The organism is Pseudomonas lini (genome assembly GCF_030812475.1).
Classification (GTDB): Bacteria; Pseudomonadota; Gammaproteobacteria; order Pseudomonadales; family Pseudomonadaceae; genus Aquipseudomonas; species Aquipseudomonas lini_A.
Map to the genome: position 1 here is coordinate 1 of NZ_JAUSSR010000020.1, position 57671 is coordinate 57671.

Annotated in this window: 50 protein-coding genes (1 of these 50 running past the window's edge); 27 read left to right on the top strand and 23 right to left on the bottom strand. The window is 59.5% G+C overall.

The window, feature by feature from the left end:
- Positions 1-123 precede the first annotated feature (123 nt).
- The gene (gene tyrS, locus J2W17_RS28540; protein ID WP_307342828.1) at positions 124-1323 is read right to left on the bottom strand and encodes a tyrosine--tRNA ligase; all 1200 of its coding nucleotides are present in this window, start codon (positions 1321-1323) and stop codon (positions 124-126) included.
- Between the two features lie 214 nt (positions 1324-1537).
- Between tyrS and J2W17_RS28545 the strand changes: the two genes are divergently transcribed.
- Together J2W17_RS28545 and J2W17_RS28550 are read left to right on the top strand one after the other, a co-directional pair.
- Complete coding sequence (locus tag J2W17_RS28545; protein ID WP_307342831.1) at positions 1538-2971, top strand: peptidoglycan DD-metalloendopeptidase family protein; 1434 nt, start codon at positions 1538-1540, stop codon at positions 2969-2971.
- A gap of 3 nt (positions 2972-2974) precedes the next feature.
- Positions 2975-4066 carry an anhydro-N-acetylmuramic acid kinase gene (locus J2W17_RS28550; protein ID WP_307342834.1) on the top strand — a complete coding sequence of 364 codons (1092 nt, stop codon included), beginning with the start codon at positions 2975-2977 and terminating at the stop codon, positions 4064-4066.
- A gap of 69 nt (positions 4067-4135) precedes the next feature.
- Here J2W17_RS28550 and erpA read toward each other — a convergent pair whose 3' ends face one another.
- A complete protein-coding gene (gene erpA / locus J2W17_RS28555) occupies positions 4136-4486 on the bottom strand; it encodes an iron-sulfur cluster insertion protein ErpA (protein WP_007947969.1) in 351 nt (116 codons plus the stop codon).
- A 168-nt stretch (positions 4487-4654) separates the two neighbouring features.
- Positions 4655-5689: an N-acetyl-gamma-glutamyl-phosphate reductase gene (gene argC / locus J2W17_RS28560; RefSeq protein WP_150784927.1), complete on the bottom strand. Its 1035-nt coding sequence runs from the start codon at positions 5687-5689 to the stop codon at positions 4655-4657.
- Positions 5690-5825: 136 nt separating this feature from the next.
- Between argC and hemJ the strand changes: the two genes are divergently transcribed.
- The 6 genes from hemJ (at position 5826) to coq7 (ending at position 10439) form a co-directional block, all read left to right on the top strand.
- A complete protein-coding gene (gene hemJ / locus J2W17_RS28565; RefSeq protein ID WP_307342842.1) occupies positions 5826-6254 on the top strand; it encodes a protoporphyrinogen oxidase HemJ in 429 nt (142 codons plus the stop codon).
- A gap of 32 nt (positions 6255-6286) precedes the next feature.
- Positions 6287-7255, top strand: a complete 969-nt coding sequence (locus J2W17_RS28570; protein ID WP_307342844.1) for an NAD(P)H-dependent flavin oxidoreductase — start codon at positions 6287-6289, stop codon at positions 7253-7255.
- Positions 7256-7345: 90 nt separating this feature from the next.
- Positions 7346-8320 carry a DUF805 domain-containing protein gene (locus J2W17_RS28575; protein ID WP_307342847.1) on the top strand — a complete coding sequence of 325 codons (975 nt, stop codon included), beginning with the start codon at positions 7346-7348 and terminating at the stop codon, positions 8318-8320.
- 62 nt (positions 8321-8382) lie between these two features.
- Complete coding sequence (locus tag J2W17_RS28580) at positions 8383-9171, top strand: SDR family NAD(P)-dependent oxidoreductase (RefSeq protein WP_307342850.1); 789 nt, start codon at positions 8383-8385, stop codon at positions 9169-9171.
- A 79-nt stretch (positions 9172-9250) separates the two neighbouring features.
- Positions 9251-9589: a histidine triad nucleotide-binding protein gene (locus J2W17_RS28585; protein ID WP_008147240.1), complete on the top strand. Its 339-nt coding sequence runs from the start codon at positions 9251-9253 to the stop codon at positions 9587-9589.
- A gap of 202 nt (positions 9590-9791) precedes the next feature.
- Positions 9792-10439, top strand: a complete 648-nt coding sequence (coq7, locus tag J2W17_RS28590; RefSeq protein WP_307342853.1) for a 2-polyprenyl-3-methyl-6-methoxy-1,4-benzoquinone monooxygenase — start codon at positions 9792-9794, stop codon at positions 10437-10439.
- 155 nt (positions 10440-10594) lie between these two features.
- Here the strand turns inward: coq7 and J2W17_RS28595 are convergent, their stop codons facing one another.
- Positions 10595-11017, bottom strand: a complete 423-nt coding sequence (locus J2W17_RS28595; protein ID WP_150768031.1) for an OsmC family protein — start codon at positions 11015-11017, stop codon at positions 10595-10597.
- A 245-nt stretch (positions 11018-11262) separates the two neighbouring features.
- On the opposite strand from J2W17_RS28595, the gene crp reads away from it, so the two are divergent.
- On the top strand, positions 11263-11907 hold the full coding sequence (gene crp, locus J2W17_RS28600) for a cAMP-activated global transcriptional regulator CRP (RefSeq protein WP_307342856.1): 645 nt from the start codon (positions 11263-11265) through the stop codon (positions 11905-11907).
- 24 nt (positions 11908-11931) lie between these two features.
- On the opposite strand, the gene J2W17_RS28605 is transcribed toward crp, so the two are convergent.
- The 4 genes from J2W17_RS28605 to J2W17_RS28620 form a co-directional block, all read right to left on the bottom strand.
- Positions 11932-12633 carry a lipoate--protein ligase family protein gene (locus tag J2W17_RS28605; RefSeq protein ID WP_307342859.1) on the bottom strand — a complete coding sequence of 234 codons (702 nt, stop codon included), beginning with the start codon at positions 12631-12633 and terminating at the stop codon, positions 11932-11934.
- A gap of 99 nt (positions 12634-12732) precedes the next feature.
- On the bottom strand, positions 12733-13569 hold the full coding sequence (gene trpC, locus J2W17_RS28610; protein WP_307342862.1) for an indole-3-glycerol phosphate synthase TrpC: 837 nt from the start codon (positions 13567-13569) through the stop codon (positions 12733-12735).
- The gene (gene trpD, locus J2W17_RS28615; protein WP_307342865.1) at positions 13566-14615 is read right to left on the bottom strand and encodes an anthranilate phosphoribosyltransferase; all 1050 of its coding nucleotides are present in this window, start codon (positions 14613-14615) and stop codon (positions 13566-13568) included. The genes trpC and trpD overlap by 4 nt, the downstream gene beginning before the upstream one ends.
- A 9-nt stretch (positions 14616-14624) precedes the next feature.
- On the bottom strand, positions 14625-15218 hold the full coding sequence (locus J2W17_RS28620) for an aminodeoxychorismate/anthranilate synthase component II (RefSeq protein WP_064680081.1): 594 nt from the start codon (positions 15216-15218) through the stop codon (positions 14625-14627).
- A 407-nt stretch (positions 15219-15625) separates the two neighbouring features.
- On the opposite strand from J2W17_RS28620, the gene estP reads away from it, so the two are divergent.
- On the top strand, positions 15626-17533 hold the full coding sequence (gene estP, locus J2W17_RS28625) for an esterase EstP (RefSeq protein WP_307342869.1): 1908 nt from the start codon (positions 15626-15628) through the stop codon (positions 17531-17533).
- A 176-nt stretch (positions 17534-17709) separates the two neighbouring features.
- Here the strand turns inward: estP and trpE are convergent, their stop codons facing one another.
- The 9 genes from trpE to J2W17_RS28670 all read right to left on the bottom strand — a co-directional run bounded on the left by trpE (position 17710) and on the right by J2W17_RS28670 (position 29011).
- A complete protein-coding gene (trpE, locus tag J2W17_RS28630) occupies positions 17710-19191 on the bottom strand; it encodes an anthranilate synthase component I (RefSeq protein WP_307342872.1) in 1482 nt (493 codons plus the stop codon).
- Positions 19192-19262: 71 nt separating this feature from the next.
- Positions 19263-20081, bottom strand: coding sequence for a phosphoglycolate phosphatase (locus J2W17_RS28635; protein WP_307342875.1), 819 nt, complete (start codon positions 20079-20081; stop codon positions 19263-19265).
- Positions 20078-20752, bottom strand: coding sequence for a ribulose-phosphate 3-epimerase (gene rpe, locus J2W17_RS28640; protein ID WP_307342878.1), 675 nt, complete (start codon positions 20750-20752; stop codon positions 20078-20080). Before rpe ends, J2W17_RS28635 begins: the two co-directional genes overlap by 4 nt.
- A gap of 243 nt (positions 20753-20995) precedes the next feature.
- Positions 20996-21820, bottom strand: a complete 825-nt coding sequence (locus J2W17_RS28645) for an ABC transporter permease (RefSeq protein ID WP_307342881.1) — start codon at positions 21818-21820, stop codon at positions 20996-20998.
- Between the two features lie 11 nt (positions 21821-21831).
- Positions 21832-23079, bottom strand: a complete 1248-nt coding sequence (locus J2W17_RS28650) for an ABC transporter permease (RefSeq protein ID WP_307342884.1) — start codon at positions 23077-23079, stop codon at positions 21832-21834.
- 194 nt (positions 23080-23273) lie between these two features.
- Entirely contained in the window at positions 23274-24317 is a 1044-nt protein-coding gene (locus J2W17_RS28655) for an ABC transporter substrate-binding protein (RefSeq protein WP_307342887.1), read from the bottom strand.
- A 51-nt stretch (positions 24318-24368) separates the two neighbouring features.
- A complete protein-coding gene (locus tag J2W17_RS28660) occupies positions 24369-25493 on the bottom strand; it encodes an ABC transporter ATP-binding protein (RefSeq protein WP_307342891.1) in 1125 nt (374 codons plus the stop codon).
- 336 nt (positions 25494-25829) lie between these two features.
- Positions 25830-26459 (bottom strand): response regulator, encoded by a 630-nt coding sequence (locus tag J2W17_RS28665; protein WP_095052680.1) that lies wholly within the window; start codon positions 26457-26459, stop codon positions 25830-25832.
- A gap of 155 nt (positions 26460-26614) precedes the next feature.
- On the bottom strand, positions 26615-29011 hold the full coding sequence (locus J2W17_RS28670) for a PAS domain-containing sensor histidine kinase (RefSeq protein ID WP_307342895.1): 2397 nt from the start codon (positions 29009-29011) through the stop codon (positions 26615-26617).
- A 73-nt stretch (positions 29012-29084) separates the two neighbouring features.
- On the opposite strand from J2W17_RS28670, the gene J2W17_RS28675 reads away from it, so the two are divergent.
- Complete coding sequence (locus J2W17_RS28675; protein ID WP_307342899.1) at positions 29085-30080, top strand: alpha/beta hydrolase family protein; 996 nt, start codon at positions 29085-29087, stop codon at positions 30078-30080.
- 139 nt (positions 30081-30219) lie between these two features.
- Here J2W17_RS28675 and J2W17_RS28680 read toward each other — a convergent pair whose 3' ends face one another.
- The 3 genes from J2W17_RS28680 to J2W17_RS28690 are packed head-to-tail and all read right to left on the bottom strand — an operon-like array spanning position 30220 to position 32676.
- Positions 30220-30987: a TerB family tellurite resistance protein gene (locus J2W17_RS28680; RefSeq protein WP_307342902.1), complete on the bottom strand. Its 768-nt coding sequence runs from the start codon at positions 30985-30987 to the stop codon at positions 30220-30222.
- A 1-nt stretch (position 30988) separates the two neighbouring features.
- Positions 30989-31660, bottom strand: coding sequence for an N-acetylmuramate alpha-1-phosphate uridylyltransferase MurU (murU, locus tag J2W17_RS28685; RefSeq protein ID WP_307342905.1), 672 nt, complete (start codon positions 31658-31660; stop codon positions 30989-30991).
- The gene (locus tag J2W17_RS28690) at positions 31657-32676 is read right to left on the bottom strand and encodes an aminoglycoside phosphotransferase family protein (RefSeq protein WP_307342908.1); all 1020 of its coding nucleotides are present in this window, start codon (positions 32674-32676) and stop codon (positions 31657-31659) included. Before J2W17_RS28690 ends, murU begins: the two co-directional genes overlap by 4 nt.
- A 130-nt stretch (positions 32677-32806) precedes the next feature.
- On the opposite strand from J2W17_RS28690, the gene J2W17_RS28695 reads away from it, so the two are divergent.
- The 11 genes from J2W17_RS28695 to J2W17_RS28745 all read left to right on the top strand — a co-directional run bounded on the left by J2W17_RS28695 (position 32807) and on the right by J2W17_RS28745 (position 46999).
- Positions 32807-35605: an LPS-assembly protein LptD gene (locus J2W17_RS28695; RefSeq protein ID WP_307342912.1), complete on the top strand. Its 2799-nt coding sequence runs from the start codon at positions 32807-32809 to the stop codon at positions 35603-35605.
- A complete protein-coding gene (gene surA / locus J2W17_RS28700; protein ID WP_307342915.1) occupies positions 35586-36902 on the top strand; it encodes a peptidylprolyl isomerase SurA in 1317 nt (438 codons plus the stop codon). Before J2W17_RS28695 ends, surA begins: the two co-directional genes overlap by 20 nt.
- The gene (gene pdxA, locus J2W17_RS28705) at positions 36899-37888 is read left to right on the top strand and encodes a 4-hydroxythreonine-4-phosphate dehydrogenase PdxA (RefSeq protein ID WP_307342918.1); all 990 of its coding nucleotides are present in this window, start codon (positions 36899-36901) and stop codon (positions 37886-37888) included. The genes surA and pdxA overlap by 4 nt, the downstream gene beginning before the upstream one ends.
- Positions 37885-38703 carry a 16S rRNA (adenine(1518)-N(6)/adenine(1519)-N(6))-dimethyltransferase RsmA gene (rsmA, locus tag J2W17_RS28710; protein ID WP_307342921.1) on the top strand — a complete coding sequence of 273 codons (819 nt, stop codon included), beginning with the start codon at positions 37885-37887 and terminating at the stop codon, positions 38701-38703. Before pdxA ends, rsmA begins: the two co-directional genes overlap by 4 nt.
- A 123-nt stretch (positions 38704-38826) precedes the next feature.
- Positions 38827-39207, top strand: coding sequence for a Co2+/Mg2+ efflux protein ApaG (gene apaG, locus J2W17_RS28715; protein ID WP_307342924.1), 381 nt, complete (start codon positions 38827-38829; stop codon positions 39205-39207).
- Positions 39207-40091: a symmetrical bis(5'-nucleosyl)-tetraphosphatase gene (locus J2W17_RS28720; protein WP_307342927.1), complete on the top strand. Its 885-nt coding sequence runs from the start codon at positions 39207-39209 to the stop codon at positions 40089-40091. Before apaG ends, J2W17_RS28720 begins: the two co-directional genes overlap by 1 nt.
- Positions 40092-40124: 33 nt before the next feature.
- On the top strand, positions 40125-40454 hold the full coding sequence (gene glpE, locus J2W17_RS28725; protein ID WP_307342930.1) for a thiosulfate sulfurtransferase GlpE: 330 nt from the start codon (positions 40125-40127) through the stop codon (positions 40452-40454).
- A 297-nt stretch (positions 40455-40751) separates the two neighbouring features.
- Positions 40752-42674 carry a PrkA family serine protein kinase gene (locus tag J2W17_RS28730; RefSeq protein WP_045059965.1) on the top strand — a complete coding sequence of 641 codons (1923 nt, stop codon included), beginning with the start codon at positions 40752-40754 and terminating at the stop codon, positions 42672-42674.
- 201 nt (positions 42675-42875) lie between these two features.
- A complete protein-coding gene (locus J2W17_RS28735; RefSeq protein ID WP_010467159.1) occupies positions 42876-44147 on the top strand; it encodes a YeaH/YhbH family protein in 1272 nt (423 codons plus the stop codon).
- A complete protein-coding gene (locus J2W17_RS28740) occupies positions 44144-45706 on the top strand; it encodes a SpoVR family protein (protein WP_307342934.1) in 1563 nt (520 codons plus the stop codon). The genes J2W17_RS28735 and J2W17_RS28740 overlap by 4 nt, the downstream gene beginning before the upstream one ends.
- Before the next feature lie 63 nt (positions 45707-45769).
- A complete protein-coding gene (locus tag J2W17_RS28745) occupies positions 45770-46999 on the top strand; it encodes a multifunctional CCA addition/repair protein (RefSeq protein WP_307342937.1) in 1230 nt (409 codons plus the stop codon).
- 104 nt (positions 47000-47103) lie between these two features.
- Here J2W17_RS28745 and folK read toward each other — a convergent pair whose 3' ends face one another.
- Both folK and folB read right to left on the bottom strand, forming a co-directional pair.
- Positions 47104-47622, bottom strand: a complete 519-nt coding sequence (gene folK, locus J2W17_RS28750; RefSeq protein ID WP_307342940.1) for a 2-amino-4-hydroxy-6-hydroxymethyldihydropteridine diphosphokinase — start codon at positions 47620-47622, stop codon at positions 47104-47106.
- The gene (gene folB, locus J2W17_RS28755) at positions 47613-47969 is read right to left on the bottom strand and encodes a dihydroneopterin aldolase (RefSeq protein WP_008051601.1); all 357 of its coding nucleotides are present in this window, start codon (positions 47967-47969) and stop codon (positions 47613-47615) included. Before folB ends, folK begins: the two co-directional genes overlap by 10 nt.
- A 74-nt stretch (positions 47970-48043) precedes the next feature.
- Between folB and plsY the strand changes: the two genes are divergently transcribed.
- Positions 48044-48613, top strand: a complete 570-nt coding sequence (gene plsY / locus J2W17_RS28760) for a glycerol-3-phosphate 1-O-acyltransferase PlsY (protein WP_307342944.1) — start codon at positions 48044-48046, stop codon at positions 48611-48613.
- 21 nt (positions 48614-48634) lie between these two features.
- Here the strand turns inward: plsY and tsaD are convergent, their stop codons facing one another.
- The gene (gene tsaD / locus J2W17_RS28765) at positions 48635-49660 is read right to left on the bottom strand and encodes a tRNA (adenosine(37)-N6)-threonylcarbamoyltransferase complex transferase subunit TsaD (RefSeq protein ID WP_307342947.1); all 1026 of its coding nucleotides are present in this window, start codon (positions 49658-49660) and stop codon (positions 48635-48637) included.
- Positions 49661-49859: 199 nt separating this feature from the next.
- Between tsaD and rpsU the strand changes: the two genes are divergently transcribed.
- The 4 genes from rpsU to J2W17_RS28785 all read left to right on the top strand — a co-directional run.
- A complete protein-coding gene (gene rpsU, locus J2W17_RS28770; RefSeq protein WP_002551877.1) occupies positions 49860-50075 on the top strand; it encodes a 30S ribosomal protein S21 in 216 nt (71 codons plus the stop codon).
- Positions 50076-50556: 481 nt separating this feature from the next.
- Positions 50557-52524, top strand: coding sequence for a DNA primase (gene dnaG / locus J2W17_RS28775; RefSeq protein WP_307342951.1), 1968 nt, complete (start codon positions 50557-50559; stop codon positions 52522-52524).
- Positions 52525-52591: 67 nt separating this feature from the next.
- Complete coding sequence (gene rpoD / locus J2W17_RS28780) at positions 52592-54439, top strand: RNA polymerase sigma factor RpoD (RefSeq protein ID WP_154852355.1); 1848 nt, start codon at positions 52592-52594, stop codon at positions 54437-54439.
- A gap of 121 nt (positions 54440-54560) precedes the next feature.
- On the top strand, positions 54561-57671 hold the 5' portion of the coding sequence (locus J2W17_RS28785) for a bifunctional diguanylate cyclase/phosphodiesterase (RefSeq protein ID WP_307342957.1). The gene runs 636 nt beyond the window's last position; the window shows 3111 of its 3747 coding nt (coding positions 1-3111); the start codon lies at positions 54561-54563; its stop codon lies off the right edge, out of view.

The following is a 57671-nucleotide window of genomic DNA, read 5'->3' on the forward strand; positions in this document are numbered from 1 at the left end:
AGCGTAACCGCTGTCGAAAACTGCGTAACTCTTTGTTTACCAAGGAGTTTTCCGTTTCGACTGCGCCGGAAGTGGGGCGAATTATAGGCTTTCAGAATTTGCCGTCAAGCCTTAAATCCCGCTTTATTCGGATTTGAGCGTAATACGTGCAAATGCCTTCTTACCCGCCTGGCAAACATGGGTCGCGCCCAGTGCATATATAAAGGTGCGATCGACCACCTCGCCATCTATACGCACGCCACCCGAACCGAGCAGATCACGCGCCACGGCAGAATTCTTCACCAGGCCCGCCTTATTAAGGACGGCAGCGATCGGCATATCTTCAGTCGCAGTCAATTCGATTTCCGGCAGATCATCCGGCAGCTCGCCTTCCTTCATGCGATTGCCCGCCCCACGGTGAGCACTGGCTGCAGCCTCCTCGCCATGGAACCGCGCAACAATTTCTTCAGCCAGCTTGATCTTGATGTCTCGCGGATTGGCACCCGCCTCGACATCGGCACGGAACGCGTTGATCTCATCCATGGAGCGGAAGCTGAGCAATTCGAAGTAACGCCACATCAACACATCGGGGATGGACACCAGCTTGCTGTACATGACGCCCGGCGCTTCCTGGATACCGACGTAGTTGCCCAAGGACTTGGACATCTTCTTCACGCCATCCAGACCTTCGAGCAACGGCATGGTCAGAATGCACTGGGGCTCCTGACCATAACCACGCTGCAGCTCACGCCCCATCAGCAGGTTGAACTTCTGGTCGGTCCCGCCAAGCTCGACGTCCGCGCGCAATGCGACAGAGTCGTACCCCTGCACCAGCGGATAGAGGAACTCATGAATGGCAATCGGTTGGTTGGTCGTATAGCGCTTGTCGAAGTCGTCGCGCTCGAGCATGCGCGCAACGGTGTACTGCGAAGTCAGGCGGATGAAGTCAGCCGGCCCCATCTGATCCATCCAGGTGGAGTTGAACGCCACCTCGGTCTTGGCCGGATCAAGGATCTTGAACACCTGCGTCTTGTAGGTCTCGGCATTTTCGAGAACCTGCTCGCGAGTGAGCGGAGGACGCGTCGCGCTCTTGCCGCTTGGATCGCCGATCATCCCGGTGAAGTCACCTATAAGGAAGATCACCTGATGACCCAGGTCCTGGAACTGACGCAGCTTATTGATAAGCACAGTGTGGCCCAGATGCAAATCCGGCGCGGTCGGGTCGAAGCCCGCCTTGATACGCAGCGGCTGGCCACGCTTGAGCTTTTCGATCAGCTCGGACTCGACCAACAGTTCTTCCGCACCACGTTTGATCAGCGCTAGCTGCTCTTCAACCGACTTCATAACAAACCCGCAAGGCTCGAATTCAAAGGGGACCAACCATACAAGATCGCGCGTCAAATACAAAGTTTTGCCCGGCGCACGGACGCCAATCCACCGACAGAGCGTCCGCGGACTTGCTTCAGAGATGATTTGGTTATATTTTATACAGTTATTTCATCTTCATCATGTCATTCATCTTTTCCAATTCATCTTTTTTCAAAGTCAAACATTACCTATGACCAAAGAATCGTCTAAAGCGCCACCGCTTTACCCGAAGACCCACCTGCTCGCAGCGAGTGGCATCGCCGCGCTTTTGAGCCTGGCGCTTCTGGTATTCCCTTCCAGTGATGTTGAAGCCAAAAGAACGACCCTGAGTCTTGAACTGGAAAGCCCTGCTGAACAACTGACACAAGATCAAGACGCCGCTGAAGCCGTCCAGGCCACAAATGAGCAGCAAGCGTCGCCTTTCGCGCAGATCGAAAACACCAGCGAAGAGACTGCCGAAACCGCTCAGATCGAGCCTGCGCCTGCGTCCGCGCCTGCGCCAGTCATCGAAGAAAAGAAGGCGCCCAGCCACAGGGAAGTGATCGTCGCCAAAGGCGACACGCTCTCTACACTGTTCGAGAAAGTCGGCCTGCCCGCCACTGCAGTGCATGAAGTGCTGGCCAGTGGCAAACAAGCCAAGCTGTTCAGCCAACTCAAGCGCGGCCAGAAGCTCGAGTTCGAACTCAACCCGCAAGGCCAACTGATCAATCTGCACAGCAATGTCAGCGATCTTGAAACCATCAGCCTGACCAGGAACGACAAGGGTTATGCGTTCAACCGCATTACTGCCAAACCGACCGTGCGCTCGGCGTACGTTCACGGCGTGATCAACAGCTCGCTGTCGCAGTCGGCCGCTCGCGCCGGCTTGTCCCATAAAATGACCATGGACATGGCCAGTGTGTTTGGCTATGACGTCGACTTTGCCCAGGACATTCGCCCGGGTGACCAGTTCGACGTGATCTACGAACAGAAAGTCGTCAACGGCAAAGCCGTCGGCACCGGCCCGATCCTTTCCGCACGCTTCGTCAACCGCGGCAAGACTTACACCGCCGTGCGTTACACCAACAAACAAGGCAACACCAGCTACTACACCGCAGACGGCAACAGCATGCGCAAGGCGTTCATCCGTACGCCGGTGGACTTCGCCCGCATCAGCTCGAAATTCTCCATGGGCCGCAAGCACCCGATCCTGAACAAGATCCGCGCACATAAAGGTGTCGACTACGCGGCACCACGTGGCACCCCGATCAAGGCTGCAGGCGACGGCAAAGTATTGCTGGCCGGTCGCCGCGGGGGCTACGGCAATACCGTGATCATCCAGCACGGCAATACTTACCGCACGCTTTACGGCCACATGCAGGGTTTCGCCAAGGGCGTCAAAACCGGCGGCAGCGTCAAGCAGGGCCAGGTGATCGGTTATATCGGTACCACAGGACTCTCCACCGGCCCGCACTTGCACTATGAGTTCCAGGTCAATGGCGTGCACGTCGACCCACTGGGCCAGAAAGTGGCGATGGCCGATCCGATCTCCAAGGCCGAACGCGCTCGCTTCCTCGCGCAGAGTCAGCCATTGATGGCGCGCATGGATCAGGAGAAAGCCACCATGTTGGCTTCGAAGCGCTAAGCCATGACGCTCTATATAGGTGTGATGTCCGGGACCAGCCTTGACGGACTGGATATTGCGCTGATCGAGCAAACCCCGGCGATCAGACTGATCGCCACGCACTACATCCCGATGCCCGAGACCCTGCGCGCCGAGCTGCTTGGCTTGTGCGCCAGTGGCCCGGACGAGATCGCCCGCTCCGCCATCGCCCAGCAGAACTGGGTCAAGCTGGCCGCGCAAGGTATTCACGCCCTCCTGGATCAACAACACCTGAAACCTGCGGACATTCGCGCGATTGGCAGCCACGGCCAGACCATTCGCCATGAACCGTCGCGCGGGTTTACCGTGCAGATCGGCAACCCTGCCCTGCTGACCGAGCTGACCGGCATCACCGTTGTCAGCGACTTCCGCAGTCGCGACGTGGCGGCTGGTGGACAAGGCGCACCCTTGGTTCCGGCCTTTCACGAAGCGTTGTTCGAGGAACAGACAGGTAACCGCGCGGTGCTGAACGTCGGCGGCTTCAGCAATCTAAGCCTCATCGAACCAGGCAAACCGGTAGCCGGTTTCGACTGTGGTCCCGGCAATGTTCTGCTGGATGCCTGGATTCACCAGCAGCGCGGCGACTACTTCGATCGTGACGGTCAGTGGGCCGCCAGTGGCAAGGTCGAACCCGTCCTGCTGAAGGCATTGCTCAGCGATCCGTTTTTTGTGACCAAAGGCCCAAAAAGCACCGGTCGCGAGGTGTTCAACCTGCCATGGCTGACCCGTCACTTGTCACAGCTGCCCACTTTCGCCGCCGAAGACGTGCAGGCAACACTGCTTGAGCTGAGTGCACTGACCATCGTCGAGTCATTGCAAAGTGCTCAATCGGATACCCGGCAGTTACTGGTTTGCGGCGGTGGCGCACACAACACCACATTGATGGACCGCCTGGCCAGCCTGCTGCCCAAGGCAAACGTCAGCAGCACCGCGGCTTGCGGTGTCGACCCGGACTGGGTTGAAGCCATGGCCTTTGCCTGGCTGGCCCACTGCTGCCTGGAAGGCATTGCAGCCAATCGCCCCAGCGTCACCGGCGCCCGAGGCCTGCGCGTACTGGGCGCCATCTACCCCGCCTGATCCGAACACCGGACAGCAAAACGCCGCAGAGCCCTGAAGCCATGCGGCGCCTTGTGAAGCTCTACGCGATCAGATCGAGAACGAAGAGCCACAACCACAGGTGGTGGAGGCGTTCGGATTCTTGATGACGAAACGCGAACCTTCCAGACCTTCCTGATAATCCACCTCGGCTCCTGCCAGGTACTGGAAGCTCATCGGATCGACGACCAGACTCACACCCTCGCGCTCGACGATGGTGTCGTCATCGGCCACTTCTTCATCGAAGGTGAAGCCGTACTGAAAACCTGAACAACCGCCGCCCGTAACGAATACGCGCAGCTTCAAGCGATCATTCCCCTCTTCATCGACCAGGCTCTTCACCTTGTGCGCGGCACCGTGGGTGAATTGCAAAGCCGTGGGGGTGAAGGATTCGACGCTCATGCTGACTATCTCCCGGCGTTACGCCGCCATAATGCGTGATGACGTGCATTATCCGCTTCTCCTAGAAAATCGGTCAACTATTGTTACGGTATATCAATCAAACCCATCGCCCGTCCGGAATGCAAAAAGGCCCGTCAGACGGGCCTTTTTGTCGAGCACACTACAGACTTACGGCAGCATGCCGGCGTGGGACAGGCCCAGGCGCTCATCCAGTCCGAACAGAATGTTCAGGTTCTGTACCGCCTGACCCGACGCGCCTTTGACCAGATTATCGATCACCGACAACACCACCACCAGATCACCGTCCTGCGGCCGATGCACGGCAATCCGGCAAACGTTGGCACCGCGTACGCTGCGGGTTTCAGGATGACTGCCAGCAGGCATGACGTCGACGAACGGTTCATTGGCATAACGCTTTTCAAACAGCGCCTGCAAATCCACCGAGCGATCCACGACGGTGGCGTAGAGCGTCGAGTGAATGCCACGAATCATTGGCGTCAGGTGCGGGACGAAGGTCAGGCCGACGTCCTTGCCCGCTGCACGCCGCAGACCTTGGCGGATTTCCGGTAAGTGACGATGTCCTTTGACCGCGTAGGCCTTCATGCTCTCCGAGGTTTCGGAATACAGCGAACCGACAGAGGCGCCACGGCCGGCACCGCTGACACCGGATTTACAGTCTGCGATCAAGCGAGTGGTATCGGCCAGACCGGCTTCGAGCAACGGCAGGAAACCCAATTGCGTGGCCGTCGGGTAGCAACCCGGTACAGCGATCAGGCGAGCCTGCTTGATCTGTTCGCGATTGACTTCCGGCAAGCCGTAGACAGCCTCTTCCAGCAGCTGCGGCGCGCCGTGCGGCTGACCGTACCACTTGGCCCATTCATCGGCGTCTTGCAGACGAAAGTCGGCCGACAGGTCGATGACCTTGGTCCCGGCCGCGAGCAAGTCACCGGCCAAGGCATGGGCGACACCGTGAGGCGTTGCGAAGAACACCACGTCGCAGGCACCCAGGGTCTTGATGTCCGGAACGCTGAACGCCAGGCCATCGTAATGACCGCGCAGGTTCGGGTACATATCAGCCACGGCCAGACCGGCCTCGGATCGGGAAGTGATCACTGCCACTTCAGCTTGCGGATGCTGTGCCAACAAACGCAGCAATTCGACACCGGTGTAACCCGTGCCGCCGACGATACCGACCTTGACCATAAACCTGCCCTCAACGAACCCACTGGAAAGCCGTCGATAATAGGGCCCGTATCGTCCTGCGACAACCGCCAAGGTGACGTGCGGAGCCTCAAGGCTCTACTATCGCGCCTACCGTGAACCTGGGATTAACTAAAAAATGCTCTATCTATGGCTCAAAGCATTGCACATCGTCAGCATGGTCTGCTGGTTTGCCGGCTTGTTCTACCTGCCACGCCTGTTCGTCTACCACGCGCAAAGCGAGGACAACATCAGCAAGGAGCGCTTCAGCATCATGGAACGCAAGCTGTACCGTGGCATCATGGGGCCAGCGATGATCGCCACCCTGATTTTCGGCATCGCGCTGATCGCCTTGAACCCCGGCATATTCAGCCAGGGCGCCTGGATTCACGCGAAGTTGACGCTGGTGGTGATCCTGATCGGCTACCACCACATGTGCGGGGCCCAGGTAAAACGCTTTGCCCGTGGCGAAAACACCCGCAGCCATGTCTTTTATCGCTGGTTCAATGAAGTGCCGGTTCTGATATTGCTGGCTATCGTCATTCTGGTCGTCGTTCGGCCGTTCTGATCTCAAGCACAACTCTCCCCGGGGGACTTCCAATGTCGCTGCCCGCTTTGCTCGAACAACGTTTGCGCCTGCCCGTGGTGGCAGCGCCAATGTTCCTGATTTCCAACCCGCAATTGGTGCTCGCTTGCTGCCGCAATGGTGTGGTGGGCAGCTTTCCCGCGCTGAATCAGCGCGAAAGCAGTGGCTTCAAGGCCTGGCTGGAAGAAATCGAAGCAGGGTTGGCGACACTGGACAATCCTGCGCCTTACGCGGTGAACCTGATCGTCCACAACAGCAACCCGCGGCTGCAAGCGGACCTGGAGATCTGCATCGAGCACAAAGTGCCGATCGTGATTACCAGTCTTGGTGCCGTGAAGGAATTGGTCGATGCCGTCCACGGTTATGGCGGCCTGGTGTTCCACGACGTGACGACCCGCCGCCATGCCGAGAAAGCGGCCGAGGCCGGAGTCGACGGCTTGATCGCCGTGGCCGCGGGCGCCGGTGGACACGCAGGCACCTGGAGCCCGTTTTCGCTGATTGCCGAGATCCGCCAGTTCTTCGACAAGACCCTGCTGTTGGCCGGTTGCCTGAACCACGGTCACGAGATTCTTGCCGCGCAACTGCTCGGCGCGGACCTGGCCTACTTCGGTACACGATTCATCGGCACTACCGAAAGTCATGCCCCTGATGCCTACAAGCAGATGTTGCTGACCTCCAGAGCCGCGGACATCGTCCATACTCCAGCAGTGTCGGGCGTACCGGCGAGCTTCATGCGTCAAAGCCTGGAGGCTGCCGGTTTCGACATGGCGGCATTGCAAGGCAAGGGCGAGGTCAACTTCGGCTCCAAGCTCAAGCCGTTGAGCGATGAAGCCAAAGCCTGGAAAACCGTATGGTCCGCGGGGCAGGGCGTCGGCGACATCGATGACCTGCCGAGCGTTGATCAATTGGTTGCCCGTCTGGACGATGAATACCGCGAGGCCCTGGAACGCGCGACGCAACTGCGTGAGCACTGGCCGCGCTGACAGGACAACCCGGCCAGTCGCTTTCGGCTGGCCTTCCACTGCGGCCGCGCCACACTCCATTCAAATTTTTCGCGACAAGGATGCCTCGCAATGAGCGAACACCGTTACAAGATCGTATTTGACGGCGCTCTGCTGCCCGGTGTCGAAATCACCACTGCCAAACTCAAGCTTGCCGAACTGTTCAAAACCGATGTCGTTGCCATCGAGCGGCTGTTCAGTGGTCGACCGGTTGCACTCAAGCGCGACCTGTCACAGTCAGATGCCCAGACTTATCTGCAGGCACTGACGAAAACCGGCATCGCCGCCCGGATCGAAAGTGAAACCCAGGTCGAGCTGAACCTGTCAGACGTGCACCAATACACGCCTGCCCACCCTCCTCTATCGACAGATCCGGATTCACCCTACGCACCGCCACGAGCGGCCGTCGGCGAGGCGCTACCGGAATTCGCAACGCTCAAGGCGTTCAGTTTCGAAGGCCGTATCGGCCGCTTGCGCTATCTGGCCTGGACAATGGTCCTGATGCTGGTGACGCTTGGCATCGGCGCCGTACTCGGGGTTTTCGGCCTCGCCCTTATCAGTACGGACTCCAGCGCCGGCCTGATTCTCGGGGGTCTGCTGGCTTTTATTCTCATCGTCGTACTCGGTTTCGTCAGCATCCAGTTCAGCGTTCAGCGTCTGCATGATATCGGCTGGTCCGGCTGGCTCTGGCTGCTGACGCTCGTGCCGTTCGTGGGCAGCTTCTTTCCGTTCGTGATGATGATCATGCCGGGCAACAACACCGCCAATCGGTACGGTGCGCCACCACCGCCCAACAGCACAGCGGTCAAGGTCCTGTCTGCGTTATGGCTGGTGGTTGTCGCGATCCTGTTCATCGGCGGACTGACCGGTGGGCTCACTGCGATCCAGAGCGAATACGAAAGTGCCGCCGAGAGCCGCTACGAAAGTGACTCGGCCACCCTTGAAGAGATCGAAGATCAAACCGCCGTGGAAGCAGAGCCTGCGCCAAATTCAGCTGACGATGCAGCCGAAGAAGCCCGGCCCCCTGTAGACTCTGCGAAAGAATGAACAGCGCTTCCCGCCCGTGACACCTGCGTCGCCGGCGCGTAGCTGTTGCGATGGAGAACTGCATGACCCGTTACGCTCTGATCACTGGCGCTTCCAGCGGCATCGGCCTGGCGATGGCCGAAGCGCTGGCCCGGCGCGGCCGCAGCCTGATTCTGGTGGCTCGACAGCGTGATCAGCTGGAAAGCATTGCGATCGAACTGACTCAGCGTTTTGGCGTGGAAGTGTTATTCCGGGCCTGTGACCTGGGTGAACCGTTGCGCCTGTCCGGGTTTCTGCTGGAACTGGAGGAAGGTGACCGCCAGATCGATCTGCTGGTCAACTGCGCCGGCATGGGTACCTGTGGCCCATTCCTGGCCCAGGACTGGATGACCGAGCAGGATCTGATCGAAGTGAATATTCTCGCCCTCACCCGCCTGTGTCATGCGGTCGGCAACAGCATGGCCTTGCAGGGAGGCGGGCAGATTCTGAACGTCGCCTCGATCGCCGCATTCCATCCGGGCCCGTGGATGAGCACTTATTACGCCAGCAAAGCCTATGTATTGCACTTTTCCGAAGGGTTGCGCGTCGAGCTGAAGAAATGTGCGGTGAGGGTGTCGGTGCTCTGCCCTGGCCCGACTCGCACCGCATTCTTCCGTACCGCGCAACTGGACACAGAGAAACTGGTCGACAGCAAACTGCTGATGAGCCCCGAAGAAGTCGCGCTTTATACCGTGCGTGCACTGGAGAAAAATCGTGCCATCATCATTCCGGGCCGGCGCAACCGCTGGCGCGCCTTTCTGCCGCGGCTCGGCTCACGTTGGCTGACCCGGACAATCGCCGGCATCGTCAACAAGGCCTACTGCCCGCGCTGAATGGACCTTTGGTAAAACACTGGGCTGGCGCATCTCCCATGAGTACACTCAGGCCAGCCCAAACAACGGAGAAACTGCTGTGGATACTCTGTTCACCAAGATCATCAACCGGGAAATCCCGGCGAAGATCATCTACGAGGACGACCAGGTACTGGCCTTCCATGATATCGCCCCACAGGCACCGGTACATTTCCTGGTGATCCCGAAAAAAGCGGTGCGCACCCTGAACGACCTCACCGAGGACGACAAGGCGTTGGCCGGGCATATTCTGTTCACTGCCCAGCGCCTGGCGCTGGAACTGGGCTGCGAAGAAGGCTTCCGTGTGGTCATGAACTGCAATCCGCTGGGCGGGCAGACGGTCTATCACATTCATATGCATGTACTCGGGCAGCGCCAGATGCATTGGCCACCGGGCTGATTTACCACCGTCCTCTGTAGGTGCTGCGGTGCGGCGGTCCGACTTGCCAGCGATGGCGTGCGATAGATCACCTCAATATCGGAGGCTGCCATCGCCAGCAAGCCGGCTCCTACAGAACACGCCTGCGACGCAATGACCCAGCACAAACCTTCCCCTGCCGATTGGGTTAAACTGGCCGCCGAGATTCTTCCCGGAGGTCAGCATGACTACCCAGCGTCACTACTCGCCGATTGACCGTCTTCTTCTGCAAGCCGATGCCGCGATGCGTACCCTGCTGCCCTCCAGCAGCCAGCCATACCGTCCGTCGCCCGCCATCGTGCAGCCGGATGCAAAAATGAGCGACGTAGACACCCGGCACGTCGCCGGCCTGATGCGCATCAACCATACCGGCGAAGTCTGTGCCCAGGCGCTGTATCAAGGTCAAGCCCTGACCGCCAAACTGCCACAAGTGCGGGCCGCCATGGAACACGCCGCCGAAGAAGAAATCGATCACCTGGTCTGGTGCGAGCAACGCATCCACCAGTTGGGTAGTCACACCAGCATCCTCAATCCACTGTTCTATGGCATGTCGTTCGGGATCGGCGCGGTGGCCGGGTTGATCAGCGATAAAGTCAGCCTGGGGTTCGTGGCGGCTACCGAGCATCAAGTCTGCAAGCATTTGAACGAACACCTAGAGCAACTGCCCGCGGAGGATGAAAAGTCCCGGGCGATCCTCGAGCAGATGCGCATCGATGAAGAGCAGCATGCTGAAAGCGCGCTGGATGCCGGCGGCTTCCGCTTTCCGGCGCCAGTGAAATTCGGTATGAGTCTGTTGGCCAAGGTGATGACCAAGAGTACTTATCGGATCTGATGGTTGCGAGGCTTGCCAGGGCTCTTCGCGGACAAGTCGGATCGCAGCATCGCCGCTCCCGCAAGGGTGGAATTTCAAGAATAAAAAGGCGACTGCCGTGAGGGAGCCGCCTTTTTTATTAACTTAAGTTTCAGGCTGCCATGTTGCCCGGCCATTCAACCGAGCTCTACGATCTCGTATTCGTGGGTGATTTCGACTCCGGCGGCGCCGAGCATGATCGATGCCGAACAATATTTCTCTGCAGACAGTTCGACAGCTCGTTTGACCTGGGCTTCTTTCAACCCACGGCCTTTGACCACAAAGCGCATGTGGATTTTGGTAAACACTTTCGGATCCTCGGTCGCGCGTTCGGCGTCCAGGAAAGCTTCGCAGCTTTCAACAGCCTGGCGGGACTTCTTGAGAATGCTGACCACGTCGAAATTACTGCAACCGCCCACACCCAGGAGGAGCATTTCCATTGGCCGGACACCCAGGTTGCGTCCGCCGGCTTCGGGCGGACCGTCCATGACCACGACATGACCGCTGCCGGATTCGCCGAGGAACATGGCTTCGCCAGCCCATTGGATGCGTGCCTTCATCGCCAAGACTCCACTGTATAAAAAAGGGTCGCCAGCTTAGCACAGGGCCCATGATTGACAGCGCTCGCCTTCCTGGGACATAACCATACGCGCCGTTGGTCAATGCTCGAATATTGCAGGAAGTGTCTGTTAAGCTGGCGCCAATGAGCTGGCGCATAGCCAGCCTCGTTACTGACAGCAAAGATTGCAGGCTTCGCCAGCGCCAAAAAAACAAACACGCCCTGCGGTCTTCTCGGAAATACGCCATGGTTGCTATTGCGCCCACGCCCAAAATCAAAAACCTCGACAAACTGTTGATGCATTGCCAGCGCCGTCGCTATCAGGCCAAGACCAATATCATTTGCGCAGGGGATCGCTCGGACACTCTGTTTTTTATCATCAAAGGCTCTGTCACTATACTGATCGAGGACGACGATGGTCGCGAAATGATCATTGCCTATCTGAACGTCGGGGACTTTTTCGGTGAACTGGGTCTATTCGAACAGGCTGGCCTGGAACAGGAACGCAGTGCCTGGGTGCGCGCCAAGATAGAATGTGAAGTTGCGGAAATCAGCTATGCAAAATTCCGCGAACTGTCCCGGCAAGATCCGGACATTCTTTACGTACTCAGCGGCCAAATCGCACAACGTCTGCGCAACACCACCCGCAAGGTGGGAGACCTGGCGTTTTTTGACGTGACCGGACGTGTTGCTCGCTGCCTGCTGGAACTGTGCAAACAGCCAGACGCCATGACCCACCCCGACGGCATGCAGATCAAGGTGACCCGTCAGGAAATCGGGAGGATTGTAGGCTGCTCCCGTGAGATGGTCGGTCGCGTGCTCAAGGATCTGGAGGAGCGCAACCTGGTCGATGTCAAAGGCAAGACCATGGTGGTCTTCGGTACGCGCTAGGCTCAAAGACTCAAGCGTTGGAACTCAAGTCCCGAGCATCTCGGCCAGCAATTGACGGTACAGCCCGTCGAGCCGTTCCAGCGCATCCGGGACGGCGAATTTCTCATGCAGGGCGATGTGGCTCTCGGCGCGAACCCGCTGGTCCAGACCGCACGCTTCATTGAAGCGATTGACCGCCGCGACCATCGACTCGCGTTCGTCATCGAGCAACAAAGCCCCGTGCACCAACCCCACCGGACGCGAACCACCCTTGCTCTGGCGCCAGCGCTGAGCGGTGCCGACCATCTTGCGACCATCGAGGTTGACGTTGAAACGGCCATCGCAGAATGCGCCTTCGACTTCACCCAGGGATGAAACACCGCCCAGCTCATCCAGCAGCTGACAGATCGGATCGCAGAGTCGTCGGTAGGCGGTTTCGATCCGATTCTGATCGCCCTCGCTACGCGGTGGTGCATAGACCAGCGCGATGTTGATGGTTGATGGCGATTGCGGTACGGGCTCGCCGCCGGTTTCGCGCAACAACACAGGCCAACCCGCCGCCGCCGACACCTTGCACGCGGCGTCGAAACCGGGCAGACGATTCAACCGGCGCGGCATGACCAATGCCCGGTCGTTGGGTTGCCAGTACAGCAGGCCAAATTCCGAGTCACCAGTGCAGACATGGGCCAACAGGTCCTGTTCGGCAAGCAGGCCGGTTTCGACAGTCAGAGAGGTTGGATGGAACATGTATGACTCCGTAAGATATGAAGTCTTTGGGGGGCTCGATGGACTCTTCGCGGGCAAGCCCGCTCCTGCAGGGGATCGGGTTGCCAGCGAAAATGTAAGTCAGTCGAGCGTCGAGCCGCTGACAGGGACACCGCGCTCAGGGAAAAACAGACGCTGCAACTCGGTGCCCGGGTTTTCGGCGCGCATGAACGCCTCGCCGACCAGGAACGCATACACGTCGCTGATTTCCATCAGTTCGACATCGGCTCGATTGAGAATGCCGCTTTCGGTAATCACCAATCGATCACGCGGGATACGCGGCAACAGATCAAGCGTGGTTTCCAGATTGACGTCGAAGGTGTGCAGGTTACGGTTGTTGACGCCGACCAGCGGGGTATCGAGTGTCTTCAACGCCCGCTCCAGCTCATCGCCGTCATGGACTTCCACCAGCACATCGAGGCCGACACTTTTGGCCACGGCCGCCAGCTCGGCCATTTTCACGTCATCCAATGCGGAAACGATCAACAGCACGCAGTCAGCGCCCAAGGCACGGGCTTCGACGATCTGATAGGGATCGATCATGAAATCCTTGCGGATCACCGGCAGTTTGCACGCCGCACGCGCCTGCTGCAGATATGCATCGGCGCCTTGGAAGTAATCGATATCGGTGAGCACCGACAGGCAGGTCGCCCCGCCCCGCTCATAGCTGATGGCAATGTCGGCAGGAACGAAGTTCTCGCGGATCACGCCTTTGCTTGGCGAGGCTTTCTTGATTTCAGCAATGACTGCAGGCTGCTTTAGCTTGGCCTGATCGATCAATGCCTTGGCAAACCCACGGGGTGCATCGGCCATCTTGGCCAGATTTTCCAGTTCGGCAAGGCTCACCCGAGCACTGCGCTCGGCGACTTCTTCGACCTTGCGGGCCAGAATGTTTTCCAGAACCGTCGGCACACTCATCCCTCGTTCTCCACCTTGAATACTGCGGTAAATGCACCCAACTCCTCGAGTTTTTCCCGAGCGAGGCCGGTGTGCAGCGCATCGTGCGCCAGGGCAACGCCCTCTTTTAAAGTGCTGGCCAGGTCGGCGGCATACAGCGCGGCACCGGCATTGAGCACGATCATCTCGGCGGCTTTCTGACCGTTTTCGGTCTTGCGCTTGCCCAGGGCATCGCGAATCAGTTCAAGTGACTGGGCCGGACTTTCAACCACCAGGCCATACAAGCTCTGGCTCTTTATACCGAGGTCCTCCGGCTGGACCCAGTATTCTGTTATTTCGTCGTTTTTCAGATCAGCCACGTAGGTGGGGGCCGCCAGGCTGAACTCGTCCAGACCGTCCTGGGAATGCACCACCAGCACATGTTTGCTGCCCAGACGCTGCAACACCTCGGCCAATGGCCGGCACAACGCCTGATTGAACACACCCACTACCTGATGTTTCACCCCGGCCGGATTCGTAAGCGGGCCGAGCATGTTGAACAACGTACGCAAGCCCAACTCCCGGCGAGGGCCGGCAGCGTACTTCATGGCACTGTGGTGGGTCTGGGCAAACATGAATCCGATGCCGACGTTATCGATGCAGCGTGCCACTTGAACCGGCGTCAGGTTCAGGTAGATGCCCGCCGCCTCCAACAGGTCGGCACTGCCGCTTTTACCCGAGACCGCACGGTTACCGTGCTTCGCCACGGTGCAACCGGCCGCTGCGACGACAAACGAAGACGCGGTGGATACGTTGAAGATGTTTGCGCCGTCACCGCCGGTGCCGACGACATCGACGACGCCGTCCAGGGTCTTGAGTTCGACTTTGTCTGCCAGCTCGCGCATGACCGACACCGCCCCGACGATCTCATCGATGCTCTCGCTCTTCATGCGCATGGCCATCATGAACGCGCCAATCTGCGCATCGGTACACTGCCCGGTCATGATTTCACGCATCACATCGCGCATTTCGTCGGTGCTGAGGTCGAGCTGCTCGACGATACGGCTCAGGGCTGTCTTGATATTCATTTAACGTCCTTAGCGCGTGCCGCCGGTTTGTTTGAGGAAGTTGGCGAGCAGCTCGTGACCCTGTTCGGTCAGGATCGACTCAGGGTGGAACTGCACGCCTTCAATGTTCAATGTCTTATGGCGCAGGCCCATGATCTCATCCACCGAGCCGTCTTCCAGCTGGGTCCAGGCAGTCAGCTCGAGGCAGTCCGGCAGGGTTTCGCGCTTGACGATCAGCGAGTGATAGCGGGTGACCGTCAGCGGATGATTCAAACCTTCGAAAACGCCCTTGTCCTCGTGAAACACCGGACTTGTCTTGCCGTGCATGACGTGACGGGCACGGACCACATCCCCGCCAAACGCCTGACCGATGGATTGATGGCCCAGGCATACCCCCAGGATCGGCAGTTTGCCGGCGAAATGCTTGATCGCTTCGATCGAGATACCTGCCTCGGTCGGGGTGCAGGGACCGGGTGAGACGACGATCCGCTCCGGATTGAGGGCTTCGATCTGGGCAATGGTGAGCTCATCGTTGCGCACCACTTTGACCTGGGAGCCGAGCTCGCCCAGGTACTGCACAACGTTGTAGGTAAAAGAGTCGTAGTTATCGATCATCAGCAACATGGCGTTAAGAACCTCTTGAATTCACTGACTTTAATACGGCCTTCAAAGGATTTGCCCGCAGCGTCCTGCACTTTGTCAGTCGCTGGAATCGCGCAGCAAAGCGGTTTGTCTTGCGGGTAAAGAAGGCAAAGCGGTAAAGATCCGGCCGGGCCGGCAGAAGGATTCAGGCGCGCCAACGCCAACGGGCGTGTGCCTTGATGACTTGATCCAGGAGTTTGCTGACGATCAACACGGGGATGGTCTCATTTATACGTATTGGCACAGTAACTTAGCTGGGCAGAGCGTGCAATATGGGCGATCGAAGCGCGGTGAAACAATCGAGGGTTCGCGCCGGATGGCAACAGACTCTATAGTTTTTGGCACTGACGTTTCACTCACTAAAACAATAAACAAAAACGGATTTGTCCATGATCAAGCCCTCGTTGGCGATACCCCTTGCAGCCTGCTTGCTCGCCATGGCCTGTACCCAGGCGATCGCGGCTCCCAACCCTTACTCGAACTTCATCGTCTTCGGCGACAGTCTCAGTGATGCCGGGCAGTTTACCGATGCCGGCGGCCCGCCCGGCGCGACCCAGCGCTTTACCAATCGCGTCGGCCCGGTCTACTTCGATGGCAGCGGTGAAGTCTATTCCGCCAACTCGACGCAACTTTTGGGAGGAAAACTCGGTTTCTCCCCTGATCAAACGGCTGCTTCGACCTCGGCTGCGCGCGCCAGCGAGGGCCTGCCTGATGGCAACAACTGGGCCGTGGGCGGCTATCGGACCGACCAGATCCTCGATTCGATTACCAATGTATCCGCCACCGGCGAACGCACTCGTCCGGGCTACCTGGCCGCCAACAACCTGCGTGCCGACCCGAATGCGCTGTATTTCCTTTCCGGCGGCGGTAACGATTTCCTCCAGGGCCGGGTGCTCACCCCGGCTCAGGCCGGCGCGGCGGCAGATCGACTGGCAGACAGCGCCCAGGTTTTGCAGACCGCCGGCGCCCGGTACATCATGGTCTGGCTGCTGCCTGACCTGGGGTTGACGCCCGCCCTCAACGGCAGTCCCGCACAGCCGGGTATCTCGTTACTGAGCAACCTCTTCAATCAGCGCCTGGTGACGCGACTCGGGGGCATCGACGCCGAGGTCATCCCGCTGAACGTTCCACTGCTGTTGCAGGAAGCGGTCGCCGATCCGGCACCATTCGGACTGGCCATCGACCAGAACCTGGTTGCCACCTGTTTCAGCGGCAATGGCTGCGTTGAAAACACCGCCTATGGCATCAACAGTGCCACGCCGGACCCGAGCAAGCTGATCTACAACGATGGCGTGCACCCGACCGAAACCGGGCAGAAGCTGATTTCCGATTACGCCTATTCCCTGCTGGCAGCGCCGTGGGAACTGACGCTGTTGCCGGAAATGGCCCACGCCACGCTACGTGCGCACCAGGATGAACTGCGCAGCCAATGGCAATCGGACTGGGAAAACTGGCAGGCCGTCGGCCAATGGCGCGCGATCGTCGCAGGCGGCGGCCAGCGTCTGGATATCGATGGTCAAAGCAGCGGTGCCAGCGCCGATGGCAGCGGAAACAATTTGAATATCGGCGGCAGCTATCGCCTCAATGAAGCCTGGCGAATCGGTGTCGCGGCGGGCTTTTATCGGCAGAACCTTGAAGCGGGCAGCAATGATTCGGACTACAAACTCAACAGCTACCTGGCCACCGCTTTCGCCCAGTTCCAGCAGAATCGCTGGTGGGCCGATGCCGCGTTGACCGGCGGCAAGCTGGATTACGACAACCTCAAACGCAAATTCGACCTAGGTGCCAGCGAAAGAGCGGAAAAAGGTGATGCCGACGGGCATCTTTGGGCCTTCAGCACTCGCCTCGGCTACGATATTGCGCAGCCGGGCAGCGAATGGCACTTGTCGCCATTCATCAGCGCCGATTATGCGAAAGTGGAAGTCGACGGTTATTCGGAAAACGGCAATCGGTCCACGGCGCTGACCCTTGATGACCAGAAACGCGACTCGAAACGGCTGGGCGCCGGCCTTCAGGGCAACTACCAGATCACCCCGCAAACCCAAGTGTTCGGCGAATACGCCTTCGAGCGTGAATACGAGGATGACACTCAGAAAGTGAACATCGCCCTCAATAGCCTGCCGTCGCTGGACTTCGAGCTCGACGGTTACACACCGCAAAGTCATTTGAATCGAGTGAGCCTTGGGGTCAGCCACAAGTTGACGGCCGATCTGGCGTTGCGTGGCGGTTATACCTTCCGCAAGTCAGACGACTTTACCCAGCAAGGGCTCAACGTTGGGGTCTCGCTGGATTTCTGATCCATTAAACAGCAAGCATAAAAAAACGCGGGCCCTCACAGGCAACGCGTTTTTTAATGGTGTTGAGGTCCTTGTGGGAGCGGGCTTGCTCGCGAAGACGGCAGCCCAGTCAATACTGATATCGCCTGACACACCGCTTTCGCGAGCAAGCCCGCTCCCACAGGTTTCTCGTGAACTCAGTTGTCCGGGGTTTGCTCGGCCAGGGCCACCGCACGGAACATCGCGCGGCGTTTGTTCAGGGTTTCTTCCCATTCCAGCGCCGGCACCGAGTCAGCGACAATGCCGCCACCGGCCTGCACGTGCAGCTCGCCGTTCTTGATCACCGCGGTGCGGATCGCGATGGCGGTGTCCATGTTGCCGTTCCAGGCGTAGTAACCGACGGCTCCGCCATACACGCCACGCTTGACCGGCTCCAGCTCGTCAATGATTTCCATCGCTCGAATCTTCGGTGCCCCGGACAAGGTGCCGGCCGGCAGAATCGCCCGCAGTGCATCCATTGCCGTCAACCCGGCTGTCAGCTGCCCGGTAACGTTGGACACGATGTGCATGACGTTGGAGTAACGCTCGATCACCATCTTTTCGGTGAGTTTCACCGAGCCGATTTCCGAAACGCGACCGGTATCGTTACGGCCCAGGTCGATCAGCATCAGGTGCTCGGCGATTTCCTTATCGTCGGACAACAAGTCTTTTTCCAACGCAACATCGGCCTCTTCGTTGGCGCCCCGCGGACGGGTGCCGGCGATCGGGCGTACGGTGATCAGGTTGTCTTCGACCCGCACCAGCACTTCCGGCGAACTGCCGACAACGTGGAAGTCGCCGAAGTTGAAGAAGTACATGTAGGGCGTCGGGTTGAAGCAGCGCAGCGCCCGGTACAGATCGATCGGCGCAGCCTTGAAGTCGATCGACATGCGCTGGGACGGCACGACCTGCATGCAGTCACCGGCCAGGATGTATTCCTTGATGGTGTCGACGGCTTTTTCGTAGTCGTCCTGAGTGAAGCTGGAACGGAATACCGGGTCGGCGGACTGCTGCTTGCTGAAATCCAGGCCACGGCGCGGTGCGATCGGCTGCCGGAGTTTTTCCAGCAGCGCTTCAAGACGTGCCTGTCCGTGTTCGAAAGCATCGTCCTGCGACGGGTCGGCCAGGACAATCGCGTGCATCTTGCCGGCGAGGTTGTCGAACACCACCACCGCGTCGGAGACCATCAGCAGAATGTCCGGCACGCCCAGCGGATCAGGGTTCGGACACTTGCCCAGACGCTTTTCCACATAACGTACGCAGTCGTACCCGAAGTAACCCACCAGGCCGCCATTGAAACGCGGCAGCCCAGGGATGATCGGCACGTTGTAGCGAGCCTTGAATTCTTCGACGAAAGCCAGTGGGTCTTCAGCCTCATGACTTTCGATCTCGACGCCGTCGTGGGTCACGCGGACGTGATGATCGTGAACCCGCAGCACGGTGCGGCATGGCAAACCAATGATCGAATAACGGCCCCACTTTTCCCCGCCCTGCACCGATTCGAGCAAGTAGGAGTTCGGCTCATCGGCCAGTTTCAGGTAGATCGACAACGGGGTGTCGAAGTCGGCCAGGGTTTCGCAGGCAAGCGGGATGCGGTTGTAGCCGGCAGCGGCCAAACGCAGGAATTCTTCGCGGATCATGGGGTAGCCTCGTGGCTTGAGGGTCTAACGGTCAGGTATGCAAACGCGCCGGGATGCCGGCCAGGAACAAGTCAGGCGCGCCAACGCCAGCGGGCCAGGGCCTTGATGACTTTCATCCAGAGTTTGCGAGTGACCACCACGATGGCGTTTCCAGAAGGGGGTTGAACAGCGTCGGCCAACGTTATATCAGCGGCCGGATCCAGGCAACCGCGAATTAGCTTGCGCAGATCGTCGATCACCAGCGCCGGCGACTCTTCGGCAATCGGCCGGCCATGGTTATAGCCATAACTGAGCGCCACGCATTTGACCCCCGCCGCTTTCGCCGCCTGTACATCGCTGCGCGAGTCGCCGACGAACAACGACTGGGATGCCGGAATGTTGGCCATTTTCATGACGAAAAACAGTGCAGCCGGGTCCGGTTTCTTCTGTGGCAAGGTGTCGCCACCGATGATCCACTTGAAGTAACGACCGATTTTCATCTGATCCAGCAGCGGTGCGACGAAGCGCTCCGGCTTGTTGGTGATCAGGGCCATTTCCACGCCTTGCTTGTTCAGCCATTTGAGGGTGTCACGCACGCCAGGGTAAACCACCGTCAGCGCGTGACCGTCCTCATAAAACCCGTTGAACAACTCCAAGGCATGCTCGGCCTCGACCTCATCGACGTTTTCACCATCGATATGGTTGGCCAGGGCACGGCGCACCAGCATGTGCACGCCATTGCCGACCCAGTCGCGCACCGACTCGATCCCGACAGGTGCGCGGCCGAGCTTGAGCAGCATGTTATCCACAGCCGCCGCGAGGTCGGGGACCGAATCGACCAGCGTGCCATCCAGATCGAACATCACCAGCCGCGGCAAAGCGCCCGGGAATAGCTGCTCAAAGCCACTCATGGGCGGGTCAGCGCCAGTTCGGAACGCATCTTTTCAATCACCTCTTGGTAGTTCGGTGCATTGAAGATCGCCGAGCCGGCAACGAAGGTATCGGCGCCAGCGGCGGCAATTTCGCGAATGTTGTTCACGTTCACGCCGCCGTCGATTTCCAGGCGGATGTCACGACCGGAGGCATCGATCAGTGCCCGCGCTTCACGCAGCTTGTCGAGGGTGCCGGGAATGAACTTCTGTCCGCCGAAGCCCGGGTTGACGCTCATCAGCAAGATCATGTCGACCTTGTCCATCACGTACCTGAGCACGTCCAGCGGCGTCGCCGGATTGAACACCAGGCCCGATTTGCAGCCGCCTTCGCGGATCAATTGCAGGGAGCGGTCGACGTGCTGGGTGGCTTCCGGGTGGAACGTGATGTAAGTCGCGCCGGCCTCGATGAAGTCACCGACAATGCGATCCACCGGGCTGACCATCAGGTGCGCGTCGATCGGCGCAGTCACGCCGTATTTACGCAGTGCGGCACAAACCATCGGGCCGATGGTCAGGTTCGGCACGTAATGGTTGTCCATGACATCGAAGTGTACGAAGTCGGCGCCGGCGGCCAGGACGTTGTCCACTTCCTCACCCAGGCGGGCGAAATCGGCGGAGAGAATCGACGGAGCAATGACGAAGGGCTGCATTACGCACCTTTACTGAGCAGAATCACGATGGCGCGCATTGTATACCTCATGCTCTGAAGCGCGCACCGTGACGCGATAATCAGTAGGCCGTCCGGTAGATCTTCTCGATATCGATGGCGTCAGGTTTGCGCACTTTCCCCGTAGGAGCCGGCTTGCCGGCGAATGGCATAACGCGGTGTGTCAGGCGAACTACGTTGTGCCATTCGCCGGCAAGCCGGCTCCTACAGGGATGTACGACCTGTGTCAGACCTGGGCGGTGCGCAGTTTCTCGCTGCGACCCCGCAGCCATTCCAGGGTCAGCAACAGGATCACCGAGAAGGCGATCAACAGCGTTGCCGCGGCGGCAATGGTCGGGCTGAGGTTTTCGCGGATACCGCTGAACATTTGCCGTGGCAGGGTTGCCTGCTCGGGGCCGGCGAGGAACAGTGTCACCACCACTTCATCAAACGAGGTGGCGAAGGCAAACAACGCACCCGAGATCACGCCCGGCGCGATCAACGGCAAGGTCACCCGCCGAAATGCCGTCAGCGGCGACGCCCCCAGGCTTGCGGCCGCCCTCACCAGATTGTGGTTGAACCCCTGCAAGGTCGCCGACACCGTGATGATCACAAACGGCACGCCCAACACCGCATGCACCACGATCAATGAGAAGAAGCTGTTGCCCAGACCCAGCGGCGCAAAGAACAGATAGCTGGCGACACCGATGATCACCACCGGCACCACCATCGGCGAAATCACCAGGGCCATCACCAACGGCTTGCCGGGAAAATCGCCCCGAGTCAGGCCAATCGCTGCCAGCGTACCGAAGATCATCGCCAGCACCGTGGCCGCCGGGGCGACGATGATGCTGTTCTTCAGTGCCCGCATCCATTCCGCCGACGCGAAGAAGTCGTGATACCACTGCAGCGAAAAGCCTTGCAGCGGATACACCAGGAAACTCCCCGAGTTGAACGACAGCGGAATGATCACCAGCACCGGCAGGATCAGGAACAACAGGATCAAGCCGCAGAGAATCCGCAAGCTGTAGAACCACACCCGCTCGATGGGCGACATATAAGGACTCAGCATTTCGTTCTCCCTTAGCTCAGGCGCAGGCGACTGGCGCCTACCAGCCAGTTGTAAATCAGATACAGCACCACGGTCGCCAACAGCAGCAGCCCACCGAGCGCGGTCGCCATGCCCCAGTTGATGCTGGTGTTGGTGTAGAAGGCGACGAAGTAACTGACCATCTGATCGTTCGGGCTGCCCAGCAAGGCCGGGGTGATGTAGTAGCCGATGGCAAGGATGAACACCAACAGGCAACCGGCGCCGACACCGGCATAAGTCTGTGGGAAGTACACCCGCCAGAAGCTGGCGAACGGGTGGCAGCCGAGGGAAATCGCCGCACGCATGTAAGTCGGCGAGATGCCTTTCATTACGCTGTAGATCGGCAGGATCATGAACGGCAGCAGGATGTGCACCATCGAGATGTAAACCCCGGTACGGTTGAACACCAGCTCCAGCGGCTTATCGATGATGCCCATGGCCATCAGGCCGCTGTTGATCAGGCCGCCCGATTGCAGCAGCACGATCCACGCGGCGACCCGCACCAGAATCGAGGTCCAGAACGGCAGCAACACCAGAATCATCAACAGGTTGCTTTGCCGCGATGGCAGGTTCGCCAGCAGATAGGCCAATGGATAAGCCAGCACCAGGCAGATCACGGTGATGATCAGGCCCATCCAGAAGGTTCGGGCAAAAATGTCGAGGTAGATGGCCTGATCGGGTGTGGCCGGGGCGATTTCGCCGAGGTCGTCGATCCGATGGTCCACCGCCGCCAGCAGGTAGTACGGCGTAATGCTGCTGGTGTTGCGGCGTACGGCTTGCCAGTAGGCCGGGTCGCCCCAGCGCTCGTCGAGACTTTCCAGTGCTTCTTTATAAGAGGCCGGTTCGCTGGCGAACGGCAAGGCGCGTGCGGTTTTGGTCAGCAGGCTGCGGTAGCCGGCCAACTCCATGTTCAAGCGCTTGGACAGGTCGCCCAAGGTCTGGTTCTTGCGGGCTTCTGCCAGGTCTTCGCTGGCCGCCTTGTACACCGGTTCAGCGGGCAGGCCGCGGCCGTCCCAACTGGCGATGGCCGCCACGGTGCGTGGCATGCCGCCGACCACTTCGGGGTTACCGACGCTTTTGTAGAGCAGCGCCACGATCGGCACCAGGAACACCAGCAGCAGAAACAGCACCAGCGGCGCGATCAAGGCCTGGGCCTTCCAGCGGTTGATCCGCTCGGCATGCTTGAGCCGCTGCTTCAAGGTGGGGTCTGTGCCCGCGTTCAGGGGAATGGCGGTGGCCATGGCGTACTCCGGAAATCTTTGATCGTTACAGAGGCGGAACATCACCTCGATCGTTAAATTCACACAACTCTAAAGTGGGAGCGGGCTTGCTCGCGAAAGCGGTGTGTCAGTCAACATCAATGCTGGATGTGAAGACGCCTTCGCGAGCAAGCCCGCTCCCACAGGTGGGCGAGCCCACCATCACAGGTTCGTGCTTATTTGGCAGCCCAGGAATTGAAACGCTGCTCCAGTTGCTCGCCGTTGTCAGCCCAGAAGCTGACGTCGATCTGCACCTGGTTGGCAATGTTTTCCGGGGTGGTCGGCATGTCCTTCAGGACATCCTTGGCCAACAGCGGTACGGCTTGAGTGTTGGCCGGGCCGTAGGCGATGTTTTCCGAATAGGTCTTCTGCTGTTGCGGCTGCACCGAGAATGCGATGAATTTCTTCGCCGCTTCAGCACGTGCCTTGTCCAGACCTTTTGGAATAGCCCAAGCGTCGAAGTCGTAGATACCGCCGTTCCAGACGACTTTGAGGTTGCTTTCTTTCTGCACGGCAGCGATCCGGCCGTTGTAGGCCGAGCTCATGACCACGTCACCGGACGCCAGGTATTGCGGCGGTTGTGCGCCGGCTTCCCACCACTGAATGCTTGGCTTGAGCTCATCGAGCTTCTTGAACGCGCGATCCTGGCCATCCTTGCCGGCCAGCACCTTGTAGACGTCTTTCGGCGCAACGCCGTCGGCCATCAGTGCGAATTCCAGGGTGTACTTGGCACCTTTGCGCAGGCCACGTTTACCCGGAAATTTCTTGGTGTCCCAGAAATCCACCCAGCTGGTCGGCGCGGTTTTCAGCTTGTCGGCGTTGTAGGCCAATACGGTCGACCACACGAAGAAGCCAACGCCGCACGGCTGGATAGCGCCTTTGACGTAGTCTTCGTTCTTGCCGAACAGCGCGGGATCGAGTTGCTCGAACATGTCTTCGTCGCAACCACGGGACAGTTCCGGCGATTCAACTTCCACCAGGTCCCAGGACACGCTCTTGGTGTCGACCATGGCCTTGACCTTGGCCATCTCGCCGTTGTATTCGCCCGCCACGATCTTGCCGTTGCCTGCCGCTTCCCACGGTGCGTAGAAGGCTTTGACCTGCGCTGCCTTGTTCGCCCCGCCAAAGGACACCACGGTCAGGTCCGGACCCGCCGCCATCGCGTGTGTCGCGCCGATCATGCCCATGACCAAAGCGGTGAATTTCAGGGATCTCAACATTTATTGTTCTCTCCACGTGCAGGGTTGGTGTTGTTGAAGCAGGGGGGGCGATCAATGCGCCTCTAGAAGCGGGTCGAGCGCGCGAACGTGTTCGACCTGCCAGCCAAGCGGTACCACGTCGCCAACTGCCAGCTCGGGATCGAGCTCGGCGATCGGTTGCTTCACGAAGAAATCGGTCTTTCCGCAGACTTCAAGGCGCACTCGGACGTGGTCGCCCAGATAGATGAATTCCGCGACCCGCCCGGAGAAACGGTTGACGCAGGATTCGCTCGAACCATTGAGGCTCACGCGTTCCGGGCGAATCGACAGCGTGACGGGTTCGCCGGTCTTGCCGACATTGACCGCCAGGGCTTCAACCTTTTCACCGCGACCGAGCTCGACGACGCAGCGGTCGCCGGTGTGGCTGTGCAAGCGGCCATTAAGACGGTTGTTCTCGCCGATGAAGTTGGCGACGAAGGTGTTTTTCGGTTCTTCGTAAAGGGAGCGCGGCGGCGCGATCTGCTGGATTTCGCCTTGGTGGAACACCGCCACACGGTCGGACATGGTCAGGGCTTCACCCTGGTCGTGAGTCACGTAGACCACCGTCACGCCGAGGCGCTGGTGCAGGTGCTTGATCTCCATCTGCATGTGTTCGCGCAGTTGCTTGTCCAGCGCGCCGAGGGGTTCGTCCATCAGTACCAGTTGCGGTTCGAACACCAACGCCCGGGCCAGGGCCACACGCTGTTGCTGACCACCGGACAACTGCGCCGGATAACGCTGGGCGAACATGTCGAGCTGAACCATGCTCAAGACCCGTTTGACCCGATCGCTGACGTCATTCTTGTTCAAGCCGCGCACGGTCAGCGGGAACGCCAGGTTCTCGGCCACCGTCATGTGCGGGAACAATGCATAGTTCTGGAACACCATGCCGATGTCGCGCTTGTGCGGCGGCACGTTGTTGATGGAACGCCCGGCCAGGAGGATTTCACCTGCGGTGGGGGTTTCAAAACCGGCGAGCATCATCAGGCTGGTGGTCTTGCCGGAACCGGACGGCCCGAGCAAGGTGAGGAATTCGCCTTTGCGAATGTCCAGGTTGAGGTCTTTGACGATCAGGTTCTCGCCGTCGTAGCTCTTTTGCACTCCACGAAAGCTGACCAGAATGTCGCTGGCCCCTGCGCTTGAATCGACCTGGCTCATACCCACACCTTTGTTGTTGATGACTGCTGTGGACTAAGCCTAGTGGACGCTGGTGACCACGCAAATCGGGGCGCAGGAGAGAATGGCCTCAGCGGGATGGAAGGTTGGGGGTAGGGATTGCCCTACAAGGATGGCGGGGATGGATAGGGGCAGTGGCGAATTTCAAGCTGCAAGCCACAAGAACGGGCAAAAGCGGGTTCGCTGAGTGTCGCAAATGGATATGCCACGCAGCCCACTGTAGGAGCTGGCTTGCCAGCGAAGGCGTCCTTGAGATTGGCGCAAGGTTCGAAGACGCCTTCGCCGGCAAGCCGGCTCCTACAGGGGACCGCGCACAAATCAGAGGAGCTTGTGCTCCATGGCGTACTTCACCAGTTCCGCCAGGGAGGTGATGTTGAGTTTCTGCATCAGCCGCGCCTTGTGAGTGCTGATGGTCTTGCTGCTCAAGGCCAGTTGCTGGGCGATGTCGTTGACGTTGGCGCCTTGTGCCAGGCGTTCGAACACCGAAAACTCTCGCTCGGACAGCAACGAATGCAGCGGCCGCGAATCGGTGAGCCCGACTTCGAAGACCATGCGATCGGCCAGGTCCGGATCAATATAACGCCCGCCAGCCGCGACTTTGCGGATGGCGGTCAGGAGCAGGGCCGGATCGCTGTCCTTGGTGGCGTACCCCGCGGCACCGACTTTCAACGCACGAGCGGCCATTTGTGCTTCGTCGTGCATCGACAACACCAGAATTGCCGGTGGATTGTTCAACGCGCGAATTCGCGGAATGGCTTCCAGGCCATTGACCCCAGGCATGGAGATATCCAGCAACACCACTTCGCAGGGAACATGACGCAAGGTGTCGAGCAACTGCTCGCCGTTGCTCGCCTCCCCTACCACCAGAAGGTCCTTGGCCAGCCCGATCAACTGCTTGATGCCTTCGCGGACGATGGTGTGGTCTTCGGCTACCAGTACACGGATCACGTTCTTCTCCAGATTCAAGATCTATCGCGGGCAAGCCCGCTCCCACAGGGGACGTCGGTGTTCCATAGATTTGTGCACTTACCCAAATCACTGTGGGAGCGACGGTGCGACGATTCGACTTGCTCGCGAAGACGTCACCACAAGCGCCACTATCTTCAGGCCTCACCCACCGGCACTCGCACACTCAAGGTCGTGCCTTCCCCCGGCTCACTTTCAAGCGACAACTGACCACCCATGATCAACACCCGCTCCCGCACGCCGACCACACCAAAGGAGGTCGACCTGCCGGTGGAGGGGACAAATCCTACGCCATCGTCACTGACCGTCAGGCACAACTCGTCGCCTTCCAGCGCCAATGTCAGTTCAACAGTATGCGCCTGCGCATGGCGCATGACATTGGTCAGTGCCTCCTGAAGGATCCGGAACAAGCCAATCGCCTTGGCATCACTGAGCACTGGCAGATTGTCCGGCACCTGCACCAGACACGGAATCTGTGTACGTGCCTCGAAACGGCGGGCCTGCCATTCGATGGCCGAAGCAATCCCGGCATCGAGAATCGGTGGGCGCAGCGCCGTCGCCACATCGCGCACCAGTTGAAACAACTGAGCGATCAAGCGCTTCATGCTGTTCAAGCGTTCGTTCAGACCGGGATCGAGCTGGGCGTAGGCCAGTTCGCACATGGACGTTTCCAGCTTCAACACGGTCAACATCTGACCCAGTTCGTCATGAACTTCCCGGGCGATGTGGGCCTTTTCCTCCTCCCGTACACTCTCAAGGTGAGCGGACAACTCACGCAATTGCCCCCGGGAGCTGGCCAGTTCCAGCTCGATGCGCTTGCTTTCGCTGATATCCCAGACAATGCCGTCCCAGACGTAGGCACCGTCTTCGAGCCGGCGGGTAATGGCCTTGATCTCCGCCCAGCGCTGCTCGCCTGCACGGGTGAGAATCCGCCCCTGCCACGACCAGTCGCTGTCGGTGTCCAGCGCATGGTCCTGAGTCTGGTGATAGCTGGCCTTGTCGTCCGGATGCACCAGACTGCGCAGGCCTTTGTCGCGATGAGCCAGGGTCGCCGGCGAATATCCCACCAGGGTCTCGCTGCCTTCACTGATATAGGCAAAGTCGATCTGCCCGGTCACCGGCGCACGCTCCAGCCGGAAGACCAGTCCCGGCACATTGGCGGCGATCCCTTGCAGTCGCGCTTCGCTTTCCTGCAGTGCAGCCAGGGCACGGCGGCGTTCGGTGACATCGTTGAGGTAAACCACCAGGTATTCGCCGCCGCGGAAACGCAGGAAGCTCAATGAAACATCCGCAGGCAGAATGCTCCCGTCGGCGCGCACACAGCTGGTCTCAAAACTTTGCGGGCCGTCTTCGCTGGCCCGGGCGCGCTTCCACAGGTTCAACCAGCGGTCCATGTGCAGACCCGGCTCGAAGTCGATCAACGGCCTGTCGATGATCCCACCCGCCGGATAGCCCAACATGGTCTCGGCCGCGCGGTTGGCGTAGCGCACATGGCTGTCCCAGTTGACCCAGAGAATGCCGACGGTGCTCTGGTCGATGGAAAACTGCGTGAGGCGCAAGGCCTCTTCGCTGGCCGCACGCAGGGCAATGTCTTCCCGCGCCGCCAATAACCGTTGCTCCAGGCTGTGCTGCTGCCGACGCTGCCAGAACACGATGGCCATGCTGCTCAGCATCAACACGGTCAACAGCAGCGAAAGGTTTTGCCAGAAACCCGGTGATTCGGTCAGCCGCGGGTACTTGGGTTGCAGCCATTGACTGTGCAACTGCTCCAGGTCCTTGGCCGGAATCGCCCGCAATGCGCTTTCGACGATACTGGCAAGCTCCGGCCAGTCCCGGCGCGTGGCCACCCGCAGCAGTTGCGGCAGGCCAATGTCACCGACCACGACCAGCGCGGCGAACTCCGGCTCGACGGACAGGCGTCCCAGCTGGGCTTCATCGACCACGGCGTAACTGGCCTGCTGACTCGTCAACAGTTGCAGAGCCTGGCGCTCGAGCGGTACGCCCTGGAGGTTCAGATGCGGGTAATTGCCGCGCAGGTAATCGGCCGTGGCGCTGGGCATGCGCACGGCGACGCGGGTCTGGCTGTCGAGTTTTTCCAGCTCCACTGTGCCGGTGCTTTTCTGGTCACTGACCACCAGTTGCGGTACCCGCATGTACGGATCGGAAAACTGCCACAGACGCAGACCTGCGGGAGTCTGGCTCAGCCCGGGAGCGATATCGATGACACCATCACGTGCAGCGGCTTCCAGCTGCGCAAGATCGGGAAAGTGACGCCAGCTCAGCTCGACCTTGAGGGACTTGGCCAGCCGTTGCATCAGCTCGACGTTAACACCCGACAATCGCTGCAGACGGCGATCGTATTGGGCATAGGGCACCTGCAGCACCAGTCCCACCCGCAACTCGCGATGCTGGGCCAACCATTGCTGCTGATCCGCGGACAATGGCGCGACATGCGCTGGCGGTGCGGACGCGGCCCAGCTCATCGAGGGGAACCACAAACAGCCGATAACCCAAAGGCAACGAAAACGCATCATTGAAGTCTCACACACTGACAAATACTGACCCACCCATTAGGCTGCCGGAATCACTTCTGGCCTGGACTATCCGATGCTTCCTGTCTACCGCCTGGCGCTGCCAGTATTGTGCCTGTCGCTGTTCCTGCCTTGCGCCTTTTCCGTCGAGGCCGCCGACCCGATTCCCAGTGCCGCGGCGAACACCGCGCAAGAACAACCGCTTGAGCGCCCGCCGTTGCCTGAGCGAAGTCAGGAAGACGCGGCCGCCCTTGAGCGACAGTTGCCGGTCCAGGAACAGCAACTACTGCAAGCCGGCGCCGATACCTTTCTGGCCCTGTGGAAACCGGCCAATACCGCCAGTCCCAAAGGTGCGGTGATTATCGTCCCGGGCGCTGGCGAAACCGTTGACTGGCCGCAAGCAATCGCTCCATTGCGGCGCACATTGCCGGATGCCGAGTGGAGCAGCCTGAGTATCACCTTGCCGGACCCGCAAAGCGATGCCATTGCGCCACGCACTGCTGAAATGCCGCCAACGCTCAAAGCGCCCGAGACCGGCAGCAAGGATGCCACCACCTCCGCGCCCATCGAGCAGGCGGTCAGCGGTGAAGCGGAGGTCGCGGACAAGGCGGTCGTCGAGACCCGCGAGGAACAGGTCGGGGCCGACGCCGAACGAATTTTCGCCCGCATCGACGCGGCCATTGCCTACGCCGAACAGCAAAGCGCCCGCATCATCGTCGTATTGGGTCATGGCACCGGGGCTTACTGGGCCGCGCGCTACCTGAGTGAAAGACAGCCGCCGCAGGTTGAAAAACTGGTGATGGTCGCCGCGCAGATGCCGGTTAGCGCGAAACCCGCCCTGGCTGAACTTGCACCCACACTGAAGCTGCCTGTTGCCGACATTTTCTACAGGGATAAGCCGGCGGATCGCAACGCGGCGCTGGAGCGTTTACAGGCGAGCAAACGCTTGAAGGCTTCGGGTTTCAGCCAGGTGTCGCTCAAGGCCTTGCCGGGTAACAGCAAGGCTGAGCAGGAGCAGCTGGTTCGTCGGGTTCGGGGGTGGTTGAGTCCTCAGCCTGAGGAAAAACGGTAGACCGAGTCGCCCCCTTCGCGAGCAAGCCCGCTCCCACATTTGATCTCGGTCGTACTCAGATTCTGTGTCCCCTGAAGATTTAATGTGGGAGCGGGCTTGCTCGCGAAGGCGGCATTACAGACAACAAAACCCTTTCCTTCTAGCGAAAATCCCGCCGCTCACGAATCAACGTGTAGGCAGTATGCAGTTCACGGGTTTTGTCGGTCGCCTCACGCACTTGCAACGCCGTCGCCCCACTACCGGCGATCTTGTCCGGGTGATGGCGGCTGAGCAGGCGTCGATAAGCGCGCTTGATCTGCGCCGGCTCGCTGGTGGCGGACACACCCAATAGTCGCAAAGCCTCTTGGTAAGTGACGGCGCTGCTGACCAACGGCCGTTTCTGCGGCTCATAGTCGGTCGCCAGCGCCTGGACCTGTTGTTGCGTCCAGCCCAGCCATTTACCCCACTGGGCGATCAGTTCAAGTTCGCCGACACCGGCGCGGCCATCGGCCCAGATCATCCGCCAACAGGCGCGCAGGACACCTTCGGCGGCATGGGGCTGTGCACTCAAGCGACGCATATAACCGCGCAAAGAATCATGCCCCGACTTGCCGCGATTGAACGCCGCTATCGCACGGCGCTGGGCCGATTCGGTCAAGGCCAGGGAGCGCATCTCCTGACGCGCCTGCTGGATGTGACCATTCACCACCCTTCCATCGCACTTGGCCAGTCGTCCCAGTAACACGAACAACAGTTCATCGTTGCGTAGCGCTGGACGACCACCGAGTTTTTCTCGCACATCTGCCCAGCTTTGCAGTTGCAGGCGCCGATCCAGCGCCTGCCCCAACAAGGCGCCGAGCATGGCCCCCGGAATACTGGCAATGGCATAGCCCACCCCGGCTCCAATCAGAGTCCCTGGCCACAGCATGTCAGCGTCTCGCTTCTATCAGAGCGTCCACTTCGGCCAGACGCTCGTGGGTACCGACATCCACCCAGACCCCGTTCAGGTGCTCGCCAGTCACTTGCCCGTCCGCCATGGCGGTGCGCAGCAGCGGCGCCAGCTTGAAGGCCCCTGCGCAACAGCCCTCGAACAACTGAGGGTGCAGCACCGCGATGCCGCTGTAGGTCAGGGTGGCGATGTCCGGTCGCCCATCATGGACTTGCCCGTCGACCAGACTGAAGTCGCCGTCCTGGTGATGGGCCGGATTGTCAGCCAGCACCAGATGCGCCAGCCCGACAATGGGCTGATGCAATACGCTGAAGTCGTAATCGGTCCAGATGTCACCGTTGACCACCAGAAAGGCTTCGTCCCCCAGCAACGGCAACGCGCGGAAGATTCCGCCGCCGGTTTCGAGCGGCTCACCTTCCGGCGAATACTGAATACTCACGCCATACTGCGAGCCGTCGCCCAGGTATTCCTCAATCTGCTGGCCAAGCCAGGCGTGATTGATCACGATCTCGGTAAAACCGGCGGCGGCCAGCGCGCGCAGGTGATACTCGATCAGCGGCACCCCTCCGGCCCGGACCAGCGGTTTTGGCGTGGTCAGGGTCAACGGGCGCAAGCGCTCGCCTTTGCCTGCCGCCAGGATCATCGCCTTCATGCATTCACTCCAGCGCGCAGGCTGGCCAGCAAAACATCCAGCTCAGCCAGTTCGGGACGGCGCGCGACCACGGCCTCTATATAAGCAAAGAAGCGCGGCACATCCGCCAGGTAACGCGGCTTGCCGTCGCGGTGGCAGATCCGGGCGAAGATGCCGATCACTTTCAAATGGCGCTGCACGCCCATCAGATCGCTGGCGCGCAGGAAATCCTCGAAGTCGGGCTGAACCGGGATTCCCAGCTCGCCCGCCTGGCGCCAGTAGTCTTCCAGCCAGCCACGTACCCGCTCCTCGGGCCAGCTGAGGAATGCATCCTTGAACAGACAGGTCACATCGTAAGTCACCGGACCATAAACCGCGTCCTGGAAATCCAGCACGCCCGGATTCGGCTCACTGAGCATGAGGTTGCGCGGCATGTAATCGCGATGTACCAGGACCTTGGGTTGCGCCAGGGCGCTTTCGATCAGCAACTCGCTGACCTGCTGCCAGAGCAGCTGCTGAGCCGGGTCGAACTCGATGCCCAGTTCGCACTTCACGTACCATTGCGGGAACAATTCCAACTCGCGGCGCAACAACGCCACGTCATAACTCGGCAGCGGTGCGACCATCGGCAATTGCTGAAAAGCCAGCAGCGCTTGCACGGCATCCTGGAACAAGTCATCGGCATTTTCGCTGTCGATCACGTCCAGATAAGTGTTGTTGCCCAAGTCATTGAGCAACAGAAATCCATGTTCGAGGTCTTCGGCATGGATTTTTGGCACATTTATTCCGGATTTCGCCAGCAGGAAAGCAATATCCACGAAGGGTTTGCAGTTTTCCCTGGGCGGTGGAGCGTCCATCACGATAAAGCTTCTGCCCTCGCCTTCCCAGCGAAAGTAGCGCCGAAAACTCGCGTCGCTACTGGCTGCGGTCAACGTGGCCGGGGGTACGGTTCCCCAGCCTTGTTCTGCAAAGAGGATCGGCAGCTGCTCATCGAGCCAAACTTTCAGGTGTTGCAAACGTACATCTTGGTCAGGCATTGCAAGGGTCTCCGACGGCGCTAGCCGTCAAGCGGGTCATGCTTTATTATCCAGCATCTTTTTCAGACCATCGAGAGGCGTGCGGCCCACACCGCGGGCAGATGGCACGCAGGAAGCCCGGACTAATAAGATGGCATTGAAATCCCCCGCGTTTCGTAAAAAATTTCCGTTGTTGGTAACCGGCAGTCTGCTGGCCCTGCAACCATTCGCCACTTCGTTCGTGGTCGCTGCGGAACAGTATGACTGCTCAGTCTCTGCTTCGGGTGCCTGGAACTGTGCGCCAAAATCTCAAGCAGCTGCCTTGCCACCGCGCCCTGTCCATGAGGGCAGCTCTGTCAGCGCGGGCGATGAGACGCCGGCCGATGGCAGCGTCAGCCAGGACACCGGTCCCAAGCCGGTACTTGTGACCGAAGCCAAGGGCCGTGGCCTGAAGTCCCGTAGCGAAGACTACAGTCACCTCGACTGGGTTCCGCGAGAGAAACTCACGGCGGCACAATTGGCTGAAACCGGCCCTTACTGCGCCGGCGCCTATGTCGAACCGGTTCGTCCCGGCATGACTGACAAGACTCAAAAAAGTGACGCGCCAACCTTTCTCGGCGCCAAGGCCTCTCGCTATAAGCAGGAGGAGCAGGTCGCTACCCTCGCCGGCGACGTGGTCATGCGTCAAGGCAGCATGCAGGTCGAAGCCGACGAAGCGAATCTCTACCAGGCCGAGAGCCGTGGTGAGCTGAGCGGTAACGTGCGCGTTCGCGACAACGGCGCACTGATCGTAGGCGACCACGCCGACGTACAACTCGATACCGGCGAAGCCAAGGTCGACAACGCCGAATACGTGATGCACAAATCCCGCATTCGCGGCAGCGCGCTGTACGCCAGGCGCGCCGAGAACGCGATCATCCGCCTCAAGGATGGTACGTACACTACCTGTGAACCGGACAGCAACGCCTGGCAACTCAAGGGCAACAACATCACCCTGAACCCGGCCACCGGCTTCGGCACCGCGACCAACGTGACACTGCGGGTCAAGGACATTCCGGTCCTTTACACGCCATACATCTATTTCCCGATCGATGACCGTCGCCAGTCCGGCTTCCTGCCGCCGACCATCGGCACCGGCACCGATACCGGCTTCCTGCTGGTCACTCCGTATTACTTCAACCTGGCACCGAACTACGATGCCACGTTGTACCCGCGCTACATGAGCAAGCGCGGCCTGTTGATGGAAGGCGAGTTCCGCTACCTGACCAAGTCCAGCGAAGGTCAGTTCGGCGCCGCGTACCTCAACGATGACAATACAGATCGCAGTCAGCAGACCGACTACGAAAAAACCCGCTACATGTACAACTGGCAACACAAGGGTGGCCTCGACTCGCGCGTCTTCACGCAGGTCGACTACACCAAAATCAGCGATCCGTATTACTTCCAGGATCTGCAGACTGACCAGATCGGCGTGAAAAGCTCTGACTATGTGAACCAGCAGGGTTCCGTCAGCTACCGCGGCGACAGCTACACCGCTCGCGTCAACGCCCAGGCTTATCAGCTGGCGACCGTATCGAACATCACGCCCTATGATCGTTTGCCGCAGATCACCTTCGATGGTGCCCTGCCCTACCACCCGGGCGGCCTGGATTTCTCTTATAACACCGAGCTTGTCAGGTTTGACCGGGATCTGAAAAACGGCAACTTCTCGGATGAAAACGGCATTGTCTCTCCGCGCCTGGACACCAATGTCCAGGGCCTGGCTCGCGCCACCGGCGACCGCCTCAACCTGGCCCCAGCCGTGAGCCTGCCGCTGGAATGGACGTATGGTTTCGTGAAACCAACGCTCAAGTATCAGTACACGCAATACCAGCTGGACCTGGACGGCACAGGCAAATCCGACATTGCTGGGCAGAACGCAGAACAGAACCGACTCAACGGTACTTTCGACAGCAACCAGAACCGTGGCGTGCCAATTGCCAGCATCGACAGCGGCCTGTACTTCGACCGCAACACCCAATGGTTCGGCAAAAACTACCGCCAGACCCTTGAGCCGCGCCTGTTTTACCTCTACGTGCCGGAAACGGACCAGGAAGACATTCCAGTCTTCGACACCAGCGAATACACCTTCAATTACGCGTCGCTGTTCCGCGACAACCGTTTCTCCGGCTCCGACCGAGTCGGCGACGAGAACAAACTGTCGCTGGGCATCACCAACCGCTGGATCGAAGAAAACGGCTTCGAGCGTCAACGCATCAGCGTCGGCCAGGCCGTCTACTTCAAGGATCGCCAGGTTCAGTTGCCAGGCATCGATGCCAGGACCCGCAAGGATTCACAGGCGGACGTTTCGCCTTATGCGCTGGAATACGAATACCGCTGGAACCGCGATTGGCGCACCACCGCCGATTACAACTGGGACCCGGACAGCCGCAGCCCTCGCTCGGGCAGCGCGATGTTCCACTACCAGCCTGAGGACAACCCGAACAAGATCATCAACGCCGGCTATCGTTATCGCAACGACCAGGTCCGCTACGACCAGAACACCGGTCAATGGTCGGTGGGCGGCGGTGACTACGGCACTCCGGGTCAACCTGGCTACGTGAAGGACTACTACAAGATCCAGCAGCACGACTTCTCGGTCATGTGGCCGATCGTGCCGCAATGGAACCTGATCAGCCGCTGGCAGTATGACTACAACCAAAACCGTACCCTGGAAGCCTTCGGTGGCTTCGAGTATGACAACTGCTGCTGGAAACTGCGCCTGATCAACCGTTACTGGGTCGACTATGACGAGACCAGTCAAGACGCGCCGGAAAACGAAAAAGGCGACCATGGCATCTTCCTCCAAATCGTTCTGAAAGGTCTCGGCGGCCTCACCGGCTCCAAAGTAGAGAGCTTCCTCGACAAAGGCATCCAAGGTTATCGTGAACGTGAAGACCAAGCTTTCTGATTGTCTGCGCCCGCTAATGCTGGGCGCGTTGTTCCTGGGTACCGCGGCTAACGCCTCGGTACAGTCCATAGATAAAGTGGTGGCCATCGTCGACAACGACGTGGTCATGCAGAGCCAGCTGGACCAACGAGTCCATGAAGTTCAGCAAACCATTGCCAAGCGCGGTGCCGCGGTACCGCCGGCCAACGTGCTGGATCAGCAGGTGCTCGAGCGCCTGATCGTCGAGAACCTGCAGCTGCAGATCGGTGAACGCTCCGGTATCCGCATTACCGATGAAGAACTGAACCAGGCCGTGGGCACCATTGCCCAACGCAATAACATGTCCGTGGACCAATTCCGCGCGGCCCTGACCCGCGACGGCCTGTCCTACGACGAAGCCCGTGACCAGATCCGTCGCGAAATGATCATCAGCCGTGTGCGCCAGCGTCGTGTGGCGGAGCGCATCCAGGTGTCCGAGCAGGAAGTGAAAAACTTCCTCGCTTCCGATCTCGGCAAGATGCAATTGTCCGAAGAGTTCCGCTTGGCCAACATCCTGATTCCTACGCCGGAAAGCGCCAACTCCGACTCGATTCAGAATGCAGCCAAACAGGCCGACGCGGTCTACCAGCAGCTCAAGCAAGGCGCCGACTTCGGTCAACTGGCAATCGCCAAATCCGCCAGCGAAACCGCACTCGAAGGTGGAGACATGGGCTGGCGCAAAGCCGCTCAACTGCCACCTCCGTTCGATCGCCTGCTCGGCACCATGGCGGTCGGGGACATTACTCAACCGATGCGTACGCCTGGCGGCTTCATCATCCTGAAGATCCTCGACAAGCGTGGCGGCGAGACCCAGGTGCGTGACGAAGTGCATGTGCGTCATATCCTGGTCAAGCCTAGCCCGATCCGCGACGAAGAAAAAACCAAGGCCCTGGCTCAGTCGCTCTACACCCGGATCGAAGCGGGCGAGGACTTCGGCGAACTGGCGAAAAACTTCTCGGAAGACCCGGGTTCCGCCCTCAACGGCGGCGACCTGAACTGGATCGACCCGAATGCACTGGTTCCCGAGTTCCGCGAAGTGATGGCCAGGACCCCGCAAGGTCAGCTGTCCAAGCCGTTCCAGACCCAGTATGGCTGGCACGTCCTGGAAGTCCTGGGCCGCCGCGCCACCGATAGCACCAATCAGGCTCGTGAACAGCAAGCGATGAGCGTATTGCGTAACCGCAAATATGACGAAGAGCTGCAAACCTGGCTGCGTCAGATCCGTGACGAAGCGTATGTAGAGATCAAACTCCCTGGTGCAGACCAGGCAACGCAGTGAAACCCAAACGTTTCGCGCTGACCCCCGGCGAACCGGCCGGCATAGGCCCTGACCTGTGCCTGCTGCTCGCGTCGCAAGCCCAGCCTCATCCCCTGATTGCCATTACCAGCCGCGACCTGCTCCTTGAGCGGGCCGCGCAGCTGGGCGTGGTGGTCGACCTGCTGCCGGTTGCACCGGACAGTTGGCCGGATGTACCTGCGCCGGCCAATAGCCTGTACGTCTGGGATACCCCGCTCAACGCCAGGGTCACTGCCGGGCAACTGGACAAGGCCAATGCGGCGTTCGTCCTGGAAACCCTCACCCGCGCTGGCCAGGGCTGCCTGGACGGGCATTTTGCCGGCATGATCACCGCCCCGGTGCACAAGGGCGTGATCAACGAATCCGGCATCGCTTTTTCCGGGCACACGGAGTTTCTCGCTGACCTGACCCACACCGCGCAAGTGGTGATGATGCTCGCCACGCGCGGATTGCGCGTGGCACTGGTCACCACTCACCTGCCGCTTCGCGAGATTGCCGACGCAATCACACCGGAACGCCTGGAACGGGTCACGCGAATCCTGCATGCCGATCTGCAAGAAAAATTCGGCATCGCCCGGCCACGCATCCTGGTTTGCGGGCTCAACCCCCATGCCGGTGAAGGCGGACACCTGGGCCATGAAGAAATCGACATCATCGAACCCACCCTGGAGCGCTTGCGCGGCGAGGGCATGGACCTTCGCGGCCCCCTGCCCGCCGACACTCTGTTTACCCCCAAATATCTGGAGCACTGCGATGCGGTGCTGGCGATGTACCACGACCAGGGCCTGCCCGTGCTGAAATACAAAGGTTTCGGCGCGGCAGTCAACGTGACCCTCGGCTTGCCGATCATCCGCACTTCGGTCGACCACGGCACAGCCCTGGATCTGGCCGGCAGCGGCAAGATCGACACCGGCAGCCTGCAAGTCGCCCTGGAAACCGCCTACCAGATGGCCGAGACCCGTTTATGACCGAGCATTACCAACACCGGGCGCGCAAGCGTTTCGGCCAGAACTTCCTGCACGACGCCGGCGTTATCGACCGCATCCTGCGCTCCATCCACGCCAAACCCGAAGACCGCCTGCTGGAAATCGGTCCGGGCCAGGGTGCGCTGACTCAAGGCCTGCTCGGTAGCGGTGCCCAGCTCGATGTGGTGGAACTGGACAAGGATCTGATCCCGATCCTCAACCAGCAATTTGCCGGCAAGAGCAACTTCAATCTGCACCAGGGCGACGCGCTGAAGTTCGACTTCAACAGCCTGGGGGCTGCACCGAACAGCCTGCGGGTCGTCGGCAACTTGCCGTACAACATCTCTACGCCACTGATTTTTCACCTGCTGCACAACGCCAGCCTGATCCGCGACATGCACTTCATGCTGCAAAAGGAAGTGGTCGAGCGCATGGCCGCAGGTCCAGGTGGCGGTGATTGGGGCCGACTGTCGATCATGGTTCAGTACCACTGCCGGGTCGAGCATCTGTTCAACGTCGGACCGGGGGCGTTCAATCCGCCACCGAAAGTCGACTCGGCCATCGTGCGCCTGGTCCCTCACTCGGTGCTGCCGCACCCGGCCAAGGATCACAAGCTGCTGGAGCGCGTCGTGCGTGAAGCCTTCAACCAGCGGCGCAAGACCCTGCGCAATACGCTCAAGCTGCTGCTGAGCAATGCCGAGATCGAGGCCGCCGGTGTCGATGGCAGCCTGCGCCCCGAGCAGCTCGACCTGGCCGCCTTCGTGCGTCTGGCCGACAAGCTGAGCGAACAGGCCCCGCCAACCCCAGGCGCCGACTGACAAGCGATAAGCGTGATCGGGTAGGACACCAGCCTTCATGTCTGGTTTACTACCCGATACTTGGCCTAGACTGAGATCCATCAGCTACGCCCCGCGTCCCGCTTCGTTTTTAAGGCCTCTTGCATGTCCGATCCTCGTTATCAGGTCGACGTCAGCGTCGTCACCCGCTATCTGGCAGAACAATCGCAACCCGAGCAATCCCGCTTTGCCTTTGCCTACACCATTACTGTGCACAATAACGGCGAGTTACCGGCCAAGCTGCTGTCGCGGCACTGGGTGATCACCGATGGCGACGGGCATGTCGAAGAAGTGCGCGGAGCCGGCGTGGTTGGCCAGCAGCCGTTGATCGAAGCGGGAGAAAGCCATACCTACACTAGCGGCACCGTCATGACCTCCAAGGTCGGTACGATGCAAGGCTCTTATGAGATGGTCGCCGCCGACGGCAAACACTTCGACGCCATCATCGCTCCATTCCGCCTGGCGGTGCCCGGAGCACTGCACTGATGGCGACCTACGCCGTCGGCGATCTGCAAGGCTGCCTTGAAGCGCTGCAATGTCTGCTCAAGCAAGTTGCCTTCGATCCAGCGAAGGATCGCCTGTGGCTGGTGGGCGATCTGGTCAACCGCGGCCCGCAATCCCTGGATACTCTGCGCTTCCTCTATAGCATCCGTGAGTCGCTGGTGTGCGTACTCGGCAACCACGACCTGCACTTGCTGGCAGCCGGTCAGAACATCGAGCGCCTGAAGAAAGCCGACACCCTGCGCGAAATCATCGAAGCACCTGATTGCGCCGAACTGCTGGACTGGCTGCGCCAGCAAAAGCTCATGCACTACGACGAACAGCGAAATGTTGCGCTGGTGCATGCCGGCGTGCCGCCGCAGTGGTCGCTGCGCAAAGCCCTGAAGTGCGCTGCCGAGGTGGAAACCGCCCTGCGTGACGACAATCTGTTTCCGGCCTACCTCGATGGCATGTACGGCAACGATCCGGCGAAATGGGACAACGACCTCAAGGGCATAGCGCGCCTGCGAGTGATCACCAACTATTTCACCCGGATGCGCTTCTGCACCGCCGAGGGCAAACTTGACCTCAAGAGCAAGGAAGGTCTCGATACCGCGCCGGCAGGGTACAGACCCTGGTTCCAGCACAAGGAACGCAAGACCAAGGGCCTGAAGATCATTTTCGGCCATTGGGCGGCACTCGAAGGCAAATGCAACGAGCCGGGGATCTCGGCCCTCGACACCGGCTGTGTCTGGGGCGGTGCCTTGACGCTCATGAATGTCGACAGCGGCGAACGCCTGTCTTGTAAATGCGACGCGCACGGCCATGCCGCCGTGCCGCCAGTCGCCCCACGAATGACCGAACCATCGCCAGCCAGCGCCCCGCGCTAGACTGCGCTTTCAGCCGAGCCACAGGAGCCCGCCATGAGCGAATTCAAACGTATCCCCCCGCAACAGGCCCAGGCCCTGCGCGAACAAGGCGCAGTCGTGGTCGACGTTCGCGACCCTGCGACCTTTGCCGCCTTGCACATCAGCGGCTCGAAGCATCTGGACAACCATTCGCTGCATGCCTTCATTCAGGGTGCCGATCTGGATGCACCGACCGTCGTCGTCTGCTATCACGGTAATTCCAGCCAGGGTGCCGCCGCCTACCTCGTCAGCCAGGGGTTTTCCGACGTCTACAGCATGGATGGCGGATTCGAACTGTGGCGTGCGACTTATCCTTCGGAAACAGCGCAAGGCACTTGCGAATAATTTTTTTGTAATGCGCAAGCCCCCGGCCCCCGCGGGTTAGCGAGGTGGCAGACGAACGGTCTGCCACAACTAATTACGTATCTCGCCTTTACCTCCCAAATAAGCAACTATCCTTAAGCGCAGGCCATCCAAAACAGGGGAGAGCCGGTACACCGGCGCGCGGATCATCGGGAGTAGCTTTCGGGGCGCCAAGCCTTGAAAGGGTTCTGGGGGGTAAACAGCAACTGCATATCCGGTTGCTGCCAGCATCGACTGAGTGATCCGGCGTCGGCTCCACGTATCGAGCGAGGTGACGTCATGAGTATCTTTAGCCACTTCCAACAACGCTTCGAGTCCACACGCCAGGAAGAACTCTCGCTGCAAGAGTATCTTGAACTGTGCAAACAGGACCGCAGCGCCTACGTTTCCGCAGCCGAGCGTCTGTTGCTGGCGATCGGTGAACCGGAGCTGCTCGACACCTCGACCAACTCGAGACTGTCGCGAATCTTTTCCAACAAGGTGATCCGCCGCTATCCGGCCTTTGAAGACTTCCACGGGATGGAAGAATGCATCGACCAGATCGTGTCGTATTTCCGCCATGCCGCTCAGGGCCTGGAGGAAAAGAAACAGATCCTCTACCTGCTCGGCCCCGTCGGCGGTGGTAAATCGTCCCTGGCCGAGAAGCTCAAACAGCTGATCGAGAAAGTGCCCTTCTACGCGATCAAGGGCTCACCGGTATTCGAATCGCCCCTGGGTCTGTTCAACGCCACTGAAGATGGCGCGATCCTCGAGGAAGACTTCGGCATTCCGCGGCGCTACCTCAACACCATCATGTCGCCATGGGCCACCAAGCGCCTGGCCGAGTTCGGTGGCGACATCAGCCAGTTCCGCGTGGTGAAACTGTATCCGTCGATCCTTAACCAGATCGCCGTGGCCAAAACCGAGCCGGGAGATGAAAACAACCAGGACATCTCGGCACTGGTGGGCAAGGTCGATATCCGCAAACTGGAAGAATTCCCGCAAAACGACGCCGACGCCTACAGCTACTCGGGCGCACTGTGCCGGGCCAACCAGGGCCTGATGGAATTCGTCGAAATGTTCAAGGCGCCGATCAAGGTGCTGCACCCGTTGCTGACCGCCACTCAGGAAGGTAACTACAACAGTACCGAGGGCCTGGGGGCGATTCCGTTCACCGGGATCCTGCTGGCCCACTCCAACGAATCGGAATGGCATACATTCCGTAACAACAAGAACAACGAAGCCTTCATCGACCGGATCTACATCGTCAAAGTGCCGTACTGCCTGCGGGTCAGCGACGAAGTGAAGATCTACGACAAGCTCCTGTTCAACAGTTCGCTGGCCAAGGCTCACTGCGCGCCTGACACCCTGAAGATGCTGGCCCAGTTCACCGTGCTCTCGCGCCTCAAGGAGCCGGAAAACTCCAACATCTACTCCAAGATGCGGGTGTATGACGGCGAGAACCTCAAGGACACCGATCCGAAGGCCAAGTCGATCCAGGAATACCGCGACAATGCCGGCGTCGATGAAGGCATGAACGGTCTGTCGACCCGCTTCGCCTTCAAGATCCTGTCGAAAGTGTTCAACTTCGATCCGCACGAAATTGCCGCCAACCCGGTTCATCTGCTCTACGTATTGGAACAACAGATCGAACAGGAACAGTTCCAGGCGGAAACCCGTGAGCGCTACCTGCGCTTCCTGAAGGAGTACCTGGCACCGCGCTATATCGAATTCATCGGCAAGGAAATCCAGACCGCCTATCTCGAGTCCTACAGCGAGTACGGCCAGAACATCTTCGATCGTTATGTGCTGTACGCCGACTTCTGGATCCAGGACCAGGAATATCGCGACCCGGAAACCGGCGAAATCCTCAACCGCGTCGCGTTGAACGAAGAACTGGAGAAAATCGAAAAACCGGCCGGCATCAGCAATCCGAAGGATTTCCGCAACGAAATCGTCAACTTCGTATTGCGCGCCCGGGCCAACAACAATGGCAAGAATCCGACCTGGCTCAGCTACGAAAAACTGCGGGTGGTCATCGAGAAGAAAATGTTCTCCAATACCGAGGACCTCCTGCCAGTCATCAGCTTCAATGCCAAGGCCAGCAAAGAGGATCAACAGAAGCACAACGACTTCGTCACACGGATGGTCGAGCGGGGCTACACCGACAAACAGGTACGACTGCTGTCCGAGTGGTACCTGCGGGTCAGAAAATCACAATAACCCGCTGCCGGTCAGACCGGTTGTCGTCAGCCAGAGGCCTGTGTACACGTTTTCTGTTACACAGGCTTCTGGAAGGTGTTCGAAAGACGGTCGCGAGGTTCAGGCAGTATCAAAAGCGCTTGGGGGAGCGTGAACATCCCTTGGCACGGTCGATGCTGCACAACCGCTCGCCCCTTTCAGGACAGCTTCTAAGGAGCAGTCATGAGCTATGTGATCGACCGACGTCTCAATGGCAAGAACAAGAGCACGGTGAACCGTCAGCGGTTTCTGCGGCGTTACCGTGATCACATTAAAAAGGCTGTCGAAGAGGCGGTCAGCCGGCGCTCCATTACCGATATGGAACACGGCGAACAAATCAGCATCCCCGGCCGCGATATCGACGAGCCGGTGCTTCATCATGGACGCGGCGGAAAGCAGACCGTCGTGCACCCGGGAAACAAGGAATTCACCAGCGGCGAGCATATTGCCCGCCCACCGGGAGGTGGTGGCGGCAGAGGCCCCGGCAAGGCCGGCAACTCGGGCGAAGGGATGGACGAGTTCGTCTTCCAGATCACCCAGGAGGAATTCCTCGAATTCATGTTCGAGGACCTTGAGCTACCGAACCTGGTCAAACGCAACCTGACCGGCACCGATACCTTCAAGACGGTTCGTGCCGGTATCAGTAACGAAGGCAATCCGTCGCGGATCAACATCATCCGCACATTGCGCTCGGCCCATGCCCGCAGAATCGCCCTGTCCGGCAGCAGCCGGGCGAAATTGCGCGAAGCCAAGGAAGAACTTCTACGCCTCAAACGGGATGAACCGGACAATTTCGGCGATATTCAGGAAATCGAAGCAGAAATCGAAAAACTCAGCGCACGCATACATCGTGTTCCGTTTCTCGACACCTTCGACCTCAAATACAACCTGCTCATCAAACAACCCAACCCGAGTTCCAAGGCGGTCATGTTCTGCCTGATGGACGTATCCGGTTCCATGACCCAGGCCACCAAGGATATCGCCAAGCGATTCTTTATCCTGTTGTACCTGTTTCTCAAGCGCAACTACGACAAGATCGACGTCGTGTTCATCCGCCACCACACCAGCGCCAGGGAAGTGGACGAGGAGGAGTTTTTCTACTCCCGCGAAACCGGGGGCACCATCGTTTCCAGCGCCTTGAAACTGATGCAGGAAATCATGGCCGAACGCTATCCGAGCAACGAATGGAACATTTATGCCGCCCAGGCTTCCGATGGCGATAACTGGAACGACGACTCACCGATCTGCCGCGACATTCTGATCAATCAGATCATGCCGTTTGTGCAGTACTACACTTACGTTGAGATCACCCCACGGGAACACCAGGCCCTGTGGTTCGAATACGAACGCATCGCCGAAGCCTTTTCTGACACTTTTGCCCAGCAACAACTGGTCTCGGCCGGGGATATCTATCCGGTCTTCCGTGAACTCTTCCAGCGCAGGTTAGTGACATGACCGCCAAAGAGCAGAAGCGCCAACCCATTTCCACCGGATCCGAATGGACGTTCGAGCTGATCCAGGCCTACGACAAGGAAATCAGTCGTCTGGCGGCTCGGTATGCCCTGGACACCTATCCCAATCAGATCGAAGTGATCACCGCCGAGCAGATGATGGATGCCTACGCCTCCGTCGGCATGCCGCTGGGTTATCACCATTGGTCCTACGGCAAACACTTCCTCAGCACGGAGAAATCCTACAGTCGCGGCCAGATGGGGCTCGCCTACGAGATCGTGATCAACTCGGACCCGTGCATCGCCTATCTGATGGAAGAAAACACCATCTGCATGCAGGCACTGGTTGTCGCTCATGCCTGCTATGGGCATAACAGCTTCTTCAAGGGCAATTACCTGTTTCGAACCTGGACCGATGCCAGCTCGATCATCGATTACCTGGTGTTCGCCAAGCAGTACATCATGCGGTGCGAAGAGCGTCACGGCATCGACGCGGTAGAGGACTTACTCGATTCCTGCCATGCACTGATGAACTATGGCGTTGACCGCTACAAACGCCCCTACCCGATTTCGGCCGAGGAAGAACGTCGCCGGCAAAAGGATCGGGAAGAACATCTGCAGAAACAGATCAATGACCTGTGGCGCACCATTCCTAAAGGCGCGGACAAGTATAGCGACAAGGACGATGCGCGCTTCCCCGCCGAACCTCAGGAAAATATCCTCTACTTCATCGAAAAGCATGCGCCACTGCTGGAGCCCTGGCAGCGGGAAATCGTACGGATCGTGCGCAAGATCGCGCAGTATTTCTACCCACAACGCCAGACCCAGGTGATGAACGAGGGGTGGGCCACCTTCTGGCATTACACCCTGATGAACGACCTGTACGACGAAGGCCTGGTGACCGACGGCTTCATGATGGAATTCCTGACGTCCCATACGAGCGTGGTCTATCAGCCCGGTTTCGATAGCCCCTACTACAACGGCATTAACCCCTACACCCTGGGCTTCGCCATGTACCGGGACATCCGGCGCATGTGCGAAAACCCGACCGAAGAGGACTATCGCTGGTTCCCTGAAATTGCCGGCACTGACTGGCTGTCGAGTATCAAGTTCGCCATGAGCAGCTTCAAGGATGAGAGCTTTATCCTGCAGTACCTGTCACCCAAGGTGATCCGCGACCTGAAGCTGTTCAGCATTCTCGATGACGACCAGAAAGAAGACCTGCTGGTCCCGGCAATTCATGACGAAGGAGGTTACCGCATCATTCGGGAAACCCTGGCGGCGCAGTACAACCTGGGCAATCGCGAACCCAATGTGCAGATCTACAGCATCGACCGGCGAGGCGACCGCTCCCTGACCTTGCGTCACCAGCAACACGACCGAAAACCGTTGGGCGAGTCCACGGAGGAAGTACTCAAGCACCTGCACCGTCTCTGGGGCTTCGACATTCACCTGGAAACCCTGCAAGGGGACCAAGTGATGAAAACCCATCATGTTCCACCCAGAGGCGAGCACGGCGAGGGCGATTACGGCCGACTGGATCTGGCCGTCATCCATCTTTGAATCTGTTTCTGCCTCCGGAAGTTCGACGCAAAGGTTATCCTGTCGAGCTAACGGAGGTTTTTTATGCAGATTTATAAAGTCGGCGGCGCCGTTCGCGATCGCCTGCTGGGCATACCTGTCACCGATATCGATTGGGTCGTGGTCGGCGCCACCGCCGAAGAAATGCTCGCCAAGGGCTTTCGCCCGGTGGGCGCGGACTTCCCGGTGTTTCTTCACCCCAAAAGCGGTGAGGAATACGCCCTTGCCCGGACTGAACGCAAAAGCGGACGCGGGTACGGCGGCTTCACCTTTCACGCAAGCCCGGATGTCACGCTCGAAGAAGACTTGATCCGTCGCGATCTGACCATCAATGCCATGGCAGAAGACGATCAACAAAATTTGACCGATCCCTACCGGGGTCAACATGATCTTGAAGCGCGCCTATTGCGCCATGTTTCTCCCGCTTTCGCCGAAGATCCCCTCCGAGTGCTGCGTGTTGCCCGCTTTGCGGCGCGCTACGCAGAATTGGGATTCACCGTAGCGGCAGAAACCATGGAGCTGATGCGCCAACTCAGCGGTTCAGGCGAACTACAAGCCCTGACAGCGGAACGCAGCTGGAAAGAAATTTCCCGCGCCCTGATGGAAAATCAGCCACAGGTATTCATCGAGGTCCTGCGCGAATGTGGCGCGCTCAAGGTATTGATGCCGGAAATCGACGCGCTGTTCGGCGTACCACAACCCGAAGCCCATCATCCTGAAATCGACACTGGCGTGCATACCTTGAGCGTGCTGGAACAAGCAGCGCTGCACCAACAATCGCTGGCTGTGCGCTGGGCCTGTCTACTGCATGATCTGGGCAAGGGTCTGACGCCAGAAGAAGATTGGCCCCGTCATATTGCCCACGAGCACAAAGGCCTGAAACTGATCAAGGCGGTCAACGAACGCTTCAAGGCACCGAGGGAATGTCAGGAACTGGCGCTGCTGGTGGGTCAGTATCATACCCACGGGCACCGCGCGCTGGAGCTGAAACCGTCGACCTTGCTGGAGTTGCTGCAGAGTTTCGACGTGTACCGTCGGCCGCAACGTTTTGAAGAGTTCATTGCGGCTTGCGAAATGGACGCGCGCGGCCGAAAAGGGCTGGAGCAACGAAGTTATCCACAGGCGGATTATTTACGTGGCGCGGCCAAGGCAGCACGCAGCGTCGCTGTGCAGCCGCTGCTGGAGAAGGGATTCAAGGGACCGGAGCTGGGTGAGGCGATCAAGCGCGAACGCCTCAAGGCGCTGAAGGCTTACAAAGAGGCGGAGTCAGTTTGAAAGCTATCGCGGGCAAGCCCGCCCCCACCGGTGCGAGTCGTTTGTTGATTACGTAACGACGCTAACGTGTGGGAGCGGGCTTGCCCGCGATGGCGTCATCCACCTCACAACAAATTCGAAGGCGTCAGCTGCTGACCACGCCACTCAAACGCCACCGGCGCCAACACCTGATCAATCCGCGCCTCACTCCACAATGTCGCAAAGCTTTTGCCGACGCCCGGGTGCACGCGATCCGGCGCAATCAGCGACAGCGGCCACAACACAAAGGCATTTTTCAGAATTTCCGCCCGCGGCAGAATCAAACCATCGAAGTTGCCCGCCAGATCGCCAAACAGCAGCACGTCGATATCCAGCGGCAGCCCCTTGCGATCCGGCGCGTAACGACCATTGTCCGCCTCGATGAACTTCAACCGACGGTCCAGCTCGATCAGCGGCAGATCGGTGTAGGCCGAGACAACGAAATTGAAAAACGGCCCGCTTTTAATCCCCACTGGCTGGCTTTCGAATACCGCCGAGCAGCGAATATCCACGAGGAAACCTGCCAAAGCTTCCAGGCCAGCCTGCAAATGGGATTCGCGCTCGATATTGCTGCCGAGCCCGAGAAACACCTGAGTCAGCGACATCCGCGCTCGATCTCCACACCTACACCACCCGTGGCAGCCGGGACTGCACCTGGCTTGGTCAACTTCAGGCGCATCCAGGTGATCTTGAATTCGCTCATCAGCACTTCAACCAGTCGCTCGGCAAACGTCTCCACCAGCTGGAACTGCGCCTGCTCGGCAAACGCCTGGATGCGCGAGGAAACGCTCGCGTAATCGAGCGCCAGGGTCAGGTCGTCACCGGCAGCGGCCGGGCGATTATCCCAGGCGAAGCTCAGGTCAAGACGCAAGCACTGCCGGATGCCTCGTTCCCAGTCGTAGGCACCAATCACGGTGTCGACTTCCAGGCCCTCGATAAACACTCTGTCCAAGCACTCTTCTCCGCTGCACGACAAGGGCGCAATGCGCCGTTAGAATCAGGGCGTCCTCGCCCGGAATAGTTAGCATGTTTTGGTTACTGGCGACCCTCGCCTACCTGCTCGGCTCTCTGTCCTTTGCCATTTTGCTCAGCCGCCTGACCGGTAACCCCGATCCGCGAATGAGTGGCTCGGGCAATGCCGGTGCCACCAACATGCTGCGCCTGGCCGGCAAAAAGCTCGCCACCCTGACCTTGCTCGGCGATCTTTGCAAGGGCCTGCTGCCCGTGCTGATCGCAAGCGCTGCGGGTCTTTCGCTGCAGGAACAGGCCTGGATCGGCATCTGCGCCGTCATCGGCCACCTGTTCCCGCTGTACTTCCGCTTTCGCGGTGGCAAGGGTGTCGCCACCGCTGCCGGAATGTTATTGGGCCTCTATCCGCCTGCAGCACTGCTGGCGGCCTGCGCCTGGCTGCTGACGTTCTACCTGACCCGCACCAGCTCGCTCGCCGCATTGATCGCCACGCCGTTGATCCTGCCATTGCTGGCCTGGCAAGAGCCGGCGGCACTGCTACCCATGAGCGCGCTCACAGGGCTGATCGTCTGGCGTCATCGCAGCAATTTACGCGACCTGTTTGCCGGGCGCGAACGGCATTTTTAATACCGCACCGAACACCGCTCATCACAGCGCCGACAATTGCTCCATTGGCCAGCGCGCCTGAACGCTGATCGCCAGGCTTTCGTGCTGACCGGCTTGCAATCGCTGGCAACCGGCGAACGCAATCATCGCACCATTATCCGTGCAGAACTCCGGCCGGGCGTAGAACACATCGCCGCGCATGTCCCCGAGCATTTTTTCCAGTGAAGAACGCAGTGCCTTGTTGGCACTGACGCCCCCAGCGATCACCAGACGCTTCATGCCCGCCTGCTTCAGGGCGCGTTTGCATTTGATGGTCAAAGTCTCCACCACGGCCTGCTGGAACGCCAGCGAGATGTCGCAACGGGCTTGATCGCTGTCGTCCCCGGCGCTGACGCATTGCTGCCAGGTGTTCAGGGCGAAGGTTTTCAAGCCGCTGAAGCTGAACGCCAGGCCGGGACGGTCGCACATCGGACGCGGAAAAGTGAATCGTCCCGCCACTCCTTGCTCCGCCAGACGCGCGATTTCCGGTCCGCCCGGATAATTGAGACCCATCATCTTCGCAGTCTTGTCGAATGCCTCACCGGCCGCGTCGTCGAGGGTTTCGCCCAAGAGCGTGTATTGACCGATACCGTCGACCTGAACGAGCTGCGTATGACCACCCGATACCAACAAAGCGACGAACGGAAATTGCGGCGGTTGCGACTCCAGCATGGGCGCCAGCAAATGGCCTTCCATGTGGTGCACGCCAAGCGCTGGAATGCCCCAGGCAAAGGCCAGCGCCTGGGCGCAGGAAGCGCCCACCAAAAGGGCACCGACCAGCCCCGGACCCGCGGTATACGCGATCGCATCGATCTCGGTCGGCACGCAGTCGGCTTCAGCCAACACCTGACGAATCAAGGGCAGCATGCGTTTGACGTGGTCACGCGAGGCCAGCTCCGGCACCACCCCGCCATAGGCACGGTGCAGGTCGATCTGACTGAACAGCGCGTCAGCCAGCAGGCCGCGCTCACTGTCGTAAAGTGCGACACCGGTTTCGTCGCAGGAGGTTTCTAATCCCAGTACTAGCATGGGTTTGCGCCTTGTTTAGGCTGAATTCGAAGGCGCGCATAATAGTCCCCACGCTATGCGCCGACCAGCGGTTTTCGATCAGAGGCTTTGCATTCCGAGCGATGAGGGGTTAACATCCGCAACCCTTAAAAACCGACGTCTTCAAGTGCTCTTTTGCCACGAGGATGTTGACCCCGGTAATGAATGAAGGTAGCTCTGGATGCCAGCCGTCAAAGTAAAAGAGAACGAACCCTTCGACGTAGCTCTGCGTCGTTTCAAGCGCTCCTGCGAAAAAGCCGGTGTACTGGCTGAAGTTCGTAGCCGCGAATTCTACGAGAAGCCTACTTCTGAGCGTAAGCGTAAAGCAGCAGCCGCTGTTAAGCGTCACGCCAAGAAAGTTCAGCGCGAACAGCGCCGCGCCGTTCGTCTGTACTAATACACAGACGTCCGTAGCAAGCTTCTGCCAAGCCCGGCCCTCAGCCGGGCTAATGGCATTTGCGGAACACGCTTGATGCTTCACCGTCAAAGCCGCAGACGCGACCGAGACAACCCTGCTTCACAGCGTCAGACCTGGCTCTTTTGCCAGCAGTGCACGTCTTTTCTGACGAGCCTTCCAAGGCTACTGACGAGCACACCCACTGATTCCTCTCACGACGATCAGCCCAAGGCACCTTCTTGCGTGCCCGCTTATGAGCGATCCGGGGCCATCGACTGGCCGCAGCGGATTTCAGCGCAATATTTTCAAATAGTCGAATACTGATTGGCACTAACGTCAGTGGATTTTCGGCGGATACACTTCCCGACAGCGATTACGCAGACGACACTGGTCGAGCCGTATATTTTGTGCGCCTCAAACAACGACCCGCATTCGGCTGCCTTTTGTTTCGGTTCATTTCAGCGCAGATGACGAGAACGCCATGGCCGGGCTAATTCCCCAGAGCTTCATTGACGACCTTCTGAACCGCACCGACATCGTCGACGTGGTCAGCTCGCGCCTGCAAATGAAAAAGGCTGGCAAGAATTACACCGCCTGCTGCCCTTTTCACAAAGAAAAAACCCCGTCCTTCAGCGTCAGCCCCGACAAACAGTTCTATTACTGCTTCGGCTGCGGCGCTGGCGGCAATGCCCTCGGCTTCATGATGGACCACGACAACCTGGATTTCGTCCAGGCTGTCGAAGAACTGGCCAAAGCCGCCGGCATGGAAATCCCCCGCGAAGAAAGCGGCCGCCCGCACAAACCGCGGCAGCCGACCGATTCGCCGCTGTACCCGCTGCTCACCGCAGCCGCCGACTTTTACCGTCAGGCCTTGAAAAGTCATCCATCGCGCAAAGCCGCCGTGGATTATCTGAAGGGTCGTGGGCTGACGGGCGAAATCGCCCGGGATTTCGGCCTCGGCTTCGCGCCACCTGGCTGGGACAACCTGTTCAAGCACTTGAGCAGCGATACCCTGCAACAAAAAGCCATGGTCGATGCCGGCCTGCTGATCGAGAACGCCGAAACCGGCAAACGCTATGACCGCTTCCGCGATCGGGTGATGTTTCCGATCCGCGACAGCCGTGGGCGCATCATTGCTTTCGGTGGCCGGGTATTGGGTGACGACAAGCCCAAATACCTGAACTCACCGGAAACGCCGGTATTCCATAAAGGCCAGGAACTCTACGGCCTTTACGAAGCCCGCAAGAACAATCGCAACCTTGACGAAATCATCGTCGTCGAAGGCTACATGGATGTTATCGCGCTCGCCCAGCAAGGCTTGCGCAATGCGGTAGCGACCTTGGGCACCGCCACCAGCGAAGAGCACTTGAAACGACTGTTTCGCGTCGTGCCCAACGTGCTGTTCTGCTTCGACGGCGACCAGGCCGGCCGTAATGCCGCGTGGCGAGCGCTGGAAGCCACCCTGCCCTGCCTGCAAGACGGGCGTCGGGCGCGCTTCCTGTTCCTGCCGGAGGGCGAAGACCCGGATACCCTGGTCCGCTCCGAAGGCACCGACGCTTTCCGCGCGCGCATCAACCAGCATGCCCAGCCACTGGCGGACTATTTTTTCCAGCAGCTGATTGAAGAATCGGACCCGCGCTCGCTCGAAGGCAAGGCCCACATGGCCACCCTCGCCGCGCCGCTGATCGACAAAGTCCCGGGCGCCAACCTGCGCATCCTGATGCGTCAACGGCTGAGCGAGATCACCGGCCTTAGCGGTGAAGCGGTGAGCCAGCTGGTGCAAAGCGCCCCCCAGCAAGCGCCACCGGCGTATGACCCGGGTATCGATTACGACGCCATGCCGGACTACAGCGACTACCATCAGCCGCAAGCACAAGAGATGTACGTGCCGCAGCAGGAATGGACGCCGAAGAAGCCCGGCGCCGGCGGTAAAAAATGGGACAAGAAACCCTGGGACAAGAACGGCAAGCGCGGCGGTGATCGCGATCAACCCCGCGCACCACGGGTGCCGGCTGCCGTCGAACCGCCCACCCTGGCCGCGCTGCGAACGCTGTTGCATCACCCGCAACTGGCCGAAAAAGTCGAGGATGCCGGGCACTTTGCTGCCGAGGACCACACTAATACGCAATTGCTGGTGGCACTGCTCGAAGCCGTGCAGAAGAATCCCAAGCTAAACTCATTTCAGTTGATCGCGCGCTGGCACGGCACCGAGCAAGGACGTTTGCTCAAGGCGCTGGCGGAAAAGGAATGGCTGATTGACGGAGATAACCTTGAACAACAGTTTTTCGACACCATTAATAGCTTGTCAGCCCGCCAACGCGAGCGAAACCTGGAACAACTGCTCAGGAAAGCACGTCAAAGTGAACTGACCAGCGATGAGAAAAATCAACTGCGCGACCTTTTAAGTCGCAATGTTTCCGCATCAAGCCCGACCTCAACTGGCGCGTGAGGTCATAGCTCAGGTATAATCCTCGGCTTGTTTTTTGCCCGCCAAGACCTTCAGTGGATAGGGTGTTATGTCCGGAAAAGCGCAACAGCAGTCTCGTATCAAAGAGTTGATCACACTTGGTCGTGAGCAGGGCTACCTGACTTACGCGGAGGTCAACGACCACCTGCCGGAGGATATTTCAGATCCGGAACAGGTGGAAGACATCATCCGCATGATCAATGACATGGGGATCAACGTATTCGAGGTTGCGCCAGATAAGGATTCCCTTATGCTGGCCGACGCCGATACCGACGAAGCCGCGGCCGAAGAGGCAGCTGCAGCGTTGGCAGCGGTCGAGACCGACATTGGTCGCACCACCGACCCGGTGCGCATGTACATGCGCGAAATGGGTACGGTAGAGCTCCTCACACGTGAAGGCGAAATTGAAATCGCCAAGCGTATTGAAGAGGGCATCCGCGAAGTGATGGGCGCAATCGCGCACTTCCCTGGCACGGTTGACCATATTCTCTCCGAATACACTCGCGTCACCACCGAAGGTGGCCGCCTGTCCGACGTCCTGAGCGGTTATATCGACCCGGACGACGGCATTGCGCCGCCTGCTGCCGAAGTGCCACCGCCTGTCGATCCGAAAGCCGTGAAAGCGGACGACGACACCGATGACGATGACGCCGACGCCACCGATGACGAAGAAGAAGCCGAAAGCGGTCCGGATCCGGTCATCGCAGCACAGCGTTTTGGCGCTGTCTCCGATCAGATGGAAATCACCCGCAAGGCGCTGAAGAAGCACGGGCGTGGTAACAAGCTGGCAATCGCCGAGCTGGTTGCCCTGGCTGAGCTGTTCATGCCGATCAAACTGGTTCCGAAGCAATTCGAAGGCCTGGTCGAGCGTGTTCGCAGTGCCCTGGATCGTCTGCGTCAGCAAGAGCGCGCGATCATGCAGCTTTGCGTGCGTGATGCCCGCATGCCGCGTGCCGACTTCCTGCGCCAGTTCCCGGGCAATGAAGTCGACGAAAGCTGGACCGATGCACTGGCCAAAGGCAAAAGCAAATACGCTGAAGCCATTGGTCGCCTGCAGCCGGACATCATTCGTTGCCAGCAGAAGCTGACCGCGCTGCAAACCGAAACCGGTTTGACGATTGCCGAGATCAAGGACATCAACCGTCGCATGTCGATCGGTGAGGCCAAGGCCCGCCGCGCGAAGAAAGAGATGGTCGAAGCCAACTTGCGTCTGGTGATCTCCATCGCCAAGAAGTACACCAACCGTGGCCTGCAATTCCTCGATCTGATCCAGGAAGGCAACATTGGCTTGATGAAAGCGGTAGACAAGTTCGAATACCGCCGCGGCTACAAATTCTCGACTTATGCCACCTGGTGGATCCGTCAGGCGATCACTCGCTCGATCGCCGACCAGGCCCGCACCATCCGTATTCCGGTGCACATGATCGAGACGATCAACAAGCTCAACCGTATTTCCCGGCAAATGTTGCAGGAAATGGGTCGCGAACCGACCCCGGAAGAGCTGGGCGAACGCATGGAAATGCCTGAGGACAAGATCCGCAAGGTATTGAAGATCGCTAAAGAGCCGATCTCCATGGAAACCCCGATCGGTGATGACGAAGACTCCCATCTGGGTGACTTCATCGAAGACTCGACCATGCAGTCGCCAATCGATGTCGCTACCGTTGAGAGCCTTAAAGAAGCGACGCGCGAAGTCTTGTCCGGCCTCACTGCCCGTGAAGCCAAAGTGCTGCGCATGCGCTTCGGTATCGACATGAATACCGACCACACCCTCGAGGAGGTTGGTAAGCAGTTCGACGTTACCCGTGAGCGGATTCGTCAGATCGAAGCCAAGGCGCTGCGCAAGCTGCGCCACCCGACGAGAAGCGAGCATCTACGCTCCTTCCTCGACGAGTGATCACAGAACCCCCGGCCCAGGCCGGGGGTTTTGCTTTTTACAGATAAAATTCCCCACGCTTCACTCCCGCCTGATTGCCCGTCTACACTCGAAACATTCCCCGTGCCGCAACGAGATTGTTATGCCCAGACTGCCGACCGTGCTTTTTTTGCTGTCGCTGATTACCTGGACCGCAACGGCTGGCGCGCTGACTCTGACCGACGAAGAACGTAGCTGGCTGGCGGCTCACCCGGACTTGCGCCTGGGCGTGGATGCATCCTGGCCGCCCTTCGAGTTTCGCGACGATCAGGGCCGCTACCAGGGGCTTGCTGCGGACTACATCAGCATGATTCAGCAACGCCTGGCCATCAAGCTCACGCCCATCGAGCCGGTCAGCTGGACGGTTGTCCTCGAACAGGCCAAACAAGCGAAGCTGGACCTGTTGCCGGGCATCATGTCCACCCCGGAGCGCCAGAATTACCTGTCGTTCACCCGTCCTTACCTGGACTTTCCGATTGTCATTCTTGCCCATGTCGGAGGTCCCCAGCCGCGCAAACTGGAAGACCTGTATGGGCTGAAAATCGCCGTGGTGGAAAATTACGCTCCCCATGAGCTGCTGCGCACGCACCATCCTGACCTTAACCTGGTGGCATTGCCCAACGTCAGCTCAGCCTTGCAGGCGCTAGCCACCGATGAGGTGGACGCCGTGGTCGGCGATCTCGCCTCCAGCATCTGGAGCCTGCGCCAGCTCAAGCTCGACGGACTGTATGTCAGCGGTGAGACGCCCTATCGCTATCAACTGGCCATGGGCGTGCCCAAGGACAACAAGATACTGGTGGGCATCCTGGACAAGGTCCTGGCCAATATGACCCCGGAAGAAATCAGTGCCATTCAAGAGCACTGGGTCGGCAACGTCATCGATCATCGAAGGTTCTGGTCCGATTTGCTGGTTTATGGCCTGCCCGGACTACTGCTGCTGATCGGCGGGTTGGCGATGGTGATCCGGGTCAACCGCCGCCTGAGTTCGGAAATCGCCCGCCGGGTCGATCTGGAACAGGAACTGCGCACTAGCGAATACCACTACCGCGGACTGGTAGAAAGTCTTTCGGCCATCGCCTGGGAAGCCAGGATCACTGACTTCACCTACAGCTACGTATCGCCCCATGCCGAGGATCTGCTCGGTTACCCCCTGTCTCACTGGCTGATTCCGGGCTTCTGGCGCAACATCATCCACCCCGCCGACCTGACCCGCGCCCAGACCTTCTGCGATCAGGAAGTCCTGGCCGGGCGCGATCACAGCCTCGATTACCGGGTCATCACCGCCGACGGTCGCTGCCTGTGGGTGCGTGACATCGTCAGCCTGATCGAGCACGGCCATGAACCGGTGATGCGCGGCCTGATGATCGACATCAGCGATGCCAAGCGCACCGAAGAAGCGTTGCGCCTGTCGGAACAGAAGTTCGCCTCGGTATTCCAGCAATGCCCGGACATTCTTGTTATTGCGCGGCTCTCTGACGGTTGTTTACTGGAGGTCAACGAAGCGTTCGAAGAACAAATCGGTCTCAGGGCCGAAGATGTCGTCGGCCAGACCGCCCCCGACCTGAACATCTGGGGCATCCCCGGCGTCGGGCCGGGCTTGTTGCAGCGATTGCAGGCCGGCAGCATCCGCAACCTGGAGATGCCCTTTCGTCGCAATAATGGCCAGGTGTTTACCGGCCTGATTTCCGCCGAACCCTTCGACCTCGACACCACCCTTGCGGTAGTGGTCGTCGTACGCGATATCAGTCAGCTCAAGGAAACCCAACAACAGCTGCAAACCTCCGAAGAGAAATTCGCCAAGGCCTTCCATGCGTCTCCGGACGGCTTGCTGCTGTCCCGGCAAAGCGACGGCTTGCTGCTGGAGGTCAACGAAGGGTTTAGCCGCATCACCGGCTTCAACAGCGCAATGTCGGTGGATCGTTCGGCTCTGGAGTTGGGGATCTGGGTCAATCTCAACGAACGCAAACAAATGCTCGACCTGCTGCACCGTGACGGTTTCGTGCGCGACTTCAGCTGCCACATCCGCCGCAGCGACGGTCAGATCCGCCTCTGCGAAGTGTCCAGCCGCCCGCTGCCGATCGGCGACGAAGATTGCATGCTGACCATCGCCCGAGACATCACCGAGCGGCACTTGATGCAGGAGAAACTGCAACAGGCCGCCACCGTGTTCGAAAGCACCGCCGAAGGGGTGTTGATCACCGACACGCAACAACACATCAGTGCGGTCAACCGCGCGTTTACCGAAATCACCGGCTACAGCGAGAGCGAAGCCTTGGGCCACACCCCGCGCCTGCTCGCCTCGGGCCTGCACGACAGCGCGTTCTATGCGGCGATGTGGCATCAACTGACCGCCGAAGGGCATTGGCAGGGCGAGATTTCCAATCGCCGCAAGAACGGTGAGCTCTACCCGAGCTGGCTGACCATCAGCGCGGTGCGCAACCGGGACAAATTCATCACCCACTTCGTGGCCGTGTTCGCGGACATTTCCAGCCTCAAACACGCCCAGGCCAAACTCGACTACCAGGCTCACCACGACCCGCTGACCGGCCTGCCGAACCGCACCCTGTTCGAGAGCCGGCTGCAGACCGCGCTCAACAACCAACAGGAAAACGGCGGCCAGGGCGCCGTGCTGTTCCTCGACCTGGACCGCTTCAAACATATCAACGACAGCCTGGGACACCCGGTCGGCGACCTGTTGCTCAAAGGCATCGCCGTGCGCCTCAAGGAGCAACTGCGCGACATCGATACCGTGGCGCGCCTGGGCGGCGACGAATTCATCATCCTGCTCCCCGGCCTGCAGCAATCCAGTGACGCCGACAACATCGCGATCAAGCTGCTCAATTGCTTCGGCGCGCCCTTCCAGGCCGGCGAGCACGAGTTTTTCATCAGTGCCAGCATTGGCACCAGCCTCTATCCAAAAGACGGCTGTGACGTCGCCACCCTGGTCAAGAACGCCGACGCAGCGATGTATCGCTCCAAAGCCAAGGGTCGCAATCGGGTCGAAAGCTATACCCGCGACCTCACCGCCCAAGCCAGCGAGCGCATCGCGCTGGAGCATGAACTGCGACGCGCCATCGAGCGCAACGAGCTGTTCCTGCACTATCAGCCGAAGATCAGCCTCGACGACCATCGCCTGGTCGGCGCCGAAGCACTCATTCGCTGGCGCCACCCGACCTTTGGCGATGTGCCGCCAGAACACTTCATTCCCCTGGCC

Coding starts and splice junctions, on each gene's coding strand:
- tyrS (WP_307342828.1), bottom strand. CDS start 1,323: ATGAAGTCGGTTGAAGAGCAGCTAGCGCTGATCAAACGTGGTGCGGAA.
- J2W17_RS28545 (WP_307342831.1), top strand. CDS start 1,538: ATGACCAAAGAATCGTCTAAAGCGCCACCGCTTTACCCGAAGACCCAC.
- J2W17_RS28550 (WP_307342834.1), top strand. CDS start 2,975: ATGACGCTCTATATAGGTGTGATGTCCGGGACCAGCCTTGACGGACTG.
- erpA (WP_007947969.1), bottom strand. CDS start 4,486: ATGAGCGTCGAATCCTTCACCCCCACGGCTTTGCAATTCACCCACGGT.
- argC (WP_150784927.1), bottom strand. CDS start 5,689: ATGGTCAAGGTCGGTATCGTCGGCGGCACGGGTTACACCGGTGTCGAA.
- hemJ (WP_307342842.1), top strand. CDS start 5,826: ATGCTCTATCTATGGCTCAAAGCATTGCACATCGTCAGCATGGTCTGC.
- J2W17_RS28570 (WP_307342844.1), top strand. CDS start 6,287: ATGTCGCTGCCCGCTTTGCTCGAACAACGTTTGCGCCTGCCCGTGGTG.
- J2W17_RS28575 (WP_307342847.1), top strand. CDS start 7,346: ATGAGCGAACACCGTTACAAGATCGTATTTGACGGCGCTCTGCTGCCC.
- J2W17_RS28580 (WP_307342850.1), top strand. CDS start 8,383: ATGACCCGTTACGCTCTGATCACTGGCGCTTCCAGCGGCATCGGCCTG.
- coq7 (WP_307342853.1), top strand. CDS start 9,792: ATGACTACCCAGCGTCACTACTCGCCGATTGACCGTCTTCTTCTGCAA.
- J2W17_RS28595 (WP_150768031.1), bottom strand. CDS start 11,017: ATGAAGGCACGCATCCAATGGGCTGGCGAAGCCATGTTCCTCGGCGAA.
- crp (WP_307342856.1), top strand. CDS start 11,263: ATGGTTGCTATTGCGCCCACGCCCAAAATCAAAAACCTCGACAAACTG.
- J2W17_RS28605 (WP_307342859.1), bottom strand. CDS start 12,633: ATGTTCCATCCAACCTCTCTGACTGTCGAAACCGGCCTGCTTGCCGAA.
- trpC (WP_307342862.1), bottom strand. CDS start 13,569: ATGAGTGTGCCGACGGTTCTGGAAAACATTCTGGCCCGCAAGGTCGAA.
- trpD (WP_307342865.1), bottom strand. CDS start 14,615: ATGAATATCAAGACAGCCCTGAGCCGTATCGTCGAGCAGCTCGACCTC.
- J2W17_RS28620 (WP_064680081.1), bottom strand. CDS start 15,218: ATGTTGCTGATGATCGATAACTACGACTCTTTTACCTACAACGTTGTG.
- estP (WP_307342869.1), top strand. CDS start 15,626: ATGATCAAGCCCTCGTTGGCGATACCCCTTGCAGCCTGCTTGCTCGCC.
- trpE (WP_307342872.1), bottom strand. CDS start 19,191: ATGATCCGCGAAGAATTCCTGCGTTTGGCCGCTGCCGGCTACAACCGC.
- J2W17_RS28635 (WP_307342875.1), bottom strand. CDS start 20,081: ATGAGTGGCTTTGAGCAGCTATTCCCGGGCGCTTTGCCGCGGCTGGTG.
- rpe (WP_307342878.1), bottom strand. CDS start 20,752: ATGCAGCCCTTCGTCATTGCTCCGTCGATTCTCTCCGCCGATTTCGCC.
- J2W17_RS28645 (WP_307342881.1), bottom strand. CDS start 21,820: ATGCTGAGTCCTTATATGTCGCCCATCGAGCGGGTGTGGTTCTACAGC.
- J2W17_RS28650 (WP_307342884.1), bottom strand. CDS start 23,079: ATGGCCACCGCCATTCCCCTGAACGCGGGCACAGACCCCACCTTGAAG.
- J2W17_RS28655 (WP_307342887.1), bottom strand. CDS start 24,317: ATGTTGAGATCCCTGAAATTCACCGCTTTGGTCATGGGCATGATCGGC.
- J2W17_RS28660 (WP_307342891.1), bottom strand. CDS start 25,493: ATGAGCCAGGTCGATTCAAGCGCAGGGGCCAGCGACATTCTGGTCAGC.
- J2W17_RS28670 (WP_307342895.1), bottom strand. CDS start 29,011: ATGATGCGTTTTCGTTGCCTTTGGGTTATCGGCTGTTTGTGGTTCCCC.
- J2W17_RS28675 (WP_307342899.1), top strand. CDS start 29,085: ATGCTTCCTGTCTACCGCCTGGCGCTGCCAGTATTGTGCCTGTCGCTG.
- J2W17_RS28680 (WP_307342902.1), bottom strand. CDS start 30,987: ATGCTGTGGCCAGGGACTCTGATTGGAGCCGGGGTGGGCTATGCCATT.
- murU (WP_307342905.1), bottom strand. CDS start 31,660: ATGAAGGCGATGATCCTGGCGGCAGGCAAAGGCGAGCGCTTGCGCCCG.
- J2W17_RS28690 (WP_307342908.1), bottom strand. CDS start 32,676: ATGCCTGACCAAGATGTACGTTTGCAACACCTGAAAGTTTGGCTCGAT.
- J2W17_RS28695 (WP_307342912.1), top strand. CDS start 32,807: ATGGCATTGAAATCCCCCGCGTTTCGTAAAAAATTTCCGTTGTTGGTA.
- rsmA (WP_307342921.1), top strand. CDS start 37,885: ATGACCGAGCATTACCAACACCGGGCGCGCAAGCGTTTCGGCCAGAAC.
- apaG (WP_307342924.1), top strand. CDS start 38,827: ATGTCCGATCCTCGTTATCAGGTCGACGTCAGCGTCGTCACCCGCTAT.
- J2W17_RS28720 (WP_307342927.1), top strand. CDS start 39,207: ATGGCGACCTACGCCGTCGGCGATCTGCAAGGCTGCCTTGAAGCGCTG.
- glpE (WP_307342930.1), top strand. CDS start 40,125: ATGAGCGAATTCAAACGTATCCCCCCGCAACAGGCCCAGGCCCTGCGC.
- J2W17_RS28730 (WP_045059965.1), top strand. CDS start 40,752: ATGAGTATCTTTAGCCACTTCCAACAACGCTTCGAGTCCACACGCCAG.
- J2W17_RS28735 (WP_010467159.1), top strand. CDS start 42,876: ATGAGCTATGTGATCGACCGACGTCTCAATGGCAAGAACAAGAGCACG.
- J2W17_RS28740 (WP_307342934.1), top strand. CDS start 44,144: ATGACCGCCAAAGAGCAGAAGCGCCAACCCATTTCCACCGGATCCGAA.
- J2W17_RS28745 (WP_307342937.1), top strand. CDS start 45,770: ATGCAGATTTATAAAGTCGGCGGCGCCGTTCGCGATCGCCTGCTGGGC.
- folK (WP_307342940.1), bottom strand. CDS start 47,622: ATGTCGCTGACTCAGGTGTTTCTCGGGCTCGGCAGCAATATCGAGCGC.
- plsY (WP_307342944.1), top strand. CDS start 48,044: ATGTTTTGGTTACTGGCGACCCTCGCCTACCTGCTCGGCTCTCTGTCC.
- tsaD (WP_307342947.1), bottom strand. CDS start 49,660: ATGCTAGTACTGGGATTAGAAACCTCCTGCGACGAAACCGGTGTCGCA.
- rpsU (WP_002551877.1), top strand. CDS start 49,860: ATGCCAGCCGTCAAAGTAAAAGAGAACGAACCCTTCGACGTAGCTCTG.
- dnaG (WP_307342951.1), top strand. CDS start 50,557: ATGGCCGGGCTAATTCCCCAGAGCTTCATTGACGACCTTCTGAACCGC.
- rpoD (WP_154852355.1), top strand. CDS start 52,592: ATGTCCGGAAAAGCGCAACAGCAGTCTCGTATCAAAGAGTTGATCACA.